General features: G+C 58.2%; 51 protein-coding genes, 1 tRNA gene, 1 other RNA gene and 1 pseudogene (2 of these 54 cut by a window edge). 23 read left to right on the top strand and 31 right to left on the bottom strand.

Annotation, left to right across the window (positions count from 1 at the left end; translation table 11 throughout):
• The 5 genes from NW805_RS02920 to NW805_RS02900 all read right to left on the bottom strand — a co-directional run.
• The gene (locus NW805_RS02920) for an IS5-like element ISSoc13 family transposase (protein ID WP_414421590.1) occupies positions 1-236 on the bottom strand; it reaches 507 nt to the left of the window's first position. Within the gene, positions 1-236 belong to an annotated coding region that runs on past the window's edge; the region does not span the whole gene.
• Between the two features lie 26 nt (positions 237-262).
• Positions 263-1,090, bottom strand: a complete 828-nt coding sequence (locus NW805_RS02915) for a PAS domain-containing protein (RefSeq protein ID WP_414421589.1) — start codon at positions 1,088-1,090, stop codon at positions 263-265.
• A 180-nt stretch (positions 1,091-1,270) separates the two neighbouring features.
• The gene (locus NW805_RS02910) at positions 1,271-1,858 is read right to left on the bottom strand and encodes a hypothetical protein (RefSeq protein WP_414421588.1); all 588 of its coding nucleotides are present in this window, start codon (positions 1,856-1,858) and stop codon (positions 1,271-1,273) included.
• 92 nt (positions 1,859-1,950) lie between these two features.
• A complete protein-coding gene (locus tag NW805_RS02905) occupies positions 1,951-2,565 on the bottom strand; it encodes a Uma2 family endonuclease (protein ID WP_414350202.1) in 615 nt (204 codons plus the stop codon).
• Positions 2,566-2,685: 120 nt separating this feature from the next.
• The gene (locus NW805_RS02900; protein ID WP_414421587.1) at positions 2,686-3,996 is read right to left on the bottom strand and encodes a serpin family protein; all 1,311 of its coding nucleotides are present in this window, start codon (positions 3,994-3,996) and stop codon (positions 2,686-2,688) included.
• Positions 3,997-4,017: 21 nt separating this feature from the next.
• Here NW805_RS02900 and NW805_RS02895 point away from each other — a divergent pair, with 21 nt between their 5' ends.
• From NW805_RS02895 to NW805_RS02850, 10 genes are all read left to right on the top strand, one after another.
• Positions 4,018-4,194: a hypothetical protein gene (locus NW805_RS02895; protein WP_414389705.1), complete on the top strand. Its 177-nt coding sequence runs from the start codon at positions 4,018-4,020 to the stop codon at positions 4,192-4,194.
• Between the two features lie 27 nt (positions 4,195-4,221).
• Positions 4,222-4,791 carry a DUF192 domain-containing protein gene (locus NW805_RS02890; protein ID WP_414421586.1) on the top strand — a complete coding sequence of 190 codons (570 nt, stop codon included), beginning with the start codon at positions 4,222-4,224 and terminating at the stop codon, positions 4,789-4,791.
• Between the two features lie 166 nt (positions 4,792-4,957).
• The gene (locus NW805_RS02885) at positions 4,958-6,253 is read left to right on the top strand and encodes a bifunctional sterol desaturase/short chain dehydrogenase (protein ID WP_414421585.1); all 1,296 of its coding nucleotides are present in this window, start codon (positions 4,958-4,960) and stop codon (positions 6,251-6,253) included.
• A gap of 209 nt (positions 6,254-6,462) precedes the next feature.
• Complete coding sequence (locus NW805_RS02880; RefSeq protein ID WP_414421584.1) at positions 6,463-7,221, top strand: DUF4397 domain-containing protein; 759 nt, start codon at positions 6,463-6,465, stop codon at positions 7,219-7,221.
• A 183-nt stretch (positions 7,222-7,404) separates the two neighbouring features.
• Positions 7,405-8,295: an FAD-dependent thymidylate synthase gene (locus NW805_RS02875; protein WP_414421583.1), complete on the top strand. Its 891-nt coding sequence runs from the start codon at positions 7,405-7,407 to the stop codon at positions 8,293-8,295.
• 134 nt (positions 8,296-8,429) lie between these two features.
• Positions 8,430-9,110: a class I SAM-dependent methyltransferase gene (locus NW805_RS02870; protein WP_414421582.1), complete on the top strand. Its 681-nt coding sequence runs from the start codon at positions 8,430-8,432 to the stop codon at positions 9,108-9,110.
• A 353-nt stretch (positions 9,111-9,463) separates the two neighbouring features.
• On the top strand, positions 9,464-9,895 hold the full coding sequence (locus NW805_RS02865) for a hypothetical protein (protein ID WP_414421581.1): 432 nt from the start codon (positions 9,464-9,466) through the stop codon (positions 9,893-9,895).
• On the top strand, positions 9,828-11,012 hold the full coding sequence (locus NW805_RS02860; protein ID WP_414421580.1) for an exopolysaccharide biosynthesis polyprenyl glycosylphosphotransferase: 1,185 nt from the start codon (positions 9,828-9,830) through the stop codon (positions 11,010-11,012). The genes NW805_RS02865 and NW805_RS02860 overlap by 68 nt, the downstream gene beginning before the upstream one ends.
• Positions 11,013-11,021: 9 nt before the next feature.
• Positions 11,022-11,780: a phosphoribosylaminoimidazolesuccinocarboxamide synthase gene (gene purC, locus NW805_RS02855; RefSeq protein ID WP_414421579.1), complete on the top strand. Its 759-nt coding sequence runs from the start codon at positions 11,022-11,024 to the stop codon at positions 11,778-11,780.
• Positions 11,781-11,797: 17 nt separating this feature from the next.
• Positions 11,798-13,288 (top strand): DUF2157 domain-containing protein, encoded by a 1,491-nt coding sequence (locus NW805_RS02850; protein ID WP_414421578.1) that lies wholly within the window; start codon positions 11,798-11,800, stop codon positions 13,286-13,288.
• A 1,106-nt stretch (positions 13,289-14,394) separates the two neighbouring features.
• Here the strand turns inward: NW805_RS02850 and hemC are convergent.
• Positions 14,395-15,381, bottom strand: a complete 987-nt coding sequence (gene hemC, locus NW805_RS02845; RefSeq protein WP_414421577.1) for a hydroxymethylbilane synthase — start codon at positions 15,379-15,381, stop codon at positions 14,395-14,397.
• Positions 15,382-15,659: 278 nt separating this feature from the next.
• Between hemC and NW805_RS02840 the strand changes: the two genes are divergently transcribed.
• From NW805_RS02840 to serS, 4 genes are all read left to right on the top strand, one after another.
• A complete protein-coding gene (locus tag NW805_RS02840) occupies positions 15,660-16,121 on the top strand; it encodes a YlqD family protein (protein WP_414421576.1) in 462 nt (153 codons plus the stop codon).
• 187 nt (positions 16,122-16,308) lie between these two features.
• Complete coding sequence (locus tag NW805_RS02835; RefSeq protein WP_414421575.1) at positions 16,309-17,790, top strand: glycosyltransferase; 1,482 nt, start codon at positions 16,309-16,311, stop codon at positions 17,788-17,790.
• 63 nt (positions 17,791-17,853) lie between these two features.
• Positions 17,854-18,846 carry a ketol-acid reductoisomerase gene (gene ilvC, locus NW805_RS02830; protein ID WP_414329205.1) on the top strand — a complete coding sequence of 331 codons (993 nt, stop codon included), beginning with the start codon at positions 17,854-17,856 and terminating at the stop codon, positions 18,844-18,846.
• Between the two features lie 34 nt (positions 18,847-18,880).
• Positions 18,881-20,188, top strand: a complete 1,308-nt coding sequence (gene serS / locus NW805_RS02825; protein WP_414329206.1) for a serine--tRNA ligase — start codon at positions 18,881-18,883, stop codon at positions 20,186-20,188.
• Between the two features lie 333 nt (positions 20,189-20,521).
• On the opposite strand, the gene NW805_RS02820 is transcribed toward serS, so the two are convergent.
• The 12 genes from NW805_RS02820 to NW805_RS02765 form a co-directional block, all read right to left on the bottom strand.
• A complete protein-coding gene (locus NW805_RS02820; RefSeq protein ID WP_414343637.1) occupies positions 20,522-20,926 on the bottom strand; it encodes a hypothetical protein in 405 nt (134 codons plus the stop codon).
• Positions 20,927-20,994: 68 nt separating this feature from the next.
• An RNA gene (gene ffs / locus NW805_RS02815) (signal recognition particle sRNA small type) lies at positions 20,995-21,092 on the bottom strand.
• A gap of 72 nt (positions 21,093-21,164) precedes the next feature.
• Positions 21,165-21,887: a carbon dioxide-concentrating mechanism protein CcmK gene (locus tag NW805_RS02810; RefSeq protein WP_414329208.1), complete on the bottom strand. Its 723-nt coding sequence runs from the start codon at positions 21,885-21,887 to the stop codon at positions 21,165-21,167.
• A 26-nt stretch (positions 21,888-21,913) separates the two neighbouring features.
• Complete coding sequence (locus NW805_RS02805) at positions 21,914-22,579, bottom strand: hypothetical protein (RefSeq protein WP_414421574.1); 666 nt, start codon at positions 22,577-22,579, stop codon at positions 21,914-21,916.
• Between the two features lie 66 nt (positions 22,580-22,645).
• Positions 22,646-24,607 (bottom strand): ribulose bisphosphate carboxylase small subunit, encoded by a 1,962-nt coding sequence (locus NW805_RS02800; RefSeq protein WP_414373738.1) that lies wholly within the window; start codon positions 24,605-24,607, stop codon positions 22,646-22,648.
• Between the two features lie 71 nt (positions 24,608-24,678).
• Positions 24,679-24,978 (bottom strand): EutN/CcmL family microcompartment protein, encoded by a 300-nt coding sequence (locus NW805_RS02795; RefSeq protein ID WP_011433394.1) that lies wholly within the window; start codon positions 24,976-24,978, stop codon positions 24,679-24,681.
• Positions 24,978-25,319: a carbon dioxide-concentrating mechanism protein CcmK gene (locus tag NW805_RS02790; protein ID WP_414421573.1), complete on the bottom strand. Its 342-nt coding sequence runs from the start codon at positions 25,317-25,319 to the stop codon at positions 24,978-24,980. The genes NW805_RS02795 and NW805_RS02790 overlap by 1 nt, the downstream gene beginning before the upstream one ends.
• A gap of 71 nt (positions 25,320-25,390) precedes the next feature.
• Positions 25,391-25,699 carry a carbon dioxide-concentrating mechanism protein CcmK gene (locus NW805_RS02785; RefSeq protein ID WP_011430450.1) on the bottom strand — a complete coding sequence of 103 codons (309 nt, stop codon included), beginning with the start codon at positions 25,697-25,699 and terminating at the stop codon, positions 25,391-25,393.
• 510 nt (positions 25,700-26,209) lie between these two features.
• Positions 26,210-26,935 carry an energy-coupling factor ABC transporter ATP-binding protein gene (locus NW805_RS02780; RefSeq protein ID WP_414419084.1) on the bottom strand — a complete coding sequence of 242 codons (726 nt, stop codon included), beginning with the start codon at positions 26,933-26,935 and terminating at the stop codon, positions 26,210-26,212.
• 7 nt (positions 26,936-26,942) lie between these two features.
• On the bottom strand, positions 26,943-27,770 hold the full coding sequence (locus NW805_RS02775) for a cell division protein FtsQ/DivIB (RefSeq protein WP_414421572.1): 828 nt from the start codon (positions 27,768-27,770) through the stop codon (positions 26,943-26,945).
• Between the two features lie 57 nt (positions 27,771-27,827).
• Positions 27,828-28,046 carry an NAD(P)H-quinone oxidoreductase subunit O gene (locus NW805_RS02770; RefSeq protein WP_011433398.1) on the bottom strand — a complete coding sequence of 73 codons (219 nt, stop codon included), beginning with the start codon at positions 28,044-28,046 and terminating at the stop codon, positions 27,828-27,830.
• 129 nt (positions 28,047-28,175) lie between these two features.
• Positions 28,176-28,421 (bottom strand): hypothetical protein, encoded by a 246-nt coding sequence (locus NW805_RS02765; RefSeq protein ID WP_414421571.1) that lies wholly within the window; start codon positions 28,419-28,421, stop codon positions 28,176-28,178.
• A gap of 1,752 nt (positions 28,422-30,173) precedes the next feature.
• Between NW805_RS02765 and petE the strand changes: the two genes are divergently transcribed.
• Both petE and NW805_RS02755 read left to right on the top strand, forming a co-directional pair.
• Positions 30,174-30,584, top strand: a complete 411-nt coding sequence (gene petE, locus NW805_RS02760) for a plastocyanin (protein WP_011433401.1) — start codon at positions 30,174-30,176, stop codon at positions 30,582-30,584.
• A gap of 176 nt (positions 30,585-30,760) precedes the next feature.
• On the top strand, positions 30,761-30,991 hold the full coding sequence (locus NW805_RS02755) for a hypothetical protein (protein ID WP_011433402.1): 231 nt from the start codon (positions 30,761-30,763) through the stop codon (positions 30,989-30,991).
• A gap of 36 nt (positions 30,992-31,027) precedes the next feature.
• Here NW805_RS02755 and NW805_RS02750 read toward each other — a convergent pair whose 3' ends face one another.
• Entirely contained in the window at positions 31,028-31,240 is a 213-nt protein-coding gene (locus NW805_RS02750) for a DUF2997 domain-containing protein (protein WP_414421570.1), read from the bottom strand.
• An 88-nt stretch (positions 31,241-31,328) separates the two neighbouring features.
• Here NW805_RS02750 and NW805_RS02745 point away from each other — a divergent pair, with 88 nt between their 5' ends.
• On the top strand, positions 31,329-32,378 hold the full coding sequence (locus tag NW805_RS02745) for a potassium channel family protein (protein WP_414421569.1): 1,050 nt from the start codon (positions 31,329-31,331) through the stop codon (positions 32,376-32,378).
• 29 nt (positions 32,379-32,407) lie between these two features.
• Here the strand turns inward: NW805_RS02745 and NW805_RS02740 are convergent, their stop codons facing one another.
• The 7 genes from NW805_RS02740 to NW805_RS02710 all read right to left on the bottom strand — a co-directional run bounded on the left by NW805_RS02740 (position 32,408) and on the right by NW805_RS02710 (position 40,484).
• Positions 32,408-33,076: a PHP domain-containing protein gene (locus NW805_RS02740; protein ID WP_414390406.1), complete on the bottom strand. Its 669-nt coding sequence runs from the start codon at positions 33,074-33,076 to the stop codon at positions 32,408-32,410.
• 98 nt (positions 33,077-33,174) lie between these two features.
• The gene (locus NW805_RS02735) at positions 33,175-34,338 is read right to left on the bottom strand and encodes a pyridoxal-phosphate-dependent aminotransferase family protein (RefSeq protein WP_414421568.1); all 1,164 of its coding nucleotides are present in this window, start codon (positions 34,336-34,338) and stop codon (positions 33,175-33,177) included.
• Positions 34,339-34,372: 34 nt separating this feature from the next.
• Positions 34,373-34,444, bottom strand: a tRNA-Cys gene (locus NW805_RS02730).
• An 82-nt stretch (positions 34,445-34,526) separates the two neighbouring features.
• Complete coding sequence (locus tag NW805_RS02725; RefSeq protein WP_414421567.1) at positions 34,527-35,708, bottom strand: CO2 hydration protein; 1,182 nt, start codon at positions 35,706-35,708, stop codon at positions 34,527-34,529.
• A 52-nt stretch (positions 35,709-35,760) separates the two neighbouring features.
• The gene (locus NW805_RS02720) at positions 35,761-37,269 is read right to left on the bottom strand and encodes an NADH-quinone oxidoreductase subunit M (protein WP_414421566.1); all 1,509 of its coding nucleotides are present in this window, start codon (positions 37,267-37,269) and stop codon (positions 35,761-35,763) included.
• Between the two features lie 12 nt (positions 37,270-37,281).
• Entirely contained in the window at positions 37,282-39,135 is a 1,854-nt protein-coding gene (locus NW805_RS02715; RefSeq protein ID WP_414421565.1) for an NAD(P)H-quinone oxidoreductase subunit F, read from the bottom strand.
• 98 nt (positions 39,136-39,233) lie between these two features.
• Positions 39,234-40,484: a lipid-A-disaccharide synthase-related protein gene (locus NW805_RS02710; protein WP_414357667.1), complete on the bottom strand. Its 1,251-nt coding sequence runs from the start codon at positions 40,482-40,484 to the stop codon at positions 39,234-39,236.
• Positions 40,485-40,552: 68 nt separating this feature from the next.
• On the opposite strand from NW805_RS02710, the gene NW805_RS02705 reads away from it, so the two are divergent.
• The 3 genes from NW805_RS02705 (at position 40,553) to NW805_RS02695 (ending at position 43,787) form a co-directional block, all read left to right on the top strand.
• Positions 40,553-40,888, top strand: a complete 336-nt coding sequence (locus NW805_RS02705) for a hypothetical protein (RefSeq protein ID WP_011433411.1) — start codon at positions 40,553-40,555, stop codon at positions 40,886-40,888.
• 109 nt (positions 40,889-40,997) lie between these two features.
• The gene (locus NW805_RS02700) at positions 40,998-42,044 is read left to right on the top strand and encodes a thiamine phosphate synthase (protein WP_414380844.1); all 1,047 of its coding nucleotides are present in this window, start codon (positions 40,998-41,000) and stop codon (positions 42,042-42,044) included.
• Between the two features lie 219 nt (positions 42,045-42,263).
• Complete coding sequence (locus tag NW805_RS02695; protein ID WP_414421703.1) at positions 42,264-43,787, top strand: AAA family ATPase; 1,524 nt, start codon at positions 42,264-42,266, stop codon at positions 43,785-43,787.
• A 103-nt stretch (positions 43,788-43,890) separates the two neighbouring features.
• Here NW805_RS02695 and NW805_RS02690 read toward each other — a convergent pair whose 3' ends face one another.
• The 5 genes and pseudogenes from NW805_RS02690 to NW805_RS02670 all read right to left on the bottom strand — a co-directional run bounded on the left by NW805_RS02690 (position 43,891) and on the right by NW805_RS02670 (position 50,744).
• Positions 43,891-44,556 (bottom strand): J domain-containing protein, encoded by a 666-nt coding sequence (locus NW805_RS02690; protein ID WP_414421564.1) that lies wholly within the window; start codon positions 44,554-44,556, stop codon positions 43,891-43,893.
• 49 nt (positions 44,557-44,605) lie between these two features.
• Entirely contained in the window at positions 44,606-45,799 is a 1,194-nt protein-coding gene (locus tag NW805_RS02685; RefSeq protein WP_414421563.1) for an RNA-guided endonuclease InsQ/TnpB family protein, read from the bottom strand.
• Positions 45,800-46,016: 217 nt separating this feature from the next.
• A pseudogene (locus NW805_RS02680) lies at positions 46,017-47,547 on the bottom strand (leucyl aminopeptidase).
• 81 nt (positions 47,548-47,628) lie between these two features.
• A complete protein-coding gene (locus NW805_RS02675; protein WP_011433416.1) occupies positions 47,629-48,954 on the bottom strand; it encodes an FIST N-terminal domain-containing protein in 1,326 nt (441 codons plus the stop codon).
• Between the two features lie 107 nt (positions 48,955-49,061).
• On the bottom strand, positions 49,062-50,744 hold the full coding sequence (locus NW805_RS02670; protein WP_414421562.1) for a LysM peptidoglycan-binding domain-containing protein: 1,683 nt from the start codon (positions 50,742-50,744) through the stop codon (positions 49,062-49,064).
• Between the two features lie 340 nt (positions 50,745-51,084).
• Here NW805_RS02670 and cysS point away from each other — a divergent pair, with 340 nt between their 5' ends.
• The 3 genes from cysS to NW805_RS02655 form a co-directional block, all read left to right on the top strand.
• On the top strand, positions 51,085-52,668 hold the full coding sequence (gene cysS / locus NW805_RS02665) for a cysteine--tRNA ligase (protein WP_414421561.1): 1,584 nt from the start codon (positions 51,085-51,087) through the stop codon (positions 52,666-52,668).
• Between the two features lie 152 nt (positions 52,669-52,820).
• Positions 52,821-55,484, top strand: a complete 2,664-nt coding sequence (locus NW805_RS02660; protein WP_414421560.1) for a TIGR03960 family B12-binding radical SAM protein — start codon at positions 52,821-52,823, stop codon at positions 55,482-55,484.
• 766 nt (positions 55,485-56,250) lie between these two features.
• Positions 56,251-57,172 carry the start of an Rne/Rng family ribonuclease gene (locus NW805_RS02655; protein ID WP_414421559.1) on the top strand. The gene runs 1,259 nt beyond the window's last position, so 922 of the gene's 2,181 nt are visible here — the first part of the coding sequence; it begins with the start codon at positions 56,251-56,253; its stop codon lies beyond the right edge, outside the window.

Raw genomic sequence — 57,172 nt, 5'->3', positions numbered from 1 at the left:
AACATCCGTTCCCACACTCCAACACGACTCCACCGGTGAAATCTTTGATAGATGGTGTACCATTTGCCATATCCTTCTGGGAGGTAGCGCCAAGGAGCACCGGAACGGGCTATCCAAAGAACTGCTTCAATAAACTGTTTGCAGTTTGCTTCTTTCCCAATGTTAACTCTCTCTTCTGTCTGTAAAAAAGCTAATATCTTCTGCCATTTGTTTTCATCTAAAAAAACCAACTTCATCCTCTTTCCTCTATAAATTACTCTCTCTATCCTAACATAAGATCAACACGACCTAGGACAATGCCGAGAAGTCCCAAACCTTTAGACTGATCCTGAAGCTTTACGGCCAGGCGATAAGTATAGCGCTCCTGACCTTGAATTACTTCCTTGCCCTCGAGTTGGGAAAACCCTTGCCGCTCTAGATCGGCTAGAACTTGAGGGGTGTACTCCGGCCAGTGGGGATGTTGTTGAGCCACCTCCTCCAGAGAAGTACCCAGCAGATCGCCAAACCAGGCGCGGTCGGTGGCATTTTGCAAAATTAGCACTCCCTGGGGATCCCTGGCCCACACCGCCAACGGCAGGGCGTCCAACAAGGTGCGCAGTTGGGCCTCCCGCAGCCGCAGGTTTTCTTCCAACTGTTTCTTCTCGGTAATGTCTCGGCCCACCCCGCGAATGAACTGCAAGCGGCCCTGCCAGTCAAAAATGCCTTGGTTGATCCACTCGAACCAGCGCGTCTGCCCCGACGCATCCGATACCCTGCCAACTCGGGTGAAGGTAGGCTGCTGAGGGGTGAGCTGGGCTATCTTTTGCCGCACCTGCTCTTGCTCTTCTGCCGGCAGCACGTCAATCCAGCGCCTGCCCCGCCAATCCCCCAAGATTTTCTGGCAAGCTTCGTTACATTCCACCACCGTCGTATCTGCACGCGCCAGCATGATGACATCGGGAAAACCCACCTGATCCCGCTGCAGCCAGCGCTTTTGCCAGTACATCACCACGGCCAGTGAGGATCCCCAAAGGAGCAGCCAAAGCCATCCGGGCAGAGTGTTCCAGTTGAGTAAGGTAAGCAGGTTGACCAGATCCCAGGAGGCGCTCATGAAGGTTGTCGATTAAGTTAAGTTTATTAAGTTTAGAAAGTGTCAAGGAGTACACTGCTTTTCGGTAGTATTTCTAACCCAGGATCAAGCACTGTGCCAACAATTCCCCATCTCCCCGAAAAGGAGAGCAAAGTTTGAGTCTACTGGAACGGTGGGGCAGTATCCTCGAAAAGGGGGCTTTCAGGGTGAAGAGTTGTTTCTTAGGTTTCCTGAGTGTTCGGATAGATAGTTCTGAATCCAGCGCACCAGCCGCTGAGAGAGCACGAAAGCTTCTGGTTCGTCCCCTTTGATGCCGACTTGGCTGCTAAAGCAGGCGATGACCTCCTCGTTCAGCTCCGGTTTAGAAGGATCGCTGTGAAACTGCAGCCGCACTTGGCTTTGGACCTGAAAACTCTCTTGAGCTTGGTTATCCAAAACTTCCTGACCCACTCGATGCAGCCGCACTCCTTGCAACTGAGCCAAGGGATAGGAAAACACCTGCTGCCGCCAAATCCCCCAAGGGCCACCCAGCCGGGTCAAGGTCACCCGTTGGCTTTGGCAATCTAGATTCAGGATCTGCCCCAACCCCCAAGGGATCCCAGCCCACAGGCCCATCCCCACAGCCACCAACCCCCACAGCGGCGAACGGGCCCACAGTTGGGATCCCACAATCAGCAGCACCAAGCCCCCTGCCGCCCGCCAAGCCAGTTGCTGGGAAGTGAACCGTTGTAGGGCAATGCGCAGCCGTTTGGGATTGCGCTCCAGAACCTGCGGATAGACCGGTGCCATGAAATGGGATCCCACTGCTTAGGCTAGCTTAACAGGGGTTGCTTTCCCTAGGCGCTGAAGGCATCTTATCCGGGCATTGCGTTGGTGAAAAACTACAACTCCGGCTCGGCAAAAAACTCTGATAAATCCAGCGCAAATCCAGGGATCACCTCTCCACCTTCCAGGATGTCGCCGGGTTTCTTCAATGCTTCAGGCTCAGGCCGGCGATAGACCAGAACGTATTTCTCTTCAGGATGAATGATCCAGACCAGCCGGGATCCATTCTCAAAATACTCAACGAGCCTATCATGGATCTCTCCAACGGTGTTGGCATCGGAGAGAACTTCTACAGCCAAGTCTGGGGATCCCTCAATATAACCCCTTGGGATCCCGCCCAGAGATTGCAGCCGTTCTTTGGAAAAAAAAGAACAATCCGGAGAGCGGCGATTACCGGATTTCATTTTGAAGGAAGTATCGGAATCGAAGGTAAATCCAATCCTTTGACTGCGAACGTACGAGCCTAGAATGATATGAATCAAACTTACGTAGTACCCATGCTTTGCGCCTGCCGAGCCCACAGTAACCAGTTCTCCATTCACAACCTCATAGCGATTGCCATCCTCCGGTAAAGCCATAAACTCTTCGTCAGTCCAAATTTTTCGAGAAGCTGCCGGAGAACTATCAGCAGGTGCCTCAGCCAATTTTTCTCTTTCCAAAACCTCGACCATCATGACCTCCGCAATGAAAAACGGCTAAACCAACCAAGGGAGCCGGTCTGGGGTCAACACATCCTGAAGAGCGATCTGCACGCCCGGTAAGAAGTCAGCAAGCTGCCCTGAGGGATCCCCTTATTTAGGATCCACTAGGGATCCCATGAACAACACGGTTTGGGCCGCTGGGTTGCCGCCGGATCCGGAGGCCACAATGGCAAACCAGAAGGGCCGATCTGCCACAAATTGAAAGGGCTCTTGCCGGTCGACAGCAGTCCGGGAGACGATCACCCCAGTAGCGGCTGCCGCCTCGGATCCCTCTTCGTTCACTTCAATTGCTGCTTTGTGCAGGACTTTGCTGATCCGCGCTGGCTCTGGGGTCATCTGGCTGAAATCGGCTCGGTTGGAAAAGGCAACTCCCAGGCCCAACTGCTGCAGAACGGAAGTGAGATCCGTTTCATAAGCCAATTCAAATCTCGGGATCCGCACCGAACCTGCACGGGGGCGCAGGGATCCCGTCCATTCTTGCCAAGTTTCCGGGCTCAGCTCTGCCCGCAGCGATTCCAGCTTCACTCCCTTCTTGGGCAGCAGGATCAGCATTTCCAGTTCTCCTTCCCCGTAGGGCAGGCTCACCACCTGCAACTGCTCGGTTTCCAGGTAGTCGTAACGACCTGATTGAACCATCATGGGTACTCGGACGCGGCGGCCATCCAACCGAGTAAAGGGCTGAGTTTGGGTGCGCTCCGGATCGAAGGGCTGAGTCCACTCGCCTTTGAAGTAGATGGCATTGAGCAAAACCATCAAATCCTCGCGGCTGAGGCGATCCACAATGCGGTTGATCTTGCCCTGGGTGCGCTCGGCCACCCAGCCGTTGATCTGGTTCACCGTTTGCCGGGATCCCAAATTCACCCGATTCACCACCGCTTGGTAGTAGGTGGCCAAAGCCTGCAAAAACTGGGGCTGTAAGGTGAGGGTTTGATCCACCCAGAGGCCGTTGGCCATTTGCACCTGGACTGGCCCTCCTGCCGGGGATCCCTCCGCCAGCCAGCCCACCATTTGGGCATTGGTCCAGTTCAACTCATTCAAGAAAAGGTCCTGTGCCTCCAGCACCTCGGCCATTGCCGTTTGAGTCTCCCCAGAGGCGCCGTTGTAGAGCATGCTCAGGGCCAGGCGGATGCTCAAGGGGGAGAAAAAGAGGTTCTCTTGGGGCTGCTGACGGAGCAGGTGATCAAACAGTTTCAGCGCAAAGCGGCTTTGGGCCTGTTGGGCCACGGTCTTTTCCCCATACCCTTCCCCATAGGTCACCGTTGGCTCAAAGGGAATCCGCACCGGGGTTTCCTGTGAACGGGATCCCATCCCGTGAGTGGGCCAGAGGCCCAGGCTCAGTAAACCCAGCAGAGCCAGAAGAGGGATCCGGCTCACCAAGGATCGATTAAACAGGTCTTTCATAGGGCTCTCCTGGCAGAGTCTATGGCTATGCTATCGGGTCGGTTGTGGGCTGCCCTTGCCCAGAGCCGCCATTCCGGCTGCGCTCAAGGGGGAAAAGCACAGGCCGCTTCCGGCAAGCAAGAATTGGCAAGGCTCTCCCAGGGGGGAACTTCCTGCGTCTGGCTGGTCAAGTCGCAGCAGCAGCGTCTGGCGCGATAGGATGAAGCCTGCACAGGAGAGTGCCACATGGTTCTGTTCACGATACACGTTCCAAAAGGGTGCAGAGTCACCTTGGGCCTGGCTCTGCTGCTCCTGGGATCCGGCTTGGGATGTACTGCTGCCACGGAGAGATCTCCCGCCTCACAAACTCAGGTAACCGAAGCCATCTCTCCATCCCCCCCAGCCATAGGGCAGCCCCAGCAACTGCCGGTTGAAGCCGAAGTCACCCTTGCCGGCCAACGCTTTGAGCTAGAGGTGGCCCGCACCCCTGAGCAACAGCGCTTGGGCCTGATGTTTCGCACCGATTTGCCGCCGGATCGGGGCATGTGGTTTCCCTTTGATCCGCCCCAGCCAGCTTCTTTTTGGATGTTCAACACCCTGATCAACCTGGACATCATTTTCCTTCACCAAGGCAAGGTGGTGTACATTGCCGCCGATGTGCCCGGCTGCCCCGCTCAACCCTGCCCCACCTATGGGCCGCCTCCTTCCCAGTTGGTGGACGGTGTGCTGGAGTTCCGCGGCGGGACGGCTGCTGCTTTGGGTTTGGCCGTTGGAGATCCGGTCGAGATCCGAGAGCTTCAGCCCGTAGCCCCTTGATTTCTACCTCCCCTCTCCCTGAGGGAGAGGGGCCGGGGGTGAGGGAAGACAGGCTCGCAGATGATCTTTTGAAGAATCTTTGCGATGATTTTTGAGGGTTGCTAACTAAGCCTACAGAAGAGGCGACGACAAGCCCAAGAGCAGTTTGGCCACCGCAAGCGAGTCTATGGATGTCAGCAGCGTAAGTCATTGGATAGGGGTGGGGGCTGTCGCCCTAGCCTCCATCCTTTGGGCTGAGATCGTGCGGGACGTGCGCCATTGGCTGGCCCACCGGTGGCCCTGGCTGATGCCCAAACACATCCTGCACCACCGCCTGTTCCGCCCCGACCTTAGCGTGGTGGATGCACAGCTGTACCGAGAATCCCAGTGGCACCACGACGTTCCCGAAGCGGCGACGATGATCCTGGCCGGGATCCCTTGGGTGGTGGTATTGGGCCAGGGATCCCTGCTGTACGGCCTGGCGGCAGCGGTGGGGGTGGTCTACTCGGCCAGTTTCTGGGTGGCTGGTATGCTGCGGGGTTGGGGGCTGGCCCTGCAGACGGATATCACCCACCAGCCGGGGCCTTTCCCCGTTCCTCCCAGCCAATGGCATGTCAACCGCGCCTACCACTGGCGGCACCACTTCGACGATACCAACGCCTATTTTTGCGGCACCCTGACTCTCGTAGATCGGCTCATGGGCACCAGTCTCTCCTTGAAAGGCAAGCGAGTAGCCGTCACCGGCGCCTCCGGCACCCTGGGCCGGGCCTTGCTCAAGCATTTTCACCAGCAGGGGGCCAAAGTCATCGCCCTCAGCTCCCATTCGGATTCGGTTCACATCGAAGTGGACGGCCAGATCCAGCCGGTGGAGACCGTTCGCTGGCAGGTGGGGCAAGAGGGATCCCTGGCTGAGCTGCTGGAGCGGGTGGATATCTTGGTGCTCAACCACGGCCTGAACGTCCACAGGCAACGGGATCCCGAGTCTGTCCGCCAGTCCTATGCCGTCAACACTTTCTCCAGTTGGCGCCTAATGGAGCTGTTCTTCCAGACGGTGCGCGGCAACCCTGAGATGGCCACCAAAGAGGTGTGGGTCAACACTTCCGAAGCTGAGGTCAGCCCTGCTTTCAGTCCCCTCTATGAACTCTCGAAGCGGGCTTTGGGAGACCTGGTTACTCTGCGCCGTCTGGATGCCCCCTGTGTGGTGCGCAAGCTCATCCTCGGCCCCTTCAAGAGCCAGCTCAATCCCATTGGGGTCATGTCAGGAGATTGGGTGGCCGCTCAGATCCTGGCTCAAGCCAAACGAGATTGCCGCAACATCATCGTCACCATCAACCCCCTCACCTACCTGCTTTTCCCCCTGAAAGAGCTGGCCGTGAGCACCTATTTCCGCCTGTTTAGCCGTCGGTCTCCCCAGCCAGGGATCCCTGCCCCCAACCCAGATGCTGCAGGTGAGGCGAAGTCCCGCGAGTTCCCTTTGGTTTAGAAGGGATCGGATCCCAACCCGTTCCATAGCTCTATAGCATTGGGCGCAAAAGTGGAGTAAGACAAGAGCAGGTTCCTTGGCGTCAGCAGGGTGGGATCCCTTGCGCCAATACGAACTTTTGGGGAGCGAGAGCGCCCCTTGGCTTGGCGGAACACAGCAGCTCGATCCCCGGTGAGCGTTGGGTGTGAGGAGTAGGAGTGAGCGTGAACATGGTGCGACGGTGGGTGGGCGCAGTGCTCTGCGTGGTGGGTGGGTCGTTGATGCCGGGGCTGTTGTCCGGCTGTGCCATCCCGATGCCTTCGGCATCTGCAGGGGTTTCTGAAGTGCAGGTGCGGTTGGTGCATGTGGCCCCCAATGCCCCTCGGATCGACTTGGAAGTGGGAGGGGTGAGAGCTGCTCGGGGCATAGCCTATGGCTCGGTGAGCGAGTACGTGCGCATACCGGCGGGCGAGTACGACATTGTTTTGTTTTCAACGCCTGAGAACCCTGGCCAGCCTGCGAGTTCTTTGGTTGCGGCCAGAACCGTAGCCAATCTCAGGGGCGGGGGAGTGTTCTCGGTGGTGGCCGCCAATGAGCCGAATCGCATGACAGCCCTGGTCTTAGAGGACAACATCCATCCGCCGTTTGATCAGGCCCTGGTGCGGTTTGTCCACGCTGCCCCTGATGCGCCGGCCCTGCAATGGCAAGGGGAGCAAGGGCGGGTACTGCTGCCCCAGTTGGCGTTTGGACAAGTATCCACCTTTCAAGCTATGCGCCCCGGCTTTACCCAAATTCAAGTGGCCATAGCCCCTTCAGCCTCCGCGCCAGGTGTGCAGTCGGCTCCCAGCCGGAGCATTCCCCTGCAGCGGTTTGACCTGCAGCTGGAGGCGGGGAAAGTCTATACCCTCTATGTAGCGGGATTGTTGCGCAGCAATCCGGCCCTAAGCCTGGTGCTGGCAGAGGAAACTCGAGCTCGCAGGCTCCTATAGCCAAGGTGTTTCGGTCTCTCTTCTCCTTACACTGAGTTAAGGAATACCTCAGGGTGGGGGCAGATAGGGAATATGCTCTGTGGTGGAGCAGGCCAATGCCGTTGGCGTTCTCCGCTGCCAATATGATCTTACAAGGATCTCAGAATCCTAACATGCGGTGCGAAGCACTAGGGGATGCAGCCTGTGGATGCTTTGTTTCAAGTTGTGGTGCTGAATCAAACCCCAGATCCAGAACGGGTCATCTACCAGGCCATGCATCAGGATTACAGCCCTGATTTTGTCACCTCAGAAAGTCGGATCCCGGAAAAGTATGGAGAGGCGGTGGTGCGGCATTTGCTGGAGGGCAACCGTGGCCACTATGGGCCTCTAGAGCATCCTCAGATCACGTTTGGGGTAGGCTATTTTCCCCATGCTGTCATGCAACAGGCCCGTACTCATCGGGTGGGAATTTCTTTTGATGTTCAATCCTTCCGATATACAGGCCAGCAAATTGCCGATTTGGGCAAAAAGCTCTTGTTCGCGTCAGCGGTGCGGAGCACAACCGAGACTGCTGCTCCTGTTGGCGAGACCGGCTACGGTTGCGTCAGCGATCGCGACAGCGGGCCGGAGGCCTATCGCGACAGCGGTGCGGAGCACATTGCGGAGCACAGTGGCGGGACGGAGTCCTCCTTGTCTTTGCAAGAGCTGGAAACTCTGTTTTACGTTCCTGCCAGCGTCAAAGAGGGCAAGGCCAAAACCCGCCAAGGCTTTAGGCCCATCTCCCCCGAAGCTTTGGATATCATTCTTGCGCAATATCGCAGCCAGGCCATTGCTTATTATCGCCTGGTAGAAGAGTGCGGATTGCCCTATGAAGATGCCCGTAACATCATTGGCTACGGGATCCGACAACACTTCGTGGTCTCTTTCAATTGCCGTAGTCTAATGCATTTTTTGGATTTACGAGCCAAAGAAGATGCTCAACGAGAAATTCAACATCTGTGTGAACTGATTTGGCCCCACTTTGAAGCGTGGTGTCCCCACGTGGCGGCCTGGTATCGTAAGCATCGCTGGGGAAAGGCTCGATTATCCCCCTAAACTTAGTTTAGATAGATATGCTCTGCTAACCCCTTCTGCGGCTAATCCTGTTTTTGATCTTTTGTTGGGTTACGGGTATGGATCCCAAAGCTTATGAGCAAATGGCAGGCTTGGAAGACCGGCATTGGTGGTTTTTGGGTCGCCGTCACATTCTGAGTCGGGTTATTGGATCCCTGTCGCTTCCCCCCTCTGCTTATATTTTGGAAGCTGGCTGTGGTAGCGGCGGCAACCTGGAGATGTTGTCCAGATTTGGCAAAGTTTGGGCTATGGAAAAGAGTGAAATTGCACTGCCGCTGGCCCAAGCTCGCGGTATTGGGATCGTGGCAGAGGGGGAGTTGCCAAACCGGATCCCCTTTGGTTCTCAACGATTTGATTTGATTGCTTTGCTGGATGTGCTGGAGCATCTGGAGAATGACAAAGAAGCTCTCCTAGCCCTCAGTCAAAGGTTAACCCCATCTGGCTACTTAGTTGTAACTGTTCCGGCTTATCCGTGGCTGTGGAGTTTACATGATGAGCTTAATCATCACAAGAGACGATATACCCGCGGGCAACTTTTGTCGTTGCTTAAAAGCTCAGGTCTAGAAGTTTATACCCTTGTTTTCTTCAACAGTTTTCTTTTCCCAATCATTTCAGGGATCCGCATAATGCAGAAAGTGCTTCGCCTGAGGGAAAGCCAAGATCTGAAAATGCCGCCGCTTTGGCTCAATCGACTGCTGACGGGTATTTTTGCTGCAGAAGCCTATCTGATACCTAAGTTTTCTCTGCCCTTTGGTGTATCTCTGCTGACAGTAGCCGGCCCGGCAACGAAATCGTAGTATCCTGTCATCATTGCTGTTCTCAGACTGCACTTTGATCATTGCTTAAACTCTCATATTTCGACATCCAATGTCTGCAATTCTGGTAGTTTCTACAACAGCCTTTTCCGACGGTACTTAACCCACTCAACAGGGATTTTTATCTCTTGCATGATGAGGATCCCAATTACTTAAAGAACTTATTTTGTGTCAGCAGCATGAAGTCCTTTGAAGCTGGGAAGGGCCGTCAATAGAATTATCTGGTGAGGGCTACCCATTCAAGTTTTGGTCAACACTGATCTTGTCCAATAGCCTCAGATGCACAATCTTTTCTGTAAGATTGTCAACAGTCTTGATGCCGAAGGAGATAACCCTTGGCCGAACGCGGCTATAAAACTCGTCTGGATCTGCATCGTTTGTGGGTGCCCTTGGCCTGTTTTGGCGATGGCCTTTGTATTTGGTTGGCCTTTGGGGCGGGCTACTGGCTGCGCAGCTTGCGTCCTCATCAGCTCTTGCCTTGGGATGTCTACGCGGCCTTGGGATTGTTGACCGCCCTCAGTTATTGGGGCATTCAGGCGGGCTTAGGCGGATACGGTGAGTCGAAGCGCTTGTCTCACTTTGAAGAATGGGCCAGTTTGCTGGTGGGGTTGGGATTGACGTTTGGTTTGGTGCTGGCAGGGGCCTTTTTCGTTCGCTCGGTCTCTTTGTCGCGGCTGGTGGTGGGCTACGCCGGCTTTGTTGGCTCTGCTGAGTTTGACTTTGGTACGGGTGGGGTTGCGGCTGGGCATGGGCTGGTTGTGCTCTAGGGGCTACGGTCGGCGGCAGGTCATCTGGGTGGGATCCTGGTCGGTGTTGGCGGAAGTGTTGGAGCGATTGCAGCGATCCCCGCAGTTGGGCTTCCAGGTAGTCGCCTGGGCAGGCGTAGAGCAAGGCTCTTTTGAGGAAGATCCCCCATCTCAAAATGGGGATCCCTGTCAAGATTCATATCCAGTACTAAACACCGCCCGCCCCACCTCTGACGGGGTTAAGTCTGCCGCCAGGACTCCGCCAGGAACCCTCTCCCGCTTGTGCAGTCAGCCTGAACCTTCCTGGTCAGCTCTCGAGCGGCTGGATCTGGCCCATTTGATCGCCTATCTGCAAGCTCACCCAGAAGTGCAAGAGGTGTGGTTTGGGCAACCGGAGCTGGCAACTGCTCCTCTATTGCTCAGTTTGCAAGCGTTGTCGGTGCAGGTGCGCTTGGTGCCGGATATCTTGAGTTTTTTAACGGTAAACTTCAGCCTGCAGTCTCTCGACGGGATCCCGCTGCTAACTCTGCGTCAGCCCCCTTTGCGCTACGCCCACAACCGGTTCCTCAAGCGAGCTGTAGACATCCTAGGAGCTTCCCTGGGCCTGATCTTGCTTAGCCCTCTGTTTTTGATTATTGCCCTGCTGGTAGCCTGCAGCAGTCCTGGCCCCATTCTGTATTGGCAAGAGCGGGTGAGCTTGGACGGGCGTCGCTTTTGGATTGCCAAGTTCCGCACCATGCGAGTGGATGCTGAGGCAGCCGGCCAGCCGGGCTGGACGCGCCCCGGGGATCCGCGCCGAACCAAGATAGGAGCCTTTTTGCGCCGCACCAATCTGGACGAGCTTCCCCAGCTTTGGAACGTTTTGAAGGGGGAAATGAGCCTGGTGGGCCCTCGCCCCGAGCGGCCCTACTTCGTGGAGCAGTTTAGCCAGGAGATCCCCAAGTATCCGGATCGGCATTTGGTAAAAAGTGGCCTCACCGGCTGGGCCCAGATCCACGGCCTGCGGGGAGATACCAGCATTGCCCGCCGCACCCAGTATGATCTCTACTATGTGCAAAACTGGTCGCTGTGGCTGGATCTGCGCATCTTGGCCATCACCTTCTGGCAAGGGATCCGCGGACAGCTGAGCGGGTATTAGAGGCTGCCCATGCTCTCTTCGCGCTCTCCCCAGTCTTCCGAGCTTGTCTACGAAGGCAAGGCCAAACGGGTTTACCGCACCGCCAATCCCCAAGTTTATCTTTGCCAGTACAAGGACGACGCCACGGCCTTCAACGCCCAAAAGCAGGGATCCATCGCCGGCAAGGGAGAGGTGAATTGCACCGTCTCCAGCCATGTGTTTGCCTACCTGGCCCAGCAGGGCATCCGCAACCACTTTTTGGCCCAGACCGGCCCCACCGAGATGCAGGTGCGAGCCTTGCACATCCTGCCTTTGGAAGTGGTGGTGCGCAACCGCACCGCCGGCAGCCTCTGCAAGCGCCTGGGCCTGGAGCAGGGGCTTCCTATCCAGCCGCCGCTGGTGGAGTTCTATTACAAAAACGATGCTTTGGGGGATCCCCTGGTAACCCCCGACCACATCCGCCTATTGCAGCTGGCCACGCCGGAGCAGGTGGAGCGCCTCGGATCCCTGGCTTTGGCCATTAACTCTCATCTGCAGGCCTTTTGGCAGCGCTGTCAGCTGGAGCTGGTGGACTTTAAGCTGGAGTTTGGCCTGGACGAGAAGGGAGAGATCCTGCTAGCCGACGAGATTAGCCCCGATACCTGCCGTCTTTGGGATCGGGAGGGATCCGAGCCGCGAGTGCTGGATAAAGATCTCTTTCGCTTTGATCTAGGGGATCCGGTGGCTGGCTATCAAGAGGTGTTGCAGCGGGTGCTTCAGGCAGTGGGATCCCAATTCCTTCTCTCCTAGAGGGAGAGGAGCCAGGGGTGAGGGACTATAATCGCCTCAGCGATCCCACTCCTTTAACGCCCGAGCCTCCTTTCGCTTGTCGGGATCCCGCCATGACCTCTCCCCGCCCCCCCTACCCCGGCGAGCGTTTCCGCCGCCAACTGGCCAACCTGCTGAACACCTGGGTGGAGCAGGGGTTGATTGAACCTGAGCAGCGGGATCGCCTGCGGGAGTATTACCAACTGGAGAGTTTGCAACGCTCAGCCGGCGGGCGATTTGCCCTGGTGCTGCTGCTGTTTGGCGCAGTTCTGGTGGGCCTAGGGGTGATCTCCTTTGTGGCGGCCAACTGGGCTGCCATTCCCCGCTGGGCAAGAGCCTGGGGGTGCTTGGCCCTCATGGTAGGGCTGCAGGTGGCTGGCTTCCAGGTTTGGCAGCAGGGATCCCGACGGCTGGGCAGCGCCCTGCTGATAGCCGGTGAACTGACCCTGGGAGCCTGTATTGGCCTGATGGCGCAGTGGGTTCAGCTTGGCGGATCCGCGGCAGGCCTGTTTTGGGCCTGGGGGATGGGCGGTTTGGCCATGGCCTACGGCTTGCGTCACAGCCCCAGTGGTGTACTGGCCTGCCTTCTGCTGGGCTTGGGGATGGTAGCCGACTTCGTGGATTGGGGGACTGTCAACTTCCTCTATCCTTGGTTGACCCTGGGCCTGCTGGTTCCTCTGGCCTATTGGTGTTGCTCTCGCTGGGTTTTTGCCCTGGCCGTGGTGAACTTTGGCCTGGCGTTGCAAGGGCTGGCCGAGCGTTTGGGCAGCTCTTTTCCAAGCTTGACCCTTTGGCATCTGCTTGGTGTTGCAGTTGTGTGGGGGTTGGGTCTGTGGCACCAACGCCATAAGCCTTGGCTAAGCCGGGTTTTAACTGAAGGAAGGGATCCAGAGCTTCCCGGCGAGCTGGAGCAAGGCTTGGATTTGGCCCCGACAGCCCAGAACTTGGCTCTGCTGGGGCTGGGCGTCCTGCTCTATGTCTGGAGCTTTGTCGGGACGTGGGTCGATCTTTCCGAGGATCCCCTCTGGAACGTTGGGGATCCCTGGGCGAGCTTGTCGGCAGTGGGGTTGCTGCTGCTGACGGGCTGGGGCTGGTGGCAGGGTTGGCAGGAGAAGAGATCCCAGCCCGTTTCGTCTTGGCTGAAGGATGCTGCTGTTCTGATTTCTCTGGTTGCCTTGGCGCTTTTGCTGGGGATCGGCAGCGCTGTGCCTTTGAACGTGACGGCAGGAGCAGCCTTGGTCCTCTTTGCCCCCTGGATAGTGACCTTGCTGTTGCTGGGGCTGTCAGCAGTGCTCTGCTGGGAAGGGCTACAGCAAGGGCGGCGGGGGCGCTTCTGGCAGGGACTGTTGGGGCTAACCCTGGTGGTGCTGACCCGCTTTTTCGAGTACCCAACCGGCCTGTTGGCCAAGTCGGCGGTGTTGGTGGCCTGTGGGATCGGGGTAATCTGGCTGGGGCTGAAATTTGAGCGGCGGATTTTCTCCCGTCTCTAATTCTTGCCCTTCTAGGAAGCCAAGCCCCGCTACATGATCAAGCAAAGGAAAAAGCTGGAATTGAGCTGGAATTCACAAGAATTTACAAAGTTTAAGGAACCTGCTTGTATTCCCCAATGTCTTTGCTAGTAAATTCTCAGCTTTGGCTTGAGCTGAGCTTTGGCTTGAGCTGAGAAGGAAGTGGGCATCTCTATCAAGATTTGGAGAATACAAATGAGAAGTAGGACTGCGTTTGGGCATTTTGGCTTTGCTACTTACGCCCCTTTGGGAGAGTGGTTCTCTTTCGGGTGTTGCCTTGGCTGAAGATCATCTTTTAGTGGCTCAGGCCCCGGAGCCAGCTAGGCAGCCTATGCCTTCTGTGCCTAGATCGATACCCTCCCCAGTTCCCATAGCTCCGGCAGAATCCTCAGAAACTGTAGATGAGCTATTCCGCCAGGTTCCTTTCCCCCCTTCGCCAAGCCCTCTGCCTGGCCTTCGGTGCTCGAGACCCATGGTGTTGCGCTCAGTAACCCTCAGCGCTCCTCCGCCAAACCCTGCTTCCCCCCTGCAATCGGAGGTTCCACCCAACGTTTGGACAACTCTCCAGGGCCCTTTCGGGACAGTCAACTGGGGAGAGCCCCAAGCCAATAAACTCTTTGCTCATACCTTCCAGTGGAGCCCCCCTTGTAAAACGGGCTGCCGGATGGGAGGCACCCTTACGTTTACCTATCGCAATAACTTGCAGGCAACAAGTAACACAGCTCCTAATGCCGGGAACGACAAGTACTACCTATTCAACAGCGCGATTTCAACCGGCGGGATGTCACCTCCAACTCAAGCAACTCAAGCGGGGTTTTTGTATACTTCCCCAAGTGTGCCTGGCCAAACCTTCACCAAAACTCTAACCCTCTCGCCGGCAGAGATTGCCAACAACCGAGTGACCTTAGTAGTTCAAGATGATACGGCGGTTTTGGAAGCTAAGCTAGAGCTTAGATACTGCTGCTGTGAATGCGAGTTTCCCATTTGAAGTTGAGTGAATTTGCCTTAGGGAGGACTTCCGTGCCCCTCTTTTCTTCAACTCCCCCTGGCTGCAGACCTCAAAGCTTACTCAGAAAGGGTGGAAAAGCCTAACGGCGGGCCTGGGCAAAAATGGCCTGCAAAATCTCGTCGGCCCCCTGCTGTTTTAGCTTTTCTGCAAGAGCCATCCCCACTGCCTCGGGATCGGCGGTGGATCCCGTCTGAGTATCGCGGATGAGCCGCCGGCCATCCAGCTCGGCCACCATACCGGTTAGGTGCAGCTCCTCCCCTCGGACTTGGCTGTGAACGCCAATGGGCACCTGACACCCTCCCTCCAAAGCCCGCAGGAAAGCTCGCTCTGCCAAGCAGCGGGCTGTGGCCTCCGCATCGGCCAAGGGTCGGATAAGCTCCAGAATCCGCTCATCTCCCTGCCGACACTCGATTCCCAGGGATCCCTGGCCAACCGCGTACAGAGACACGCTGGGATCCAGCACCTCGTGGATCCGGTCGGCTTTGCCCAGACGCTTCAAGCCGGCCACCGCCAAAATCAGGCCATCGTACTCTCCCCGCTCCAGCTTAGCCAGGCGGGTGTTGAGGTTGCCCCGCACGTCCTTAAAGCGCAAGTGGGGAAAGGCATGGCGCAGTTGGGCCAGTCGCCGCAGCGAGGAGGTGCCAATCACTGTTCCTTCGGGCAGGGTGGCCAGTTGGTAGCTGCGCAGCTCCTCTCGCAGCACCAAAGCGTCCAACGGATCCTCCCGCCGCGTGATCGCCCCCAACACCAAGCCCTCCGGCAGGCGAGTGGGCAAGTCTTTAAGGCTGTGTACCGCCAAGTCGCTGCTGCCGTTGAGCAGGCTAACTTCCAATTCCTTGGTAAAAAGACCTTTGTCCCCAATTTTGGCCAGTGCCACATCCAGGATGATGTCTCCCTGGGTGGAAAGGGTGTTGAGCTCCAGGGGTAATCCCGGATGGTGTTCTTGCAACTGACCCATCACCCACTGGGTCTGCACCAAAGCCAACTCGCTTTTTCGAGAGGCAATCCGCACCGGCTCGGTGATCCCAGCAGAGGGCTTGGAAGGGGTCGAGGCCCGTTCGCTCATGGCTGCCGCAAAAAAGAACACTGTCTCTCACGCTAGCCGAATCTGTGCCAGGGCAAGGCGGCGGCCTTTAAGATCCTTAACCAAAATTGCAGTTTCCCGAAATCAAGACTTTACCGCAGGGATCCCAGCCGGTAGGATAAGTAGATGGATTCTCCGGCTCGGCGGGGGAGGATCCGGTCTGTCAAGCTCCTCTTCCCCAACCCCAGAGCTTTTGAGGGGAGCTTTCTACAATGGGCACAAGCCCCTGGTTTGGTTGGTCGTCTGCCTGGATGAGTCATATGGAAGAAAACAACGTCAGCAACGGCACTCAATTACTGCTCAAACGCAACATTCCCGTTAAGGTGGTGGTCACACCCCTTTGGAAAAAGGAAATGCAGGAGCAATTAGAGCGGCAGATCGAAGCCACCGATGCTCAGATGCAACAGCTGGAGTTTCAGGGCAAGCGGGCTATTGCCGAACTGGAGAAACAGAGCCCCAACCCCAACAGCCCCCAAGTGCTCCAACAGGTGGAAGCGGTGAAAAGCCGCGTGAACGAGCAGAAAATCCGCCTCTTGGATCAGAAAAACCAATTGTTGCAGCAGATCAACCAACTGAACACCCTGGAGCTTAACCAAGAAGTGCTGCAGGGCAATGTGGAGAGCTTCTTCCGAGTCCAAAAAGGAGACAACCTGATCCAGAAAATGCAGGTCGAGATCCTTCTGGAAGATGGGGTGATCAAAGAGATTCGCGGTAACCCATAGGCTACTCACCCCCTTGCCGGAGAAGCGGCAGTCGGGATCCCCAATTTTTCTCGCCTGTAGGTTCTCGAGAACTCCGTTTCGCCAACACAATGGGTGACAATAGGTAACAACCTCTTAACAGCCTTTGGGTTAACGCTCGCACAGGCTGGCGAGGTTGGGTAACATTGCCGCCCGGGGGAGGATTCCCATGTCTGAGTTCGTCTGGTCAGAGCCAGAGCCTCTCGAGGATCTTCATCTTCCCGATTGGTTGCTCACCTCGGCCCAGCGCCGCCGTCTCAAGGCTCTGCTGGTTCTGGCCATGGTGTGGGGGTTGGTCAGCCTGATGCATGTGGTGCCGACGGCCCGTTGGATCACTGTTGGTTTGGCCACGTTCATGGTGATCCACATTAGCCGCTTATTTCGCCTGCAACCGGCGACCTCCCTGCCCCCTCTGAGACTTCCTCCTGCCGCTGCGACCCGCCGGGATCCCAGTTCAACAGATAACAGCGATGACCCTAACAACAATGACTCTGTCCTGCCAATGCAACGGGATGGGCAGAGCGGGCTTTCTGAGTTGGGCGGGCTGGCCTTGCCCCGTGTGGCTGTGTTGATCCCAGCCAAGAATGAGAGCGCAGTGCTCCCACGGCTGTTGCACAGCTTGACCCAGCTCCGTTACCCCACCAGCCATCTGGAGCTGTGGGCCATCGACGACAACAGCAGCGATGCCACCCCTGAAGTCCTGCGGGAAGCCCAAAATTGGATCCCCCATCTGCGGGTTTACCGGCGGCAGCCAGGACGAGGGGGGGGCAAGTCCGGTGCCCTCAACGAGGTACTGCCCCTGACTCAAGGGGAGATCATCCTGGTCTGCGATGCCGATGCTGTGGTGCCCTCGGATTTTCTTGCCCGCACTCTACCCTTGTTTGTTCAAGTGAGCAGCCTGCGCAGCCGTTTTGGCAGACGGATGGTAGGGGCTGTACAGGTGCGCAAGGCCCTGAGCAACCCCAAGGTCAACTTCTGGACTTTGGGGCAGGTGGCGGAAATGGCCTCCGACGCTTATTTTCAGCAGCAGCGCGTGGCCGTGAGGGGCATTGGCGAGCTACGCGGCAATGGCCAACTGGTGCGGCGAGATGTCTTGGAAAAGTGCGGCGGCTGGAATGAGAGCACCCTCACTGACGACCTGGATCTCACCTTCAAGCTGCACCTGGCGGGCGTAGATATCGCCTTTCTGACGGAGCCGGCCATCGTCGAAGAAGGGGTCACCTCTTGGAAAAGTCTCTGGCACCAGCGCTGCCGCTGGGCGGAAGGGGGCTACCAGCGCTATCTCGACTACTGGCCAGGGATCCTCAGTCGCCGTATGGGGATGGCCAAAACAGTAGATCTCTGGGCCTTCTTTATTTCTCAGTACTTGCTGCCGATGGCCTTGGTTCCCGATACCCTCTGGGTGCTGTTGACGGGCCACTCCTCGGTGCTGCTCCCCTTGAACGCTCTGGTGATGGGCTGCCTGACGGTGGCTTTTTACCGGGGGCTACGCCAGGTGGAGGGCTTGCGCGGACGGCGACTTTGGTGGCACACCGCCCTGGGCTTGGTCTACATGCTCCACTGGCTGCCGGTTATGATCGCCACAACCGCTCGCATGTGTGTACAGCCCAAGCGCCTAAGGTGGGTGAAAACTGTTCATCACGGCGCTTGAGATCAGCAAGTTGGATCCAATCCTGCTATCCTAGTCAAGCACCTGCTCACGCCCTGCTCGACCATGGCCCGCCTCTACTACGACACCGACGCCAACCTGGAGCCTTTGGCCGATAAAACCGTTGCCATCATCGGCTATGGCAGCCAAGGCCACGCCCACGCCCTCAATTTGCGCGATAGCGGTGTCCAGGTCATCGTTGGCCTTTACCCTGGCAGCCCTTCCTGGCCCAAAGCCGAGCAAGACGGCTTAATGGTCAAAACGGTGGCGGATGCTGCCGCTGCCGCCGATTGGGTAATGGTTTTGCTGCCCGATGAAGTGCAAAAGGCCGTTTTCCAGGGCGAAATCCGTCCCCACCTGCAGCCGGGGAACGTGCTCCTCTTTGCCCACGGCTTCAACATTCACTTCGGGCAGATCCAGCCGCCGGCAGACGTGGATGTCATCATGGTTGCCCCCAAAGGCCCTGGGCACTTGGTGCGGCGCACCTACCAAGCGGGGGAAGGGGTGCCCTGCCTGTTTGCCGTCTATCAAGATGCCTCGGGAATGGCACGGGAGCGGGCCATGGCCTATGCCAAAGCCATCGGTGGCACGCGGGCCGGCATTTTGGAAACCACCTTCCGGGAAGAGACCGAAACCGACCTCTTTGGCGAGCAGGTGGTGCTCTGCGGTGGGCTGACGGCTCTGATCAAAGCGGGGTTTGAAACCTTGGTGGAAGCGGGCTACCAGCCGGAACTGGCCTACTTCGAGTGCCTGCATGAGGTGAAGCTGATCGTGGATCTCATCGTCGAGGGCGGCCTGGAGAAAATGCGCCACAGCATCTCCAACACGGCAGAATACGGCGACTACACCCGTGGCCCCCGCATCATTACGGAGCAAACCCGCGCTGAAATGAAACGGATCCTCGCCGAGATCCAAAGCGGCCAATTTGCCCGTGAATTTGTCTTGGAAAATCAGGCCGGCAAGCCAGGGCTTACTGCGATGCGGCGCCGCGAGGCCGAACACCCCATTGAACAGGTGGGCAGGGAGCTGCGGGCCATGTTTAGCTGGCTAAAGAAATAGGTCGGATATCTGGAGCTGAGGGTAGACCATCTCTGTGCTGGATCTGAAGCTGCTGCGGGATCGCCCTGAACAGGTACGCCAAGCCCTGCAAAACCGCCGGGCCACAGTCGATCTGGATGGGATCCTGCAGTTGGATCGGGAGCGGCGGCAGTTGGAGGCCCGCAAGGGATCCCTGCAGGCCGAAAGCAACAGCCTCGGCAAAAAAGTCGGCGAGATCATCCGCCAGGGGGCAGATCCCCAAGGCCCCGAAGTGGCGGCCCTGCGGCAGCGGGGGGTGGATCTCAAGGCCGAGATTGCCCAACTGGAGCAGCAGGAACGGGAGCTGGAAGAGGAGATTCGTGCTCGGCTGCTCACCCTGCCCAATTTGCCCCTGCCCAGCGTGCCGGTTGGCCGAGATGAGGCCGACAATGTAGAGGTGCGCCGCTGGGGTGAGGAGCTAAAGCCGGCCCATCCTGTCCTTCCCCATGACGAGATTGCCGAAAAACTGGGGTTGCTGGAGATTGGCCGTGCGGTCAAAGTGGCCCAAAGCCGCTTTGTGGCTATGGTAGGGGCGGGCGCGGCCCTGGAACGGGCTTTGATTGCCATGATGCTGGAGCGCCACGTTGCAGCCGGCTACACCGAGGTGATCCCACCCTTTTTGGTCAACAGCGCCGCTTTGCAGGGGACGGGGCAGTTGCCCAAGTTTGCCGAAGACAGCTTTCGCTGTGCTGACGACGACCTGTGGCTGATCCCGACGGCGGAAGTTCCCCTTACCAATCTGTACCGGGATGAGGTAATCCCTGCGGAGTCCCTCCCTCTTTACTTCTGTGCTTACACCCCTTGTTTTCGCCGTGAGGCGGGCAGCTATGGCCGCGACACCAAGGGGCTGATCCGGTTGCACCAGTTTCAAAAAGTGGAGCTGGTCAAGGTCACTCGCCCAGATCAATCGGAAGCCGAACACGAGAAGCTGGTGCAGGATGCCGAGGCCATCTTACAGATGCTGGAGCTGCCCTACCGGGTGGTGGAGCTGTGTAGCGGCGATTTAGGCTTTGCGGCAGCCCGCTGCTTTGACTTGGAGGTGTGGTTCCCCTCCCAAAATCAGTACCGCGAGATCTCCAGTTGCTCCAACTGCTGGGACTTTCAGGCCCGCCGTGCTAACCTGCGCTACAAAGAAGCCGGCCAGAAAGGCACCCAGTTTGTCCACACCCTGAACGGATCTGGCTTGGCGGTGGGGCGCTCTCTGGCTGCCCTGCTGGAAAATCACCAACAGCCGGATGGCTCAATTCGCATTCCCAAGGCGCTGCGTCCCTTTCTCAGCTCCCGCTTTCTCTCGGAAGACGGGATCCTCATTCCTGCTGTCTGATCTCAAACTCAACAAGATTGGATTGAGATGCTCCTGCCCAGATAGGCGGGTGTTCCCATCTTTTCTCCGACGACGGAGAATTGCAAGCTGTCTCACGGCAGTTTTTTGAAACCTCTGAAATGAACAACCTTGACCTGCCCCCGGCTCTAAAGGGCGAGGATCCCTAACACTTCACAGAGACGATCCACCTGACGGTAGCCTCAATCTTTAGGGTCATTTCAAGTTAGGTTGAGACACTTCCCAAGTGCTCTGCGGTACCGCTTCCGCTATGCAAAAGGGGAGAGGAGCTAGGAAGCAATGCATTCCTACCTTCCTGCCGGGCTGTCCTTCCGCTCAAGATTTGCCCTTGAGGCGATCCAACTCAGCTTGCAATTCGGCGATCTTTTGGCGCAGACGGGCCGCTTCCGAAAGTTCGATGGCCGTGCCTGCCTCGCCCTCGGTATCGCTAATGTCATCAATGGTGATCTTGCGGGGGCCGGCAGTTTGTCTGTCTTCTCCCTTGCGGTTGGCGTTGGCGGCGATGGCATCCATGTAAGCCCGCGCCTCTTCAGCGGTCATCGCCCCCCGCTCCACCAGCTCGTCCACCAAAGCTTGCGCCTGCTTGCGCAACTCCATCAGACGGATACCCGCTTTGCTGGCCACCTTGGCAGCATTATCCGCCGCCACAGCCGCCAAACCCATGCCGAAGTAAAAGGCTTTTTGAGCCCAGTTGGCGAGGGGATTGTCTGTCTCGGACATTGCTAGGACAAGGGGGAGAAAGGCGAGAAGGGGAATGACCCAGCAGAGAGGAAAGTGGGGTAGCAAAGGGCGACCCGGGTTGACGCGCCTGCTCTGAGCATCCCGTGGTGCTGCTATCTTCCGATCCTGACACGGTTTGGGCGTCGGAGCTGCACGGACCCAGGTCTTCCAGTAGCCTAGCATTTTTCCCCGCTGCCCTGCTCGGCTTTCTTGGGCAACAGATGGGTTTCTCAGGGGGCTAGGGAGTTTCAGGCGGCTCCAGATAAACAGGGATCCGTTCCACAGCCGTATCGCTGCGCTGCACCTCCTGTTCCTGAACTTGAGGAAGGGTCACCGGCAAGGTCACTGGCTGGGCAACAAAACAACTGGCCACGGGCAGGGCTTGCTCCAGCTCATCCAGAGGGCGCGGGATCACCGCCACCGCGTGCAGTTCCCCAATGCGCTCTGCTTCGTACATGCCGGCATCGATGGCAATGGCCACGTTGGCCACTGTACCGCGGATAATGGCCGTACATAGGCCATCCCCAATGGTCTCGTAGGCCGCCAGTTGGACATCCGCGGTTTTGAGCATGACATCGGCAGCTCCCACCATTGCCGGGAAGCCGCGAGTTTCCAGCAGGCCCACGGCCAAGTTACTGAGGCGGCTATAGCCGCGGTTTTGTGCCAGTTGAGACAGCTTGCTGCTGATCGGCAGTACCACTTCCAAGTTGGGCAGGGGGCGCGGGATCACCAAACTGGAGATCTCCTCTTGGTCAAACTGGCGGGCCAGCTCAATGCCCTCCTCAATGGCAATGCGCACATCGGCAATTCCCCCCCGCACAATGGCTGTGCAGTAGCCCCCCGAGGTTTTCTCAAAGCCGATCAGCGTCACGCCTGCCGACTTGGTCATAGCGTCGGCAATGCGCACGATGACCGGAAAGCTGCGCGTCTGAATCAGGCCCAGGGAGGTTGACATCGGCATCCTAGCTACTCACGCCAGTTTAGCCATTAGAGCCGGCTATCCCCAGAGGAGAGCACCTGTCGATGGGGATAAATCTTGCTCAAGAGGCGATCCAATTCCCAATGGCCAGGGATCCCATTGAGCTTATGGGTTTTGGTCTCTGGGGAGTCGGATTTTTCTTGGTGCCAACGGCGGGTTTGCTTTTCCACATTGGCCACTGGAGAACTGGGCGGGGGAGCTGTCTCAGGCGGCGTCTCTTGGGCCATTTCCACTTTCGCCGGCGAGGGCTCTGCCGGGATGGGCTTGCCGGCGCCCCCTTCTTGGAGGTTCAAACCATAGGTGGGATCCCCGAGCAGCGAGCCGGGGGGAATGACTGCTTGGCTGAGCACCGAACAATTCAGCACCGTGGTTTCCGAGCCGATGCAGGCGTTTTTGCCGATGGTGCCCTGCCCGATCACCAGCACCCCCATTCCCAAGGTTGCTCCCGCCTCCACGATGAGGGATCCCCCACAGGCGTGCAGAACGGATCCCATGCCGATACACGCGCCGCGCTCGATGTAGATCCGACAGCCGGGGTTAGCCCGCAGCAGCACCCCTGCCCCAATCCCCACCCCAGCTTCCACCTGCACCTCACCACTGACAAAATAGCGAGTTTCGCCGTTTTGGCCAGGCAAGGCGCGGAGCGTCATGGAGTTGGGCAAAGTAGAGGCCAACAAAGTGCTCCTCATCGCTGGGAGGTTGGACTTGAACCAACAGAGGTCAAAAAAAGCTGGGATCCCTCAAGGGGTTTGGATGATCTGCTCCAGCACTCGCCGTTTGGCCTTGGGATCGATCCCCAGCAGGCGAACGTATTCTCCCTGGTGTTCTGCCAGGCAGGCTTCTAGAGCCGCCACCACTTGGGGCACTTGGGTGGCCTCGATGGGGCTACAGCTTTGCCAGGAAGACGTGCGAAAACGGCGCTTGTCCGCATGTTCGGTGCCGATGCGGTAGCCTTGGCTGAGCAACTGCTGCACCTGAGCCACCACCTCGGCGCTGAGGCGGGTGCCAGAAAGGGATCCCTTGGGGGCAGAAGCAGGAGCCGCGGCAGCAGCAGCAGATTTTCCGCTAGGGGTTTGGATTATGCGCTCATAGACCCGCCGTTTGCCTTTGGGATCGATCCCCAGCAGGCGCACATATTCTCCCTGGTGCTCCGCCAGGGCAGCCGTCAGCTTAGCCAACACCTCTGGCCCGCGGGTGGCGCGAATGGCCGGCCCACTCTGCCAGGAAGAGGTTTTGAAGCGGCGCTCGTCGGCATATTCGTAGCCGATGCGATAGCCCTGAGCCAGCAGCCGATGCACCTCCTCCTGCACCTCCAGATCCAGGCCGGCACTGCCCCCTGCCGCAGGAGCCGTATCTGCCACCACGCCGGTTCCTGCAGGACTGCTGCTCACCTGGCCTTGCGGGGTTTGAATGACCTTCTCCAGCACCCGCCGTTTGCCTTTGGGATCGATCCCCAACAGGCGCACATATTCTCCCTGGTGCTCTGCTAGGGCAGCCTGAACAGCGGCCAGGATCTCCTGCGGCTGACCGCTCAAATTGCTCAAGGTCTGCCAAGAAGAGGTGCGGTAGCGGCGGGCATCAGCCACCTCCAGGCCAACGCGATACCCCTGCGCCAACAAAGTCCGGATCTCCTCCTCCAGCCCTGAGCCAGAGCGAGAGCCGACCGCCCCAGAACCCGGAGCAGCGGCTGCCGAGACGCGGCTGGGCATCCCAGAGACCAGCGCCGGCCCATCGGGGGTTTGGATGATTTGCTCCAGCACCCGCCGTTTAGCCTTGGGATCGATCCCCAGTAGGCGCACATATTCTCCCTGGTGCTCCGCCAGGATGGCCCCCAGCGATCGCACCACCTCCGCCTCGTGGGTGCTGGCGATTGGGCTTTCGCTTTGCCAGGAAGAGGTTTTGAAGCGGCGAGCATCGGCATACTCTAGCCCCACGCGATAGCCTTGGGCCAACAGGGCACGAATTTGCTCCACCACCTCCGGCTTGAGAGGGGATCCGCCGCCGTTCCGGCCATTGCCGCGATGGGAAGAATGAGTCATGGGTGCCGTCTCCGTAGCCGTTGAGTTAGAGGTGCGCTGCAGTTCGTTGCGGATGGGAGCGATACAGACGAGGTTTTCGCTGCACTGGTAGCCCTCTCGCAGGGCTTGGTTGATGCCGATCACGTGTTGGGCAAACTTGGCATCGCTATCCTGGACGTCGGGCAGCCGGTCGGCCTCGGCCTGGGTGGTGATGATGGATCCAGAAGGCACGTACTTGCCTGGGGGGATCTCCACATCCTGGATCAGGCAATGCAACATGATGATGCAGCCATCCCCAACCCGAGCGTTGAACACCGTCGAGCGGAAGCCAATAAAGCAGTCGTTGCCCACGTAGGCCGGCCCGTGGATCAGAGCCATGTGGGCAATGGAAGTGTTTCTGCCAATCCAAACGGAGTAGGGTTGGCCGTCTTCTCCTATCACCCGCCCCTGTTCCAGGCCGTGGATGACCACCCCATCCTGAATGTTGGATCTGGCGCCAATGTGGAAGGGGGATCCCTCGTCAGCGCGAATGGAAGTTCCCGGGGCGATCAGCACCTCCGCTTCCACCCGCACATCCCCAATGAGGTTGGAGAAAGAATGCACGTAGGCTGTGGGATCGATCTTGGGCTCCGCCAGTCGGCGAGACCAGGGCGTTGGCGGTGCAGCATAGGTGTGAGCAGGCATAACCGTGAGCCTCTAGAACGCAGTAGGGCGGACAAGGGCAGCAAGAGAGATGAGAAGGGAAGGGATCCCAGCTAGCGTTGATCGCGCTTGTTGTAGAGAGAGCGACCGCCAACGCTGACCGTATCGATAATCGCCATCACCACTGCATCCAGCGGGCGAGTCTGGTTTCCTTGCGGCTGGCGAGCGGCACTGCCTTGGCTAACCAGCACCCACTCGTCAATGCCGGCCCCCACCGGATCGGCAGCCACAGCGTAATCGGGTTGCGGCTGGCCCTCGAGATCGACGTACTGCACCAACAAAAACTTCACGCCCGTCAAGCTGGGATCCTTTTGAGTGCTGGTGACGGTGCCCCGCACAATGGCAATACGCATCAGGGACGGGTGAAGGGACGGATGGCATTGACCCCTTCGCGGAACTGAGCCACATCCTCGGTGTAGCGAATGGGCAACACGTACTCCAGGTTCTCGTGGGGACGGGCGATAATGTGCCAAGACAACAACTGGCCGCCGTTCACCCGCTTCACCGAGTCAATGCCGGCAGCCACCGAGGCTTGCACCTCCGAGACATCCCCCCGCACGATCACGGTGACCCGACCGCTGCCGATTTTCTCGTAACCCACCAGGGTAACGCGGGCTGCCTTGACCATGGCGTCGGCAGCTTCTACCACTGCCGGGAAGCCCAGGGTTTCGATCATTCCAACTGCAATAGCCATAGGTACTCCTTACGCTGAAAGTGAAAGTGGGGTGCGAACTTTCTGGGGTGCGAACTTTACTGAAGTGGGGACTAGGTGCGGAACTGCTCTACCGCCTCGGTATAGCGGATGGGCAACACAAACTCCAGGTTCTCGTGGGGACGGGCAATGATGTGGTGGGAGAGAATCTCACCCCCGCTCACCCGCTTGGCAGACTCCAAACCGGCAGCCACCGAGGCTTGCACCTCCGAGACATCCCCCCGCACGATCACGGTGACCCGACCGCTGCCGATTTTCTCGTAACCCACCAGGGTAACGCGGGCTGCCTTGACCATGGCGTCGGCAGCTTCTACCACTGCCGGGAACCCGCGGGTTTCGATCATTCCAACTGCAATAGGCATATCAACTCTCCACTTTTGAACACACTCAGTTCCTGAACGCTGTCGAACCCAGCAACAAGGCAAATTGATCTCGCTTATTGGGTTCGCTCATGCAATCTCCTTTCGATTTCATCAGAGAGATCCTCTGCCCAAATCTCGATTGACAGCTTTTCCCGGCGACACCTACCCCAGCCACCAGAGACCCCCCTCTGAGGGGAGAAGGCTCTGAGCCACAGACCTCCGACTGAAGTCAGAACAGGTTGTAGGAGCCATCAGGGTTAACCGCAACTGTCACTCAGGCGGGCAAAGCTGCCAACTCTGAGCTAAGTCCACATCTTTCTTGTACAAAATCGATCATACAAAATTGACTAGGACAGCTCAGAGAAGGGATCCCCGACTTAACAAAATGATATCCCCACTCAATCCTGGACGAAAATCAATATTTTTAATTAGCACGATAGCTTTTTATTAAGAGAGGCAAAAATGTTGTCAGCTTAAAAATAATTCTTGATATCTTTTCAACTTTTGTCGTTATCGGCGCAGCGAGGGGGGCACTTCCAGGCCGTGGGCTTCCATGAGGTCGGCTCGGCCCATCAGGTGGGCTGGGGATCCCTGGGCCCAGATCCGCCCTTGATCCAACAGGATGACCTGATCGCACACCTCCAGGATCAGCTCCAGATCGTGGGAAGCCAGCAGAAAAGTGTGGGCGGCCTGTTGCAAAAAAACCATCAACCGCCGCCGGGCTCGCAAATCGAGGTTGGCCGTCGGCTCATCGTAGAGCACCAACTGGGGCTGCATCGCCAGGATCCCGGCAATGGCAACCATGCGCTTTTCCCCACCAGAGAGGTGATGGGGGGGACGATCGGCCAAATGGAGGGTGCCGGTCATCTGCAGGGCGGCCTGAACGGCAGCCGCAATCTCCGCCTCAGGACGGGCCAAATTGCGCAGTCCGAAGGCCACATCTTCGGCCACCGATGGGGCAAACAGTTGGTCGTTGGGATCCTGAAACACCAGCCCCACCTCGGGGCGAAACTGGCCGGGCCGCAGCGGCTGGCCAAACAAACTCACCTGGCCAGAGCAGGGGGGCAACAGGCCGCAGAGGGTGAGGAACAGGGTAGTTTTACCCGCGCCATTGGGGCCGATCACCCCCAGATGTTGCCCAACCTCGACCCGTAGATCCAGCCCTTGCAGCACCGGCGGATGACCGGGATAAGCTGTCCACAATTGGTTCACCTCCACCGCCGGCACCGGGTTCATAGCAAAGCTAGGGCATCCGCACGTCTTTCCAGCGCTCCTGGGTGGCCGTGGGGGTAAGTTGCAAGGTGGGCACACTGGGGCTGGTGAGGTCAATGTGGACGATGTCGTCGGGCGTACACTCGCAGTAGCGGCGCAGATCCCGCATTTGGTTGAGGGTCTGAATTTGCAAGGGCAAGCGGTCGGAAATCGGCCCCAGGTAGACGTTGCCCAGCTCAGTATGCAGGGTAATTCCCGCTCCAGATTGCCAATCCACTGCCCTGATCTGAATTTCAGACTGCTGTAAAGCCCTGAGCAACAGCGCCCATTGCTCTGGGGTGTGGTTCTCCCAGCCCAGCAGCTCCAGCTCAGGCCAAGACGCGGGGGAACGGTAGGGATCGGGAGACAGCCAGTTGCCTTGGACATCCACCCAGCCCATCTGGTCGCCCCATCGCGCCCGCGCAACAGGTTGCCGTTCCCGCACCTGGACGATGACACCCACCGGCAGCAGCCGCCGCTGCACCTGGACGCTTTCGATGGGAGAGGGGCGGGTCGGGGATCCCAGCAAAGCCCTTTCCAAAACAGCCGGTTGCACCTGCCAAATGTTGAGGGGATACTGCAGGGGCAATTGTGCCCGTATCCAGGCGGGATCGACCCAGTGGGCACCCTTTACCTGAATCTGTTCTGGCTGACGAATTTGCCAGTGGGGCTGCCGTAGGCCCAGCACCAGCAGCGCCAAGAGGGTCATCGAACCGGTCAGGCGCCAGGATCCCTGCCAGAATCGGCTGCGCCGTTGCCGACGCAAAAGCTGCCTACGCTGCAGGATTTGTTCACGGTTGGGAGCAGCCAGGAGTGCCATGGATCCCCCTTCACCCCATCACGGGGTATGCAGATGGGAAACATTCCGTGCTTCTACTCAACCCGCCATCTCCTGAACCTGATCCGCCCGCAGCCAAACCGTAGGGGTGGGAACAGCCCCAAACTTAATCTGCAGGTAGTCACCTTTGATATCCACGACTTCTCCGGGGGTCTCGAAAACGTAGTTGGGAATAAAAGGATCGCTTGCCTGCGCTTCTAAGCTACCCTCCAGTTTCTCGCGGATAGCCCGCACCAAGGTGCCTCGCTTAATCGCCATTGCTCCTCCTCAGTTCAGTCGCAGATTAGCCGGTTCGATAGCAGTTGTATCACGCCTGTCGCTGCTGCGAAGAGGAAAGCTGGGATCCAGCCTCTGGTTGGCTCTGACAGGGATCAACCTGAGTTTGGCTTATTTGCGTTTTAGGCTGCGGGCCATATTGCGGAAGGTATCCATGTCCGATCCCCCTTGACGGCGTGGGCTTACTCCGCTGCTGCTTGAAGCGGAGGATCCCTGCTCAGCAGCAGTTTCAGGAGTTTTGGCTTGCTCTGTGGACAACTTAACTTTGCTGAGGGAAGAGACCTGCTCCACCACCTCCACCTTCTCCTTGCTGCCGAAATCCTGGAAGGTGTGCTTCACGATCCTGGGGGTGCGCATGTACTCAATGTTGCCAAGGGTTTTGGCTTCATCTGGGTCGAGAAAAAAAGTATTGTCTTTCCTCTCTTTCGTAGGGGTTGGTTTAGCAAAAGTTTCCGGTGAGGACGTGGCCGCAGCTTGACCACGCCAGCCGAACAAGCGCCTGAAGATGCCTACCATGGTCGTTTTGCCTGCAATGGGAAGGAAGTTGAGCCGAACCCTGGGCGGGCCAGCTGCCCTCGACAAGGTGAAGGCCAAGCCCAGTCATGAAATAATGTTAAGCCAACTGAGAGCGCCGTGCCCCCTTGGCAGAAGGTTTTCTGGGCCAAGTGCTTGTGGCTGCTCTGACCAGTTTGAGTTCCCCTGCTCTCCGGCCTGCTGGGCGACTGTCCTCACCCCTTTTCCCAAAACGAGAGAGCTGACCTGGGAGGATTAGACCGCCTTACGGAAGCCATCATCCAGGGGATTGTTCAGAACTAGCTCTGTAGACTCCGCACGCAGTTTAATATGACCTGCAGGTTTTTCAGCCCTAAGGCTTTGGACGAACGGGATCCCTGCCCCACAGAAGCTGCATTGCGCATTGCTAAATACAATCACTTTAAGCACACTTTAAGCAGGAAGGAGACTTTTCCGTTGTGTTGCTTCCTAGCTCCTCTCTCCCTATGGGAGAGGGGTTGGGGGTGGTTGCGGAAGCGGCGCAGAGCGTTTGGACGGCACTGCGTAGCAATTAGTAAAGTGTCTTAATCTAACTTGAAATGACTATGTGATGATGTAGTGAATAGAGTTGTCTCAATCCAGCCAGACTAAAATCGTCGGCTTATGCCCAGCTCCTCTCTTCTAGAGAGACCTCAGATGTGCTGTTCCAGCCAGCAGTGACTATAGGGACATACAACGAAATAAGAAGCCCAAAAATCACTCTAGCCCCAGGCAAGCACAAACCATAGTAGCAGCTGTGCCCCTAGAGCGGCCTGCCAAGAAAACCTTGCTACCGAGCTTGTGAGGTGTAGTGCACTTCAACCCTGAGAGGAGCGCCCAGGTTCAAGGCAGTGCCAATACACCGGGCCAAGATTTGAATGTTAAGCCGCTGATCCGTCGATTCTAAACTTGTTGCAAGCCGACTCTTGCTTGGACCAACTACGGGTGAACGCTGTACGCTCATCTTAACAGACTCCCTATTTTGGTGAGGGCTGAACAACCAACTGACTTTCAGGTGATGTTATTGAGGAATCTCAAAGGAATACCGACCAGCAGCATCCAAGAACCTGCTCTTTGAGATTAGGATGATTTGCCCTTCTTGTGCATCGACAACCCTACGGATTTGTTAGGCAAGACACTCTTGGACTTTAAGGGATCCCACGGAAAAAGAATCTCTACTTTGCGAAACTTTGCGAAGCACTTTTGGGTAGAGATGAGGACGACCCGGAAAACTGGCTCTCGGTTCCCTGCGCACGCTCGCCAACTGCCAAGATGCTCTACCCCAAGTGGTTGGGGATCCAGCCGCATCGGGTTGCCCAGCAGAAGTGTTGCCATAGACCCGCGAGAGAGTTCTGTTGTTTGACGGGTTCGGTCTGCTGTGGCCTTCTGTTAAAGAACGGATGCTACCGCTCCATAGGTGGGCATGCTCTATTTTGGGATGAGCCCCCTTATAATGAACATTGGGAATCCAACTGTCCCTGCTGTCCCTCCGCCTGGCTGGGTTCTCTTCACTACCTGGAAGGGAACAACGGAGCCGCAAAGTCTGGGATAACTGCTGTTGCGTTTTGAGAGGAATCCATGTCTCTAGTTTTTAACCTGGTGAAGCGTTTGCAGCTCATCCTGCTCAGCCTTGTGGTTGGGGGGCTGGCTGTGGCGTTCTTGTCCAACCCTGCTGCTGCCGAAACCTACATCGTCAAAATGGGATCCGACAAAGCCCAGTTGGTCTACGATCCGCCTTCTCTCACCATCAATCAAGGGGATACCGTCCAATGGGTGAACAACAAGGTCTATCCCCACAACGTCGTCTTTGACAAGGTGCCCGGTGGAGATGCGGCTCTGGCCGCCAAACTCTCCCACAAGGCGCTGCTTACAGCTCCCAAGCAGGTTGTGGAGTCAGCTTTTGTTGATGTTCCTCCAGGTGAGTACACCTACTACTGCACGCCCCACCGCGGGGCCGGAATGGTCGGCAAGATCATCGTGAACGGCTAAATCCGCACCCTATCTGCTAGGGATCCCACCTTTGGTTTTGCCTTGCTGGACAGGGATCCCTGCTTTTAGCATAAAAGTTAGCCCTCTCAGGAGTGGGAGGGCTTTTTAGCGAATGAATACGCATCTAACCGGCTTGTCTTCGAGCCGCACAAGTTTAGTCCACAAACGGGTTCTCTATGACCACCAGCGTTAAAGGTTACCTGCTCTTGGCCGTTTCCTGCCTCAGCGCCATTGCTGCTGTTGGCTCAATTTTCGAGTTGGCTTCTGGCGAGCCGGATTTTGGCGTCGGCCCCACCAGCATCATCTTGGTTGTCGCTGCTCCATTGGCTGTTTGGCTGTTTCAGGCTGCGGTTGGAGCGGCACGGGCCGGCAATACGGCCGGGAAGGGGAGCAAAAAGAAAAAATGAGGAGACGGTGAGAACCCTAGGCAAATGGATATGGGGTCAGCAGGTTTGCTTCAAAGAGACTTCTGACTCCCTCTCGATTTCAGTCAGTTGGTGAAACTCCGGCAAGAGCTCCCGTTTCTGCACGGCTCCGAGCGCCGATTCCAAGCCGGCGGTAGCTAGGGTACAACTGGAGCCAGAACCGTTCAGTACGGTCTCGGTAACCTGTCCGTTTTTGTCGATCCGATATTCCACCTTGATGTATTCAGGCATCGGCACTCCGCTTGTTACCGAACAACAACGGGTTCTTCCCCATTCTAGTTCTTGCTTCCTTTTCCTGGGCTAGATCTGGCTGGGCTCTATGGCTTCTGCTCGTCCCCCCTTCCAGGCTGCCAAAAGGGATCCCGGGATCCGGCGAGACCTCGGCTTGGGTGTGGGGGCATTGGTGTGTGTGGTGCTGATCGGCACCCTCTGGTACCACGGGGTGGAGCAGTGGCCGTGGGTGGAAGCTTTTTACATGACCATCATCACCCTGACCACTGTTGGCTTTATGGAGGTGGATCCGCTGGGGGATCGGGGGCGTTTGTTTACGGTGGCCTTGATCCTGATGGGGGTCTTGAGCATTGGGTTCATGGTGAATCGCTTTACAGAGGCCCTCATCCAGGGACATTTTCAGGAAGGGATCCGGCAGCGGAAATGGAAGAAACAGATGGAAGCGCTGAACAACCACTACATCATTTGCGGTTTTGGGCGCATTGGGCGGCAGGTGGCTCAAGAGTTTCGAGCAGAAGGGGTGCCATTTTTGGTGATCGATCAGTCTGCTGAGGCGATTCAGGTGGCTCAAGAGCTGGGATATGTGGCTCTCCAGGGGGATAGTACTCTAGATGCCACTTTGCTCGAAGCGCGGGTGCAACAGGCGGAGGGGCTGATTGCCGCCCTGTCTTCCGATGCCGAGAACCTCTACGTGGTCTTGTCGGCCCGCACCTTGAACCCCCGCATTCGCACCATTGCCCGCGCCAATACGGAGGAGGCTTTGCAAAAACTGCAGCGGGCGGGCGTTGCCCATGCCATTTCTCCTTACATCACGGGCGGAAAACGCATGGCGGCGGCTGCCTTACGCCCCCGGGTTGTGGACTTTGTGGATGGCATCCTTGTCGGTCGGGATCGCACTTTTTACCTAGAGGAGTACGAGCTGGCAGCCCAAGAATGTCCTTATGTCGGGCAAACCCTACGGAAAGCCGATTTGCGCAACCGATCCGGAGCTTTGGTGGTGGCGATTCGACGGGCGGATGGCCAGTTGATCGGTGGCCCCAGCGGAGAAACCCTGTTGCAGCCGGGGGATCTGCTGTTGTGCATGGGCACCGCAGAGCAGTTGCGTCGGCTTGGTCAGCTGCTCTATCCACGCCCGTAGCAGCCCGTTCTCCACCTGGGTAGCCTGGCTCAAATCCGCCTCAGGATACTGGGGCCGTGAGAGTCGGTGCCGCAGGTTTTCAAAAGTCCGTAGGCCTCGGCCAACTCTTCCGCTTTCTCCGTCACTTCTGGGCTAGGGATCCAAATCTCCGGGTTTTTGTAGGCGTAGTAGACCTCAAGGCCATCTATTCCCAACTCCGCTGCTGCTGGGACAATTTCCTCTGCAGGCAGGCAATAGCGAAAGGGATGGGCCAACACCGCCAAGCCTCCTGCCGCTTGAATGGCCTGGATCGCGTCGGCGGCGGGCAAGCCGGGAACCTGCTCCCCTTGGGCAAAGGGATCCAGGACGCTATCGGTGGGATCGAAGCCGTAGCCCAGAATATGCACTTCACAGCCCAACAGGTTGGCTGTGATCTCGATCCCCGGCCACAGGATGGGGTCGTCGGGACGATCCAGGTGGGCGCGGGCTCGCTCGTAGCCCTTCAGGGTGTGGTGATCGGTGATGGCTAGGCCCTTGAGGCCGTGCCGGCGCGCCTGCTCCGCCAGATCCACGGGATCCATCTGCCCATCCGAACAACGAGTGTGTAGGTGAAAGTTGTACTGCAAGGGACAAGAACGAGGGCCAACCCCCTGTAGCACCTGCCGCAACTCCCCAGCAGAAGGCACCACGCAGGGATCCCGTTCCAAGCTGACAACCATAGCCACCCTTGGGTTCTGAAGTTTTATTAAGCATGTCCCCCCATTGTAGCCAGGGGCAAGGGTCAGTGCTATGGGTCAAAGACTACTGAGCTGGGGGCTCAGAAGCCGTGGGCCAATACTTCCTCGGCGGCGCGAGTTCCCGCCCCTGGGGTGAAGTCGCTGTAGCCCACGGTGTGTAAAGCTGACTCCAGAGCAGCCAAGGTCATCAGCACATCGCGGTCACTCACAAAGCCCAAATGGCCAATGCGGAAGATTTTGCCCTTGAGGTGGTCTTGTCCAGCGGCAAGGGCGATGTCGAAGTGTTTCTTCAAGGTGCTGCGGATGGTGTCAGCGTTGATCCCTTCGGGAGCGAGTACAGCTGTTACCGAAGGACTGGCCGCTGACTCTGGATCAACCAAGAGCTTTAGCCCCAGAGCCTTGACGCCAGCACGGGTGGCCTGGGCCAGCTTGGCATGACGCCGGTAGATGACTTCCAACCCTTCTGCGCGCATCATGCGCAGGGTAACCTGCAGGGCGTAAAACAGGTTCACCGCCGGTGTAAAGGGAGTGGTGCCTCGGCGCAGGGCCTTTTGCGCCAGCTTAAAGCTCCAGTAGTACTTGGGAAACCTAGAGCGCTCCGTAGCGGCCATGGCCCGCGGGCTGACGGCCACAAATCCCAGCCCTGGTGGGATCATATAGCCCTTCTGGGATCCCGAGGCCACCACATCCAAGCCCCATTCGTCCATTAACACCGGCATTGCCCCCACGCTGGTGACCCCATCCACCAGGACGAGGGCTTCCCCGTGCTCGCGGGCAGCAGCAGCAATGGCTTGGACATCGTTGGCTACGCCGCTGGAAGTCTCCGAGTGGGTGAGGATGACGGCTTTGATGGTTTTTTCCCGGTCGGCAGCCAGCTTTTCTTGGAAGATCTCGACGGGGTAAGGGATCCCCCAGGGGGTTTCCACCCGCTCACACTGAAGGCCAAACTGCTCGGACATTTCCGCCCAGCGCTCCCCAAACTTGCCGTTCACCCCCACCAAAACCCGATCCCCAGGGCTGAGGGTGTTGAGGATCCCGGCTTCCATAGCGCCGGTGCCACTGGCGGAAAAGACAAACACATCGGAGGTGGTTTGGTGCAGCCAGCGCAACCCATCGGTGACCTCTTCCAAAATGGCGGTGAACTCTTTGCTGCGGTGCTCGATGGGCCCTCGTGCCATCGCCAGCAGAGCACTCTCGGGAACGGGAGTGGGGCCGGGGATCATCAATATCAGCTTGTCTTTCATGCTTGCCCTGCTTGGGATGCAAGTAAGGTTTAAAAGGTGGCGGCCAGATTCGAACTGGCGCATAGAGGTTTTGCAGACCTCTGCCTTACCACTTGGCTACGCCACCCCATTGCTCAACTGGGCGCAGATATTGTATCCGAAAAGGGGATCCCCCTTCCAGTAACCAAAAGTAGCAGTTCCCAGCTCAGCTAGGCCTCAACCCTTTCTTCCTGCACCTTTAACAGACGGGATCCCAGCAGGCGCTGCAGCCAAGGAGCCAGAAACTTGCGGTTGGCCAACTGCTGCTGGGGATCCTGAGTTTCCAGAGGAAAAGGGGCGAGGGCACGCAGGGCGGCAGTGGTGACGCAGAACATGGCTTTCTGGAAGCTCAAGCAGATTTTGACCCGCAGATCCTCCTCCCCGCGCAGGTTGCGGCGGTAGTGTTCCCGCAAGCGAGGGGGCAAGTGCCGCATCATATCCTGCATCAACAGGGTGGGTGGGATCCCGGCGCTCCCCACCGGCAGTGGGTCGGCATACAGGGCCCCATAGGCAAAATCCGCCTGCTCTTGCGGAATCTGACCGGCCTGGGCGTTGTAGGAAACCGTACCCATAAAGGGAAAAGAGCGGAAAAACACCGCCTCCACATAAGGGATGGCCGTATCCGGCAGGAAGGTCAGGCCTGCTGAGAGAGGAATGATCTCATAGCGCCGGCCCCAGATGCAGGGAGCATAGGCGATGGGTTTGTCGGCGGCGGCCACCAGCCCTTGCTGAATGTGGGCCACTACCTCGGGAATGGTGAGGTGGGGTTCTGTCTCAGAGCGCTTGGACAGAGACAGGAAAATATCGCTCATCACCCGCCAAAACTGGCCCAAGCCGCTGTACATAGCCAGCATGCGCACCTGTTCCAGAGCAAAGTCGGGAAACAAGATCCCCAAGCCCTGCAAGAAGGGATTGAAGCGGATTTTGGCCCGGATGGCTCTCTTGGCCCGCTCGACAAATTCAGGGGTATCCAGGTAGCGGTCTAGCCCCCCTCCCCCATGCCAGAGCATGGCCTTCATGCAGTATTCGGCAAACTCGTAGTTGATGCGGTCATGCCACAGGTAGCGCAGCCATTTGCCCAGGGTAATCTCGCCGTTGAAATACTTAAACGCCGGGAAGAGCTCCAAAAATTGGTGGTCGGCAATAAAGATCAAATTGCGCGAATAGGCATCCAGCACCTCGCCGTAGCTATGCAGGATGCCAATGACCTCTAGGCGATTGGCAGGGGCATCCGGCACAAGGGCTCCCCCTGCCTCTAGGCGCTGGACAATGGGAGCCAGTTGCAGTTGCTCCAGAGGAGATAAGCCGGCCAGAAAGAAGCAGGAAGGAGCAGGAGCAAGAGTGGCAGTCATGGGAGCAAAAGAAACTCCGTCGATCTCATCAAATCATCAATAAGGAAGACAATCAAAAGGAAGACAACCCAAACTGAAAGGCAGTGACCAGTCCTGCAACACCAGCTAGGTTAGCCTTGGCCAAGGCCAAGGTGGTGGACTCCACCCAGCGGGTTGCCCAGCTAGGCTGCAGGCCCAGTAACACCACCAGCGTTGCCAAAACAACAGCAGGCAGGCGCTCTTCAGTGGCGTGGCGTTGCATGGCTATGGCCACTTGCGAGAGGCGCCCAAAAAAGACACGGTTCACCATCAGCAGAAAATAGGCCGCCGTCAATCCCGTCCCCACCATGCACAGGAGCGTTTGCAGGGGAAAGACGGCAAAGCTGCCCCGAAAGAGGGTGAACTCAGCTATAAAGCCCACCATGCCCGGTGTGCCGCCACTGGCCATCACCCCTAGCACCATCAAGCTGCCAATAAGCGGTAAGCCCCGCTCCGGGTTGAGCAATCCCCGCAGCAGCTTGAGATCCCGTGTGCCGGTGTTGGCATAGACGGCTCCCACCAGAAGAAACAGCAGCGAGGAGATGAGGCCATGGCTGACCATCTGAAAGATGGATCCCACCAGGGAGAGGGGAGTGGCTGCTGCTACAGCCAAGAGGATGTAGCCCATGTGGGCAATGGAGCTGTAGGCCACCAGCTTTTTCATATCCTGCTGCACCAAGGCGTTCAGGGATCCATACAGCACGTTAACCACCGCCCAACCGGCCAGCCAAGGCCCGGCTTGATCCCAGGCATCCGGCAAGAGCTGCAGGCCAAAGCGCACCAGGCCGTAGGTGCCCAACTTCAAAAGCAAACCTGCCAGCAACACGGAAATGGGGGTGGAAGCCTCCACATGGGCATCCGGCAACCAGGTGTGGAAGGGCACCAAGGGGATCTTGATGGCCAGGCCCAGCAGAATGGGAATGAGCAAAAGGATCTGCGACAGCCGAGGTAAAGGGTGGGCCTGCAGGACGGTGTAGGTAAAGCTGTGGGCATCGCTCAGCCAACTGAGGCCGAAAAAGCCAATCAAGAGGAGGATCCCCGACAGAGCGGTGTAAACCAAAAACTTGGTGGCGGCATAGGTGCGGCGCGGCCCTCCCCAGATGGCGATGAGCAAATACAGGGGGATCAGCTCCACTTCATAGAACAGGAAAAACAGCAGCAAATTCTGAGCCAAAAAAGCTCCGGCCACCGCTGCCGCCAGCATAAGCACCAAGCTGTAGTAGAGGCGGGGCCGCTCCACCTGGCCGCTGCCCCAAATGGCCATCAGCACCAGTAGCCCGGTCATCACCACCAAAGGCAGAGAGATCCCATCCACTCCCACCTCATAAACCAAGCCCAACTGGGGGATCCAGGCCATCTTTTCCGCCAATTGCAGGGATCCAAGGTGGGGGTCAAAGATCAGCAACAGCCCCGCGCTCAGGCCAAACAAAACCCACCCAAACCCCAAGGCCAAAGCCCGGTGCAAGCCCTTCCCCGCCTGCTCGGGAATCAACCCAATCAAGATGCTCCCCAACAACGGGATCCCAATCAAAAGGCTCAACATGGCTCTCTCCCATCAATAGGCCAACCCCAAATGGGGCGAACGCAGTAGCCAAGCTGTAACCAACACCATCCCGATGACAATCACCAGCACATAGAGTTGCATCCGCCCCGACAGGGTGTACTTGAGGGCTTCGCCGCTGAAGAAAAAGGCCAGGCTCACCCCGTTCACCAAGCCGTCCACTCCGTTGCGATCCAGCCACTCCAATCCGCGGGAGAGGGCGCTGACCGGTTGCACCACCAGGGCTTGGTAGAGGTGCCCCGTGTAAAAGTCGTGGGCCAGCAGATCCTGCAACTCCGGCCAGGGCAGATATACCCTCCGTTGGTCCCCCCAGTACAGCCAGCCGCCAATGGCTGCCCCCACCAGCCCAGCAGCCGTCAGCAGAGCCGCCATCCACCTCAGCTGCGGGTTCCAGTCGGGATAGAGCCCCCAGCGCCCCAACAGCCAGGGCATGAGCAAGGTTTGCACCGTCAGGATGCCCATGGGCAGAGCCATCAGCCAGCCCACCTCAGGGGCCCGGCGGGTTTTGGGTTGAGGGGATCCCAAAAAGACCAGGCCAAACACCCGCGCCAGGTTGAGAGCCGTCAGCCCATTCACCAGCAGCAGCACCCCCACCAGGGCCGGCTGCAAAACGCCGTACACCAGCGCCAGGCAGGCCAGCGTCCAAAAGCACCCCAGCGGCAGCAGGGCCACCATCCCCAGGGATCCCACCGCAAAGGCGGCAACTGTGGCCGGCATACGGCTGCGCAACCCTCCCAATTCCGTCAGGTTTTGGGTAGAGGTGGTGTAGATGAGGGATCCCACCCCCATAAACAGCAGCGCCTTAGCCAAGCCGTGCATGAGCAGCAACTCCAGGGCCAGCTCCGGCTGCTGCATTCCCACTGCCACAAACACCAACCCCAAGTAGGCACTCGTGGAGTAGGAGAAGGTGCGTTTGATATCGATTTGCGCCAAGGCCACCAGGGATCCGCCCAGGGCTGTGATCGTGCCGATGACCACCAAGACCCCATCTGTAACTGGCGATAGGGCCAAGAGCGGCTGCAGCTTAATCAGCACAAAAGCCCCGCAGGCCACCACTGCCGAATTGCGCAAAATCGAAGCCGGGTTGGGCGCTTCCATCGCCTCATCCAGCCACAGGTGCAGCGGAAACTGGGCGCATTTCCCCAAAGGCCCTGCAATCAAAGCCAACCCCATCAAAGCCGCCCAAGCCGGATCCAAGCTAGTCGTAGCCGCCCAGTCCCGCAGGCCGGAAAAGGTCAAGGCCCCAGAAAAGTTGGAAATTGCCACCACCCCCATCAGCAGCAACAGATCCCCTACCCGCTTGGTTAAAAACGCATCCCGCGCCGCCGTCACCACCAGAGGCTGGGCGTACCAAAAGCCCACCAGCAAATAGGTGGAAAGGGTGAGCATCTCCAGCAGGGCATAGCTGAAAAACAGCGAGTCGCTGAGGGCGATCCCTGTCATTCCCCCCTCGAAAAAGCCCATTAGAGCGGCAAAGCGACCCAGGCCCCAGTCCTTATCCAAATACCCCAGCGCATAGATCTGGGCCAGCAGGCTCAAACCGCTGATCCAGACGACGGCCCCCATTGTCAGAGGCGAGATCTCCAAAGACAGAGTCAAATCCAAATCGGCCACCCGAAACCAGAGGTAGTTCAAGATCTGGGGATCCCGACCCCAAACCTGCCGCAACAGCCAAAGGCCATGGGCAAAGGCGGCAAAAGTCAGAAGGATGTTGAGGTAAGCTGCCGGACGCGGGCCACTGCGCTTGACCCACCCCGTTGCCCAGGGAATGGCCAAAGCTGCTCCCGCCCACCCATAGCAAGGGATCCACCAACTGCTCTCCAACCCCAAAAGAAGGTTCAAGGCCATCAAATACTTAAAAACGGAAAACTAAACTTAACAGCAATAAGTCGGGCCTTTTAACAACCTGCTCCCCATTTCACAATATATTTCACAATGTGTCTGGCTCACAATGTGTCTGGCTCGAACGGTTCCAAAACCGGGCCGGATGGCTTGAGCCAATCTCGAAGTTGAGCGGCAATGCGCCGGGCGGCCCCTGGGGATCCCATGCGGCGGCGTCCATGGGCCCGCAACTCAGCCGCGTAGTTGGGATCGGCGGCCAGGCGTTCCAGAATCCGGCCAACCACGGCGGGAGCCTGCTCCACTGAGGTCAGGTGGACGGCGGATCCCAAAAGACGAGTCTGTGCTTCGGCAAAGCGCGGGGTAAACTGCGGTCCCTCTCCCGGCAGGGTCACCACCGGTTTTCCCAAGCCCACACATTGCTCGGTAGCCGTTCCCGCCATGGCCAGCACCACTGTTGCTCGTTGGGCACAGGCCCCGAAGTCCCCCCAAACCAGAAGCACATCGCTGCGCTGAGATGGGATCCAAGCCTGAAGCGGGTCTCGCTCCAGGTTGGGGCTGAGGGCAGCATAGACTTGCAGCTCCTTTGGGAGCCGCTCCACCACCTGCATCATCAGAGCCCAGTTGCGATAGGCTTCCGGCGGACGGGATCCGGGCAAGAGCAGCAAGGCCGGTCGGTGGGGATCCAAAGGCAATGTCCCGCGTGGCTCTAGGCCATCCATCATCGGGTTGCCCAGGTAAAAGGCCCTTAGGCCCCGTTTTTGCAAAGCTGTAGCCGTCAGCTCATCCCGCAAAAAAGAACCCAGGCAGCGTCGGTGGGCCATCAGCCAGCGCTCCCAGGGCAGGTAATCGGAAATCGGCTGCCCAAAAGGGATCCAGGGGCGTCGGTAGGGCCCCCGTTCATCTCGCCAGTAATAGTCCGACTTGGCCGTGCCCACAAAGACGTAGGGGATCCCGCTCCACCATGCCATCAGCAAGGGCACAATATCCCCCACGGCCAGCACCAGGTTCCTCTGGGCTGCTGCCCGCCGAACCAACGCCAATTGCCGCCCCGTCAGCCCCAGCAAACCGGCCCGCAAATCCCGCCACAACTGCCGCCAATCCTGATAAATAAACCCCCCCGACGGCATCACCTGGGCAATGGGCAGCAGGGGGATCCCTTGGCGTTGGTAGGCTGTCCCTTCTCCCACAATCGGCAAGGCTTGCACCGGGATCCCCAGTTGGACTAGGGCAACAGCAAGGCGACTGCCCACCTCATCTTCCCCGTGTCCATTGCTCAGACACAGCACCTGCGGTGGATTCGTTGGATTCCATTGGGTTTCCACAGCTTGCCGTAGGCGCAATCTGGGCTGAATCAAGAGGGATCCCCCAGCTCACCAGAAATCTCCTCATAGAATAGAGCCAATCCAAGAGGGGAACCCGGGAGATGATCCGAAATGAGCGACAACGAGCCGAGCTTATTGCAGCGGTAGAAGCCCTTCAGCTGGAAGGCCCCTACTTTATAGAAGAGCGCCTCGCCCGCCATCGCGGCCCTTTCTTGCGGGCAGTGAAAGATGTGCCTGTAGGGGGAACTTGGTGGGAGATCCGCTACTTTCCCGCCTGCGAGCGCTATGCTTGGGCCTACTTGCCGGAAGGGGCCGGCCCACGGGCCTTCGCCTGGGGACACACGCCGCAGCAAGCCTTTCTTAACGCCTTATGGCATCACCCTCTTTCTCCTCAGGGCCAAGGACAGCCTCAGGGAAACCATTCCGATTTACAGTGAATTGACTACTCTCCACCCTACTGACTTGCTTCCGGCTAAGGGTAGGACGGGGCTTTAGGCGCATTTTTTTGGTAAAAATTAAGCAACTCTCTTCCCACGTATAGGGAACATGAAACCCCAGGCCGTCGCCCGTATTCTGGATGCCAACCTCGATCGAGCTCGTGAAGGACTACGGGTATTGGAAGAATGGTTTCGTTTCGGCCTGGAAGAGGGAGAGCTCTCTGCCGAATGCAAGGCCATGCGCCAAGCCCTAGCCCGCTGGCACAGCGATCCCCTGCGTTTGGCCCGCGATACCCCCGCCGATCCAGGCACCCAGATCTCCCACCCCCAAGAGGAGCAACGGCGGGATCTCCGCCACCTCTTGCAAGCCAATTGCAGCCGTGTGCAAGAAGCCCTGCGGGTGTTAGAAGAATACGGCAAGTTGGCCGAATCCCACCACTGGGTGGCCCCTGGCCTGGCCAAGCTGGCCAAAGACATGCGCTATCGGCTCTACGTCTTGGAAAGTGAACTGCTGGGCGGATCCCTGCGGCAGCGTCTCCTGGCAGCCCATCTTTATTTGGTGACCAGCCCTGTGCCCCACTGGCTAGAGGTGGTGGAAAAATCCCTGCGGGGCGGGGTGACCCTGGTGCAATATCGCCGCAAAAACCTTCCCGACGGCGAGATGCTGCGGGATCTCAAACAGCTGCGGCAGCTGTGCGACCGCTACCAGGCGCTGATGATCGTCAACGACCGGGTGGACTTGGCTCTGGTCAGCCAGGCAGATGGGGTACACCTGGGCCAGACGGATCTGCCGGTGGCTGAAGCCCGACAACTGCTGGGATCCCAGCGGCTCATTGGCCTGTCCACCACCAACGCCGAAGAGCTGGCCCAAGCCCTGAACAGCGACGTGGACTACATTGGCGTCGGCCCCGTTTACCCCACCCCCACCAAAGCGGAGAAACCCCCTGCCGGCCTGGAGTACGTGCGCCTGGCTGCCGAGAAAGCCCACCTGCCCTGGTTTGCCATCGGCGGCATCGATCCCCACAACCTGCCCGAGGTGCGTCGAGCTGGGGCCACCCGTGTAGCTGTGGTGCGGGCTTTGATGGAAGCTGCCGATCCCACCCAGACAGCCCGCACCATGCTGGCCGAACTGCAAGGGATCCCTGCCCTATCCTAAAGATCAACCGTGAAGCTCAACCGTGAGCATTTTGCTGCTTATTGGCTGTTCCAATCCAAATGGTTTCTGAACAAGTGAGAGGAAGATGAAGTAAGGATGTTCTAAACTCCAGAGGCGATGACAGAAGCCGCAAGAAAAACAAATCCAGACAGCAGGGATCCTGCCCTGGTCGAGATCCCGGCGGAGCTGCAAGCAGGGCTGGTGACAGAGCTGGATTTGATGATCCGGGCCCGCTACCCCCTGGTTTACTTGGTCTCTCCAGAAGAAGAGCCTGCCGATGCCGTGCTAACCCAAGTAGCCAGACGGACAGACCCACCGCGGCAATTGTTGTTCTGGGACTTGGTGCGGGGCTGGCAGGATACAGGCGAGGATCGGGGCTCCATCATGGCAGCTCTGGGGCGGGTGTGGCGCTCTGCCCCCAACGAGGACACCCTGTTTGTGCTGCGGGATCTGCACTTTGTGTTGCGCAACGCCACCAGCGACAAAAACGCTCCCATCATCCGGGAGCTGAAAAACCTCAGCCGCGAGCTAAAACGCACCCGCAAGATGCTGATCCTGCTCAGCCACACCCTGGAAGTGCCCAGCGACCTGGCAGAGGAGGTCACCGTCGTCGATATTCCCTTGCCCAATAGCGAAGAGATCAGCCGCCTCATCCAGCTCTACGTGGCCCCAGATAAACTCAAGCTCACCCCTCTGGCCCGCGAGCAACTGGTCAAAGCCTGTCAAGGGCTGAGCCGAGAACGTATTCGCCGCGTTTTGGCCCGCGCTTTGGCCGCCAAGCAGGAGGTCAATGAAGCCGATATCGACCTGGTGCTAGAGGAAAAAAAGCAGGCCATCCGCCAAACCGGCATCCTGGAGTTTTTCACCGCCCGCGAGACCCTCAAAAGCGTGGGGGGCCTAGATAATCTCAAGGCCTGGGTGCGGGTGCGCCAGGAAGCCTTTACCGAAGAGGCGCGGCGCTATGGCCTGCCCAACCCCAAAGGCGTGCTGCTGGTCGGGATCCAGGGCACCGGCAAATCCCTCTCCGCCAAGACCATCGCCAATGAGTGGCGGCTGCCCCTGCTGAGATTGGATGCCGGGCGGCTGTTTGCCGGCATCGTCGGCGAGTCGGAAAGCCGGGTGCGGCAGATGATCCAACTGGCAGAGGCGATGGCCCCCTGCGTGCTTTGGATCGACGAAATCGACAAAGCCTTTGGCAACATCACCAGCAGCGCCGATGGAGATTCTGGTACCAGCCGCCGGGTGTTTGGCAGCCTGATTACCTGGATGCAGGAGAAAACCAGCCCTGTTTTCATTGTGGCCACCGCCAACAACGTGCCTCTGCTGCCGCCAGAGCTTTTGCGAAAGGGCCGCTTTGACGAGATTTTCTTCTTGAACCTGCCCACCCAGGCTGAGCGCAAAGAGATCTTCCGGGTGCATTTGCAGCGGTTGCGCCCCAGCCGCCTGCGGGAGTTCGACCTGGAAGCCTTGGCAGCCACAGCTCAGGACTTCAGCGGGGCCGAGATCGAGCAAGCCATCGTAGATGCCATGTACAACGCCTTTGGGGGCAGTGGCAGCAGCACTCGGCGGGACTTTACCCAAGAGGATATCCTGCAGGCCATCCGCGAAACCGTGCCTTTGGCCTCGATTGCCCGCGACCAAATCGAGAGTCTTAAGTGCTGGGCTGCTCAAGCGGGCGCGAGAACGGCCTCTCAAGATGCCCAGGTGCTGCAGGAGATGAAGCAGTGTTTTGCCTCTTCTTGATATTCAGAATGGGTGAAATCCACCTCCCAGCCCAAATAAGGCGGCTAGTATGCCAATACCCACAGCAACTCCAGCCGCTATCTTCAAGTTTTCTTCTAGGCTTTTAGCATCTGCCTTTTCCTTCATTGCAGTTAGCAAAAATAGCTGATCCTCCCCACTCAGCCCACTTATAAAATGGGGATATAGATTCGATAGGGACAGCTTTAAAATGATCGATCCTACTTCTACAGTGAAGCTCAAGCTGGGAAAGCTTCGAGTTCCTATCTTTCTCTATCTGGGCTATTACTGATTTTGCCTCTTCCTGTAGCTTCTTAGCGCTCTCAACTTGCGACTTGCTATATCCTTTATCAAAAATGGCCATAAAAAGACTAATAACTGAGATTAGAAAGAGCACAAGCCCGATTGAGCTACTTAAGGCACCAATGAACAAGCTCAGGACTAAAAGCGAGAGGGCACCCAGTATAGTGTCACTTTTGGTGGCAAAGGTATGATCAATTTTAGCTTCCTCTTGTTTTATTCCGATAGAGATCAAGTTTCTCCTTAACTCAGACTTAACTTGCTCTACTCTTTGGTTATGGTTGGCCTCGATGTTTTTCTTACGACGTTCTATCTCTTCTGCAGCTTCCTTTATCTTGTCGAAGTCAAAGGGCCAAGGTTTGCCATCTTGTGTGCTGTAACCGCGTTCTGCTTTTAAGTCTTGGTCATACCCGCTCCCTTTTGTGGGCGAAGTCTGGGAAAGCCTTTGGGAGTCATAGGCTTTTCGCTTCACAGGATCACTCAGGACCGAGTATGCTTCGTAAACTACCCAGCTCCGACCGCTAAGCGGTACGGAGCGGGCTTTCAGTAGCCCTGAGCCTGCTCTGCTCTACCAGAGAACAAAACAGGCCCGAACCTCTAGGCTGGTTTACGGCAGCCCCCAAGAGCGCAATCACATTCGCACCATTCAAATCCGCATCCCCTTCCCATCCACAGTGCCCACACTTGAACGACTTACCACTGCGGTAGGATTGCGCAGGATCGGGATGGATGTGTAAACACTTGTGACAGGTCTGCGACGTGTAAGCAGGCGGCACAAGAATCAGAGAAACCCCTGCAGCCCTCGCCTTGTATTCCAGAAACTGCCTCAGTTGGTAGAACGCCCAACTGTTGGCCCTGCGCCGCTCGGCTTTGCTGCGCGGCTGTTGATTGACTCTTTCCCGGATCCCTGTCAGGTCTTCCAGGGCAATAGCGCTGTTTGTGGTCTTTGCCCTAGAGACAATAGCTTTGGAGATGCGATGATTGACCCACGTTTGAAAGCGTCTCTCCTTGCCAGACAGCCGTTGCAACAGTTCTCTGCATCTGCGCCGCGAACTGCGGGTGCCCTTACTGGCCTTGCGCTGAAGAGACGCTCTTAACCGACAGTAGTGATCTCGGACTTTGTTCAGCTGCTGTCCATTCCAGTTGTCTCCTTCGGAGGTATGTGCAATGTCTCGCCGTCCCAGGTCAACACCAATCACCTTGTCGGTGTTCTGTTGCTTGGGGGGCTCTGCCTCGACACAAATCTGGATGGAGTAGGAGCCGTCCTTCCGCTGGACTAGGGTGGCCGATTTGGGGTTAGAGCCAGCCAGCATTCCCCTCTGGTAGTTGCCAATGGCTAGCTCAAAGCGTTCTCTTCCATCAACCGTGGCAAGCGACACTGTCCAGTCTTTCTCGCGAAACGAGAAGATACGTGCATCGTAGGTAACGAACCTACGCTTGAACTCTTTAACTGGACGGTTGCGCTGTCTCGCCACTTTGCGAGCGCCTGCCACCCGTCTGCAGACCTGCTGGGCCAGATTACTGGACAAGCCAAACCGAGCGCGAATCTGGTAATAGCAAAGGGATTGGAGTTTGACTGCGTTGACTACTTTTTCTGGTGTGTTTTGGTTGACCCAGTTCAACGCCTGCACAAAGGCATCCATTGTCGCGTCCAATTTGGCGGCTTGCGACTGGGACACCTTGAGCTTGCAGGAGACGGTCAGGACTTGGGTCATGGTTCTATTGTAACCTCGCATTCCTCCCGGCACTGACCCTACGGGTACAGTGCGGGGCTCCTGCGATTTCTAGCTGAGGGGAAGCCTTGCAAAGTGCTACTCAATACCTAGACGCTTTTTTAAGCCTATTTTAGGGATCGGACAGCTCCAGCCAAGCAGCCCTTGGCTCCTCCCTCAGTAGATGCTTTTTCAAGGCCCAACGTCCAGAAAGGCGGGGTTATGAGCAAGCTGCTGCGGCTTGCCGCGCCAAGACCCACTCCACCAGGGTGCGCACCCCATAACCGGTGGCCCCTTTGTTGTTGTAGCCTGCATCCTTCTCTGTCCAAACGGGGCCTGCTATATCCAGGTGGGCCCAAGGGGTTTTCTCCACAAACTGCTTCAGGAACAGGGCAGCGGTGATGGATCCCCCTGAGCGGGGACCAGTGTTTTTCATGTCGGCCACAATGGAGCTGAGACCCTCGAAGTAGCCTTCCTCCAGCGGCAGGCGCCAGATTTTTTCGCCGGAAAGATTGGCAGCCTGCTGTAGCTCCTGGGCCAGCGTCTCATCTGGGGTGAACAAGCCGGCAATTTCTTCCCCCAGAGCAATCACACAAGCACCGGTCAGGGTAGCCAGATCGAGGATGGCATCAACGCCCAGCTTTTCCGCAAACACCAGGGCATCTGCCAAGGTGAGGCGGCCTTCTGCATCGGTGTTGTTGACCTCAATGGTCTTCTGGTTAGAAGCGGTGAGGATATCCCCTGGGTGGATGGCATGGCCGCTGATCATGTTTTCCGTGGCAGCGACGATGAAGTGCAGCTCCACTTGCGGCTTGAGGGCGGCTAGGGCCCGTGCAGCTCCCAAAACTGCCGCTGCTCCCCATGTCGGTTTTCATCATGGCGATGCTGCGGGAGTCGGTTTTGATGTTCAGCCCACCGGAATCAAAGGTCAGCCCCTTGCCCACCAGGGCCAATTTGGTAACAGGATCCCCTTGTGGCGGCTTGTAGGTGAGGTGAATGAACTGGGGCGGCAGGTCAGAGGCTTTGGCCACACCCAAAAAAGCCCCCATCCCCAGAGCCTCGCATTCTTCCTGTCCCAAAATCTCCACCTCTAGACCATATTCCTGGGCCAGTTGGCGGGCGGTATCGGCCAGGGCGAGAGGAGTCACAATGTTGGCGGGGGCAGCCACCAATTCCCGAGCCAAGATGGTTCCTGCGGCCATCTCAATGGCCCGCCGCAGCGCGGCCTCGTAGTCAGAACGGGCCTGGGCCAGCCCCGGCACCAAAAGAGTTACTTCCTGCACAGAAAAGCTGTTTTCCTCTTCCCCTTTGGCTGAAGATTTAAACCGATTGTCCCGGTGCGCCACCAGTAGGCAGGCTTCGGCCACCGCCTGAACCCCACGCACCCGATCCAACCCCGTCTCCGGCAAAGACAGCATCACCTGCTTGGCTTTTAAGCTGTGAGCCTGGCGCAGGCCGTTGGCTGTGGCCCGTCGTAGGGCTTCTAGCGTTAGGGCCGCGGGATCCCCTAGCCCCACCAACACCAGTTTGCGGATCTCTCCTGTCAGGCGCAGGGCAACACTGCTATTCGGCTTCCCCTGAAACCCCTGCTCCTGAACGGTTTCCGCCACCAGCCCTGACCACGCCTTTTCATCCCAAGAGGCGATCTCAGGGGGCAGAGGAAAGCGGCCATTCCCGCCGGAAGCGGCAAAGCAATAGACCAGGGCACATTCCCCTTGAGTGAGTGGCGGCTCGCTAAGATGAAGCTGCATGAGAAACCCTTGACCAAGCTGTTGACAGCAGATCCTCAGTTTATCTAATTTTGCCGGCTCTTAGGGCAAGGGATCCCCCCTCTAGTGGGCGGGCCGGAAGATCCCGAAGCAGGAAGTGTAGCCGTGTAAAAAGGTGGATCCCCCAACGGGGCCGATCTCACCATTGCAAAAGAACCCCCCCAAGGGCAGCTCTCCAAGCAATTCCCGAAACCGTTGCGAGTCAAAATCGGGAGTGCCGTACAGGCCCTTGCCTCGCCCCAAACAGGAGAACATCAACGCCCCACAAGGCTCCGGCCTCGGTTGAGAGGGGCTTTGCCTCAAGTTGCGCTCGGCACAATAGCGGCTGAGGGCCCAACGCAGATCTTCTGCCGAAGTCTGGGCATCCCGCAGATGAAATTGCACCGTCTGGCCAGGGCGCACCTGATCCCCGATGGCCAGCGCCCCCACGCGCGGATCAACGCCCAAGATTACGCGAATGAGGAAATCTCCCGGCGTCGGCTCCGACTTGAACTCATCCATCAGCAGGCCGATGAAGAGAGAGTGGCGGGCCAATCGCTGATCCACGGGACTGAGCCGCTCTGCCAAGTCCTGCAAAACCGCTAGAGGAGGGCGACCCTCCAAGCCAAGAATCACATTCCCCTCTGCTTCCGTCACCCGCAAGGGATCCCCAATGGGGCGACACCCCTGGGCCACCACTGCATCCAGCACCACATTGCCGTAGAGCGCTAGCCCCACTGTGCCCTCTCGATACAGCTCCCGCCGAGGTGTGAGGGTACGCGCATCCAGCAAAAACAGAGCATTGCCCCGAGGGCCGCGGCCCCCACTGGCCAATCCCCCCACTTTGACGGATCCCGGATAGGCGAAATCCAACCCCTGCAGCAACTCTGAGATGCCAGAGGAAAATCCATCGGCCAAGAGCAAAAAATGAGGCTTGCTCTGCGGCGAAACCCCAACACAATCGACCCAGGCAGAAGGAGCCGCATCCAAGTCTGGCAATTGGTTCCCCCGCAGATGAAAAGGATGCAGCACCACCTCCGGCATGACCGCCAAAGACAAGGAGAGAGCCGGGCCATCCTCAATTTCATGCCCGCCACCCACAATGCCACCCCCGGAGCAGCCGATCAAAACGTCCACCTCCAGCAGCCCCGACAGCAATGGCAACACCCGGATGTATTCGCTGGCAAAGGCCGCCGACACAAACAAAACCCCCAGGTTGGGCCGCAGAGGCTGAGAGGGAACATACCCTGTCAGCAGCCCCGGCAAGCTGCCGGATCCCACCGTCTGCACCTGCCGACTCAAGGCACTTTTCAGCTGGGCCGCCTGAAGCTTGGCCTTGGCTTCCTCCACCACCTGCCGCAGAGCCGCTTCTAGGGAAGGGAGCTGGGAGAGCGCGTTCACCCACTGCATCGGCGTGTTCCTACGGTCTGGAGTTTGCTGTCTTTAGGCTAGCTGTCTTTAGGCTAGCAATTTATGGCCAGGCTGGCTGTTCTGTGTAGTCTCGCTTTGGGACAGGATCAGGGCAGATAGGGCCGGGGATCCACAGGTGCGCCCCCGCCGGGGCGGACTTCAAAGTGCAGATGCGGCCCTGTGCTCCAGCCAGTGCTGCCGCGGCTCATGATTGTCTGCCCCTGCTGCACGTACTGGCCTGTGGAAACGTAAATCTGATGGCCGTGGGCATAGCGAGTAACAATTCCGTTGGGATGGCGAATGTCCACTCGATTGCCGTAGCCATCCCCAGCACTCCCCGCGAAGATCACCACTCCCTCCTGAACGGCTACAATGGGGGATCCCACGGGGCCAGGAATATCTACCCCTGCATGAAGGCGACCGCGACGGTAGCCAAAGCCAGAGGTGATTTGCCCGGAGACCGGCCAGACAAACCCACTGCTGCGAACCTGGGGAGGGGCTGGAGGGGGCGCTGGCGGAGCCTGTCGGGCGGGAGCTGGGGTGGGCTGCGTACCCGGCGCCGGAATCGTAAGGCGTTGGCCAATGCGCAGCCAGTGGGGATTGCGCAAGTTGTTGGCTTGAATAATGGATCGCTGAGTTACCCCATAGCGGGCGGCGATCCGTTCGATGGTGTCACCGGCTCCAACTGTGTGGGTCAGGGATCCACCGGCCAAGAGGGCCTGCCGTTCTTGTTCCATTTGCTGGGCCCGGCGTTGCTGCTCCGCCTGTAATCGAGCTTGGGCTTCGGCTTGGCGTTGGGCTTCCTCCTCTTGCTGGCGGCGCTCTTCCTCTTCGCGAGCTTTCTGGGCAGCGATCATCTCCTTCTGACGCTGGATCAACTCGCCCACATCGCCGGGGATGAGCAGGCGTTGGCCAATGCGCAGATATTCCGGGCGATCCAGAGGAGTCGCTTCGATAATCCGCTGCTGGGGAACTCGGTAGCGGTTGGCAATGTCCTCCAGTGTGTCTCCCTGCTTGACGGTGTAGATCAATCCCGGCTGGCTGGGGATGAGGAGAACTTGCCCCGGCTTCAGCTCAGTACTGGCCTGAATACCATTGGAGACGGTGATGGCAGCCGCGTCGAGCTGATACATCTGGGTCAGTTGCCAGAGGGTTTCCCCCGGCTGAATTTCATGCTCCAGAATGCCTCTGGGCCCTTCTCCTGTCGGGATTCGCCCTTCTGCGAAGGCTTGGCGCAGCTGCTCCTTTTTCCGCTCGTAGTTTTGCTGCAGAGCGCCAGATAGCGTATGCACAGAGGGTGGGATCGGCTCTACCGCCGGAGACAGGGGGCGATTCAACTGTCGCTGCTGTAGGGTAGCGACTCCGGCCAAGCCCAGCATCAGCAAAAGACCAGTGGCCCAAGCCGGATATCCCCAACGCGCAGGAGCAGAATCCCCCGGCTCTGGATGGGCTGTCTCAGGCTCGGTTGGGCACCTGGGGGTGGCCGGCAGCTGCTCTTCCCCAGCTTCTGCGCAGGGATCCGCCTCCAGCTTCAGAAGCCATACCAGGCCCGTTAAGCTGAGAGAGAGGGCCAAACCAACCCATCTTGGCTTCGACCGCCCAGAGAGAGGGGCTGGAGCCCACTCCAGAAGATAGGCTTCCTCGGCAGATGAATCCGCAGAAGTCCAGGACTGTTCTGAAGGGATCCCTGCCGAGCCCTTTGGGGGTGGGGGGGAAAGGGTGCTCACGGCAGCACCGCGGAAATCCAGCTCCCCGTTTTGGGGATTGGGGAAAGTGGGTTTTAAAGGCATCCTCACACCAACAGGCTGACACTAGAGTGCAAGAGAAGAAGATGTCAAAATGAGGGGCACAAGCCCCTTGGCACCGAGCACCCCAGGGGTGACTCAAGCCGGGGTGGAGCTCGCTAATGAACAGGCTGGCTCGCACTCAGGTTAGAGTACCGTAGTTAACAAATCTAGACAAGTCTTGGCAGATAATTTCAGCCAAAATGCTTGCCCCACAATGGTTCCAGCCCTTGGCCCGTTGAGATTTTGTCGAGCCTCATCCGATTCAAGACAAAGTGCGCCATCGTCTTTTTTTGGAAGACAAAGCCTGTTTTGCTGTAGCTGAAACTACAAACTAGGGATACCCATGGATTTGGTTGTCTATAACACATTGACTCGCCGCAAGGAAGTGTTTCAGCCGCTGGCAGCAGGTGGATCTCAATCCGTTTCCGTCGGCAATTCCCAGGGATCTGCAGCTCCAGTTGCGGAGGAGAAGCCCCTGGTGCGGATGTATGTCTGTGGTGTAACGGTTTACGACCTCTGCCACCTCGGCCATGCGCGTACCTACGTGGTTTGGGACATGGTGCGTCGCTACTTGGAGTGGCGCGGCTACCGAGTGAAGTATGTGCAGAATTTTACCGATGTGGACGACAAGATCCTCAAGCGGGCGTTGGAACGTGGCGAATCCATGCAAGCGGTGGCGGAGCGCTTCATCGCCGAATATTTCCAGGACATGGATCGCCTGAACATCAAGCGGGCCGATCTCTACCCGAGGGCAACGCAATCGCTGCAAGCCATGTTCCAGTTGATCCAATCTTTGGAGCTCAAAGGCTTTGCCTACCGGGTACGGGATCCGATTCGACACCAGACCGACCAGTCTTCCCTCCTGCAAGCGGGACACCAGCCAGAGACCCCCGCCTCTGTTCAGTACTCTGTTTACTACTCTGTCCGCAAGTTCCCGGATTACGGCCAGCTATCCGGTCGAAAACTGGAGGAGATGGAGGCGGGAGCCAGTGGCCGGGTAGGAGAAGAAGGAGCTGAGAAACAGGATCCCTTCGACTTTGCCCTTTGGAAAGCGGCCCCCCCTTCTGAGCCGGGGTTTGCCTCCCCTTGGGGTTGGGGGCGACCGGGCTGGCACATCGAATGTTCCGCCATGGTGCGGGAGACCCTGGGAGATCACATCGACATTCACGCCGGCGGGGCAGATTTGATTTTCCCCCACCACGAAAATGAGCTGGCCCAATCGGAGCCAATCACTGGCAAGCCGATGGCCAAGTACTGGATGCACAACGGTTTTCTCAACATCAACGGCGAGAAAATGTCCAAATCTTTGGGCAACTTCACCACCCTGCGACAGGCCCTCGCCGTCTATCACCCCATGGCCTTGCGGCTGTTTCTGTTGCAGACCCACTACCGTAGCCCCATAGATCTCACCGAGGCAGCCATGCAGGCGGCTAGCCGTGGCTGGGAAACCCTCCAGAAAGGGATCCACTGTGCCCAGCACTTCTGCAAAGAAGAAAAGGGATCCCCTGATGCTGAGGCCATGCAAGCCTTTCAAGCTGCTATGGACGATGATTTTGGCACCCCTGGAGCGCTGGCTGTCGCCTTTGAATTGGCCAAAGAACTCACCCGCGAACACAACCTGCTCACCCATCAAGGCCAAACCCACCTAGAGCCTCAGGCCCTGAGGCAAAAAAGCGCCGCTCTGCTGGAGATTTTGGCTACTTTGGGATTCTGTTGGCCCTCATTCTCTGAATTCGAGGGATCCAAAGAAGCAGCTACAAATGGGGAACTTAACTTTAAAAAAATCGAGGAGCTGATCGCGCAGCGCTCGGCAGCCCGCAAGGCCAAAAACTTTGCCGAAGCCGATCGCATTCGGGATCAGTTGAAAGCCTTCGGCATCACCCTCATCGATCAAAAAGATGGCACCACCCGTTGGCTGCGAGAATAGGGGTTGAGGAGCATTCCTCGGGCTCATTCGAAATGGATATGGCTGTAACCTAGGGGCTCAGAGGGGCAAAGTGCTTCTCCCTTCGTTTGGGTTGCTGGAAAAGTTCGGCTAGAGTCAGATCAGTGACTGTGTCAACGTCTCGGCGGATCTCAATGCTTTCTCCAGCTACCGCGCAAACTGATCTGAGTCCCATCGATCTGGATTGCCTGCTCACCCCTGAGATTCAGCGGCCAGCCCGCTACTTGGGCAAAGAGTTTGGCGCCGTCCACCGTCCTTGGGATTCGGCACGGGTGCGTTGGGTGCTGAGCTATCCAGAGTTGTACGAGGTGGGAGCTTCCAACCTAGGCCACCTCATCCTCTACAACATCCTCAACGCTCAGCCGGATCAACTGTGTGACCGCACCTACTTGCCAGGCCCGGATTTGGCTGCCCGCCTGCGGCAGTTGGGGATCCCGCTGTTTGCCGTGGAGTCCCGCCGTCCTCTGCGCGCTTTCCATATCATTGGCTTCAGCCTGGCCTACGAGCTGGGGGGCACCAACATTCTGGAGATGCTGGATCTGGCCGGGATCCCGCTCAGGTGGTCGGAACGGCAGCCCTTTACCCCGGAAGAGTGCCCTCTGATCTTTGCCGGCGGGCCAACCGCCACTTCCAACCCGGAGCCTTTTGCCGACTTTTTCGATTTCTTCGTCTTCGGAGATGGGGAAGAGGTGCTGCCGGAAATTGGCCAAGTGCTGGCCGGATCCCTGTCCCAGCCTCGCCGGGCAGTGTTGCTGGAGCTGGCGCAGGTGCCGGGGGTGTACGTGCCCCAGTTTTACGAGGGGATCCCACCGCGGCCCATCGTGCCTGGGGTGCCGGAGCGCATCCGCCGTCGGGTGGCCCTGCCTCAACCCCAATACTCCGTCGGCCTGGTGCCTTTGGTGGAAACCGTCCACGACCGCCTGGTGATGGAAGTGCGGCGGGGCTGCACACGGGGCTGCCGATTTTGCCAGCCGGGAATGCTTACCCGCCCAGCGCGGGATGTGGATCCGGAAGCAGTGGTGGAGGCTGTGGTGCAGGGCTTGCGCAAGACCGGCTACAGCGAATTTTCCCTCTCCTCCCTTAGCTGCTCCGACTACCTTTCCCTGCCGGCGGTGGGAGCGGAGCTGCACAACCGTCTCCTCAGAGAACACATTGCCCTTTCCCTGCCCAGCCAGCGGGTGGATCGCTTTGATGAGCAAATTGCCGCCATCATGAAGGGATCCCGCCGCTCCGGCCTCACCTTTGCCCCCGAAGCTGGCACGCAACGGCTGCGGGACATCATCAACAAGGGCCTCACCGATGCCGACTTGATTCGCGGCATTCGCACCGCCGTCCAAGAGGGCTGGGACAAAATCAAGCTCTATTTCATGATTGGCCTGCCCGGCGAGACCGACGCCGATGTCCTGGGGATTGCCCGCACCGTCGAGATGTTGCAGCGAGAATGTGCAGCCCTGGGTCGCAAGCGGGTGGAGTTTACCCTCACCCTCTCCAACTTCACCCCCAAGCCCCACACCCCCTTCCAGTGGCACCGGGTGGACTACGCCGACGTGCAGCGGAAGCAGGCCCTGCTGCAGAAGGAGCTGCGGCGGCTGCGGGGCGTCAAAGCCCACTTCACCGACATCCGCTTCAGCATCCTGGAAGACTTTATTGGCAAAGGGGATCGCTCCCTGGGACAGATGATCGAGCGGGCCTGGCAGGCTGGGGCCGGCATGGACGCCTGGTGGGAAAACATCGACGCCGCCTACGCTGCCTGGGTGAGGGCCTACTGCGGCGAAGCCGTGGATCTCAGTGCCGACCCGGTCGCCCTCTGCGCCCGTCTCCCCATCCGCGAACTGGGCCTGGAGGATCCCTTGCCCTGGGATCACATCGATACCGGCATCGACAAAAAATGGCTGCAAAAAGACTACCGCCGCGCCCTGGAAGCCCTCACCGTGGAAGACTGCTCCTTCGAGGGCTGTTCCGCCTGCGGCATTTGCGGCTCCGGCTTCGGCCACAACATCGTCATCCCGCCCCCACCCGTCCCACCCCTGCAGAGCAAACCCACCCCCACCCCGGATCCCCTGGAGCCGGAGCCACCTGCCCAGCGTTTCCGCATCACCTACGGCAAAACCGGGGATCTGCGCTGGCTGGGCCACCTGGATCTCATGCGCCTGTGGGAACGGGCCTGTCGGCGAGCGGGGTTACCTCTGGCCTTCAGCGGCGGCTACCACCCCATGCCCCGCCTGGCCAACGCCAACGCTCTGCCCATTGGCCAGGAAGGCTATGGCGAAATCCTGGATCTGGAGCTGCTGGATCGGCCTGAAGGTCCTCTGACGCCTGAGAAACTGCGCGCCCTTCTGAGCGAACAGCTGCCCCCGGAGATCCCCATCCAAGCCGTCCAAGAAATTAGCCTTCGGGATCCCTCGGCCACCGCAGCCGTTTACGCCGCCGAATATCAGCTCACGGTGAGCTGCGAGTTGCCCAAAGCCGTTCACGGCAGCGGGACGGAGTCCTCTTGGCCTGCCTGGGGCACCCAGATCCTAGACGCGCAGGAAATCTGGATTGAAAAAACCTCCAAGTCTGGCAAGTCCTCTCCCTTCAATGCCCGCGCCCTGCTTTACTACCTAGAGTTTCAGGGCCTGACCCCCGAGGGCAGCGCTTGCCTCCTTTACCGGGGCAGTTGCCGCAACGACGGTGCCTACCTGCGGCCCACCCATCTGGTTCAAATGGCCGAGTCATTGGGGTTGCCCCACTGGACACTACAGACGGCAAAGCGGCTGCGCCTGTTGTGGGAGAACCCCCTAGCCGATCCAGATTGAGCACTTCCTCTGGGAGCAACCCAAGGGCTAAGGGTCTGTCTGGGCTGAGGGATCCCACAAGCGCTATAATGCTGCTATTGCTGGCTCCTGCCGCTGTGGGGCTCGCCAAGCATCAACTTGACCAAGGGCGGGGTGAGCAGCAGGCAAAAGCTGGGCCGGATTCTGGAATGGAGACACTCTTAACTCAGTACCCAGGGCAGGTAACAGGCGTGATGGGGTCGAGTCGATAGGTGCAACAGAAAAGTGTGCCTCTTCGACCTAGCCCAGATCTAACCAGAAAATTTTACCCTGAGAAGGTGCTTCTTTCCGCGCGCAAACCCTGTCTTGTTGTGGACTATCGCTACGCGACGCTTTCGCGAACAGGCTGGGCCGCACAACTGGGGTTCTGCAATGGGCCAGCGTTCGATCTCCCGAGGCGGAGCCGTCTTGCTCCCTGAGCCTATCGATTGAGCCCATCCATGAATCTCCATGCAAACCTCACCGAATCCATTCATCCCATCCGATGAGTTTTCCTTCCAATCAGCAGAAGCCCCCCGCTGTACCCACCAGAGCCAGCATTGGGTAGTTCACATGCACTTAAACTCACCTCACCCATTGGAGAGGAAACAAAGCCAAGCGTCAAAGCAGAGCTGAGGGTAATGGACAGCCCCATGACGACTCGATCCTGGTTAAAGAAACTTGAGCAGATCCCAGCAAAAGGACAACACCTCGCCAGAATGAGGGTTCAACCCGTAACCGCGTGCCCTTGGGGCGGGGAGGGAAGTTAATGCCCAGGCAGATTGTCATTGCCGAGCAACATCGAGTGGCAGCCGTCTTCGCCGAAGATCAAGTGCAGGAGCTGATCGTCGCCAGCGGCGCTCACCAAGTGGGAGACGTTTACGTCGGAATCATCGAGAACGTTCTGCCCAGCATCGATGCCGCTTTCGTCAACATCGGCCCTGCAGAGCGCAATGGGTTTATCCACGTCAGCGACCTGGGCCCGCTGCGCCTCAAGCGAAGTCATGCCTCGATTTCTGAGCTGGTCTTGCCGCAGCAAAAGGTGCTGGTACAGGTGATGAAAGAGCCTACCGGCAACAAAGGGCCAAGGCTTACCGGAGATTTGGCCTTTCCAGGGCGGTATTTGGTGTTGCGACCCTACGGAAAAGGCGTTCATCTGTCCCGCCGCATCGAGGATCGAGAAGAACGCAACCGTTTGAAGTCGCTGGCCATTTTGATTAAACCCCCGCAGATGGGCCTGTTGGTGCGCACCGAAGCGGAAGGTGTGTCCGAAGAAGCGATGATCGACGACCTGGAGCAATTGAAGAAACTCTGGGAAGATATTCAACAGCAGTATCAGGCAGCACGGGGGCCGGGGCTACTCAACCGGGATGACGACTTTATTCAGCGGGTGCTGCGGGATGTTTACTCCGACGATGTGAACCGTATTGTGACCGACTCTGCGGCAGGAGCGAAGCGAGTCCGTAGCTATCTGCAGGGCTGGAACAAGGGCCAAATGCCCCCTGGTGTCGTTGTCGATGCCCACCGCGAGCCCACCCCCATTCTGGAGTATTTTCGGGTCAACGCGGTTATTCGGCAGGCGCTGCGGCCACGGGTGGATCTGCCCTCTGGTGGCTACATCATCATCGAGCCCACCGAGGCCCTGACGGTAATTGATGTTAACTCGGGCTCCTTCACCCAATCGGCCACTT

The sequence above is a fragment of the Synechococcus sp. W60.1 genome (assembly GCF_047461575.1).
GTDB lineage: Bacteria > Cyanobacteriota > Cyanobacteriia > Thermostichales > Thermostichaceae > Thermostichus.
The sequence above is the reverse complement of the archived record's forward strand: the minus strand, read 5'-3'. Positions and strand labels throughout refer to the sequence as shown.

Coding starts and splice junctions, on each gene's coding strand:
- hemC (WP_414421577.1), bottom strand. CDS start 15,381: ATGAGCGAACGGGCCTCGACCCCTTCCAAGCCCTCTGCTGGGATCACC.
- NW805_RS02745 (WP_414421569.1), top strand. CDS start 31,329: ATGGCTTCTGCTCGTCCCCCCTTCCAGGCTGCCAAAAGGGATCCCGGG.
- cysS (WP_414421561.1), top strand. CDS start 51,085: ATGGATTTGGTTGTCTATAACACATTGACTCGCCGCAAGGAAGTGTTT.
- purC (WP_414421579.1), top strand. CDS start 11,022: ATGCTCTCTTCGCGCTCTCCCCAGTCTTCCGAGCTTGTCTACGAAGGC.
- NW805_RS02725 (WP_414421567.1), bottom strand. CDS start 35,708: ATGACTGCCACTCTTGCTCCTGCTCCTTCCTGCTTCTTTCTGGCCGGC.
- ilvC (WP_414329205.1), top strand. CDS start 17,854: ATGGCCCGCCTCTACTACGACACCGACGCCAACCTGGAGCCTTTGGCC.
- NW805_RS02910 (WP_414421588.1), bottom strand. CDS start 1,858: ATGGCACCGGTCTATCCGCAGGTTCTGGAGCGCAATCCCAAACGGCTG.
- NW805_RS02675 (WP_011433416.1), bottom strand. CDS start 48,954: ATGCAGTGGGTGAACGCGCTCTCCCAGCTCCCTTCCCTAGAAGCGGCT.
- NW805_RS02750 (WP_414421570.1), bottom strand. CDS start 31,240: ATGCCTGAATACATCAAGGTGGAATATCGGATCGACAAAAACGGACAG.
- NW805_RS02670 (WP_414421562.1), bottom strand. CDS start 50,744: ATGCCTTTAAAACCCACTTTCCCCAATCCCCAAAACGGGGAGCTGGAT.
- NW805_RS02695 (WP_414421703.1), top strand. CDS start 42,264: ATGATCCGGGCCCGCTACCCCCTGGTTTACTTGGTCTCTCCAGAAGAA.
- NW805_RS02905 (WP_414350202.1), bottom strand. CDS start 2,565: ATGGTCGAGGTTTTGGAAAGAGAAAAATTGGCTGAGGCACCTGCTGAT.
- NW805_RS02900 (WP_414421587.1), bottom strand. CDS start 3,996: ATGAAAGACCTGTTTAATCGATCCTTGGTGAGCCGGATCCCTCTTCTG.
- NW805_RS02780 (WP_414419084.1), bottom strand. CDS start 26,935: ATGAACCCGGTGCCGGCGGTGGAGGTGAACCAATTGTGGACAGCTTAT.
- NW805_RS02820 (WP_414343637.1), bottom strand. CDS start 20,926: ATGTCCGAGACAGACAATCCCCTCGCCAACTGGGCTCAAAAAGCCTTT.
- NW805_RS02740 (WP_414390406.1), bottom strand. CDS start 33,076: ATGGTTGTCAGCTTGGAACGGGATCCCTGCGTGGTGCCTTCTGCTGGG.
- NW805_RS02890 (WP_414421586.1), top strand. CDS start 4,222: ATGGTTCTGTTCACGATACACGTTCCAAAAGGGTGCAGAGTCACCTTG.
- NW805_RS02840 (WP_414421576.1), top strand. CDS start 15,660: ATGGAAGAAAACAACGTCAGCAACGGCACTCAATTACTGCTCAAACGC.
- NW805_RS02660 (WP_414421560.1), top strand. CDS start 52,821: ATGCTTTCTCCAGCTACCGCGCAAACTGATCTGAGTCCCATCGATCTG.
- NW805_RS02790 (WP_414421573.1), bottom strand. CDS start 25,319: ATGGCTATTGCAGTTGGAATGATCGAAACCCTGGGCTTCCCGGCAGTG.
- NW805_RS02735 (WP_414421568.1), bottom strand. CDS start 34,338: ATGAAAGACAAGCTGATATTGATGATCCCCGGCCCCACTCCCGTTCCC.
- NW805_RS02895 (WP_414389705.1), top strand. CDS start 4,018: ATGGCTATGCTATCGGGTCGGTTGTGGGCTGCCCTTGCCCAGAGCCGC.
- NW805_RS02770 (WP_011433398.1), bottom strand. CDS start 28,046: ATGGCGATTAAGCGAGGCACCTTGGTGCGGGCTATCCGCGAGAAACTG.
- NW805_RS02755 (WP_011433402.1), top strand. CDS start 30,761: ATGACCACCAGCGTTAAAGGTTACCTGCTCTTGGCCGTTTCCTGCCTC.
- NW805_RS02880 (WP_414421584.1), top strand. CDS start 6,463: ATGGTGCGACGGTGGGTGGGCGCAGTGCTCTGCGTGGTGGGTGGGTCG.
- NW805_RS02715 (WP_414421565.1), bottom strand. CDS start 39,135: ATGGCCTTGAACCTTCTTTTGGGGTTGGAGAGCAGTTGGTGGATCCCT.
- NW805_RS02685 (WP_414421563.1), bottom strand. CDS start 45,799: ATGACCCAAGTCCTGACCGTCTCCTGCAAGCTCAAGGTGTCCCAGTCG.
- NW805_RS02720 (WP_414421566.1), bottom strand. CDS start 37,269: ATGTTGAGCCTTTTGATTGGGATCCCGTTGTTGGGGAGCATCTTGATT.
- NW805_RS02885 (WP_414421585.1), top strand. CDS start 4,958: ATGGATGTCAGCAGCGTAAGTCATTGGATAGGGGTGGGGGCTGTCGCC.
- NW805_RS02765 (WP_414421571.1), bottom strand. CDS start 28,421: ATGCGCACCCCCAGGATCGTGAAGCACACCTTCCAGGATTTCGGCAGC.
- NW805_RS02795 (WP_011433394.1), bottom strand. CDS start 24,978: ATGCGTATTGCCATTGTGCGGGGCACCGTCACCAGCACTCAAAAGGAT.
- NW805_RS02810 (WP_414329208.1), bottom strand. CDS start 21,887: ATGCCGATGTCAACCTCCCTGGGCCTGATTCAGACGCGCAGCTTTCCG.
- NW805_RS02835 (WP_414421575.1), top strand. CDS start 16,309: ATGTCTGAGTTCGTCTGGTCAGAGCCAGAGCCTCTCGAGGATCTTCAT.
- NW805_RS02915 (WP_414421589.1), bottom strand. CDS start 1,090: ATGAGCGCCTCCTGGGATCTGGTCAACCTGCTTACCTTACTCAACTGG.
- NW805_RS02785 (WP_011430450.1), bottom strand. CDS start 25,699: ATGCCTATTGCAGTTGGAATGATCGAAACCCGCGGGTTCCCGGCAGTG.
- NW805_RS02705 (WP_011433411.1), top strand. CDS start 40,553: ATGATCCGAAATGAGCGACAACGAGCCGAGCTTATTGCAGCGGTAGAA.
- petE (WP_011433401.1), top strand. CDS start 30,174: ATGTCTCTAGTTTTTAACCTGGTGAAGCGTTTGCAGCTCATCCTGCTC.
- NW805_RS02800 (WP_414373738.1), bottom strand. CDS start 24,607: ATGCCTGCTCACACCTATGCTGCACCGCCAACGCCCTGGTCTCGCCGA.
- NW805_RS02775 (WP_414421572.1), bottom strand. CDS start 27,770: ATGGCACTCCTGGCTGCTCCCAACCGTGAACAAATCCTGCAGCGTAGG.
- NW805_RS02700 (WP_414380844.1), top strand. CDS start 40,998: ATGAAACCCCAGGCCGTCGCCCGTATTCTGGATGCCAACCTCGATCGA.